Raw genomic sequence first — 49,385 nt, 5'->3', positions numbered from 1 at the left:
CAAATGGTTTAGTACACACTTCACCTTTTGTTTCGGATGGTCTGGTCTATATTGGGAGCAATGATAATTATCTCTATGCCCTGAAGGTTAGAACAGGGGAAGAGAAGTGGCGATTTAAGACGAGTTCTGATGTGGGTTCATCTCCATGTGTGGAGGGTGGTGTGGTTTTCTTTGGGAGCGATGATGATCATCTCTACGCCGTTGACGCGAAAACGGGAGATGAGCAGTGGCGGTTCGAAACAGGTGCAAATGTACGCTCCTCTCCCTGTGTGGTGGACGGAGTGGTTTATGTCGGAAGCCGTGATGATTATCTCTACGCTCTAAAAGCAAAGAATGGAGACGAGAGGTGGCGGTTCAAGACGGGTGATGATATATACTCCTCACCCTGCATGGTTGATGGTGTGGTGTATTTTGGTAGCAATGATGATTATCTTTACGCCGTCGACGCTAAAACTGGGAGTGAGAAATGGAGATTCAAGACAGGCGATGATGTGCGCTCCTCCCCCTGTATTTCGGACGGCATTGTGTATTTTGGAAGCAATGATACCTACCTCTACGCTGTAAATGTAAAAACGGGAGACGAAATCTGGCGTTTCAAAACGGGTGATTGGGTAGAATCCTCTCCTTGTGTTGCAGACGGGGTCCTCTATGTGGGGAGTAATGATGGTTATCTCTATGCGATTTGGTAGGGGAAATAGTGTTAAATAAAAAGAAAAGTTGTTCTCCTATATCAATAGCACATATGTGTGTGCTAGTAAGTAGAGAAAATGAATAGCAATAGAATAGTTATAGTTGTGATTGGTCTGTTGGGTTCACTCCTCCTTTTTCTCCCACTCCTTTCATGTACCGAGACAAAAACCATAAACGGGGAAGAAAAAAACATCAAGGGGGAAGAGCTTTTTAAATTCGAGACACGTGATTACATATGCTCCTCACCCTGTGTGGCAGACGGGATTGTCTATGTCGGAAGCAATGATAGCTTTCTCTACGCCATAGAAGCGAAAACGGGAGACGAGATGTGGCGATTCAAAGCAGCCTGGGTAAATTCCTCCCCCAGTGTTGTGGATGGCGTGGTTTATTTCGGAAGCATGCTTTACAATCTTTTCGCCGTGGACACGGAGACAGGACGGATGAAATGGCGGTTCATGACTGATGGTGGCGTACATTCATCTCCATGCGTTGCGGAAGGCATGGTCTATTTTGGGAGTGGTGATGATCATCTTTACGCACTGGATGCTGAGACGGGAGACGAGAAGTGGCATTTCGAGACGAATTCTAAAGTTGATTCCTCTCCCTGCGTGGCTGATGGGATTGTCTATGTCGGGAGCCTGGATAAACATCTTTACGCCTTGGATGCGCAAACGGGGAATGAGAGGTGGAAATTTGAGACGGATTCTACTGTGGATTCCTCTCCCTGTGTTGCGGACGGCGTAGTTTATTTCGGGAGTGGTGATGACCAACTCTACGCCGTGGATGCAAAAACTGGAGATGAGAGGTGGCGGTTTAAAACAGGTGATGATATCATATCTTCTCCTTTTGTTATTGATGGAGTCGTCTATATTGGGAGTAATGATAATTACCTTTATGCCGTTGATACATTGATGGGAAAAGAAAAGTGGCGATTCAAGACGGGTGATGATGTACTCTCCTCTCCGTGTGTGGTGGATGGCGTGGTCTATTTTGGAAGCAATGACACCTACCTCTACGCCGTTGACGCTATAACGGGAGAAGAAAGATGGCGGTTCAAAACGGGTGATTGGGTAGAATCATCCCCCTGTGTGGTGGACGGTGTGGTTTATTTTGGGAGCTGGGATGGGTTTCTCTATGCGATTAGGTAAGGGGAAACAGTATTAAATAGAAAAAAAGAAATGTAGTTCTCCTGCCATTTTTTATCCTGAACGAGATCTCGTTCATAGTGATCGTATTTATCGGCATGTATACAGCAAAGAACAACCTAACTGCTTGATATTCATGATAATATGAGATAATTCGTAAACTCTATCACACCTCCCTCGGGGGACACATACTCCTCCGAAATCCCTTTTTTTCATTCAAGCCCCGGTCCCGTTTTGAGGACGATGTGTCTGCCGTCATCGTCACGGCAATTCCCCCGCCCGTTTTTCAGACATCAGCCGCCGGGAAAGCATACCCGAACGTTTCGTTTCTGTCGATACCGGATATCCCCGACAGGCGATTATTACAAGCGCCGCTTCAAGACGGGTGGCCTTTCCGACCGGTTTATGGTATAGTTCGATTTCACTATAGTTGCATGTGTCCATCGACCGACAACCATCGCCACATGAGGGAGAAAAACCATGAAAGTCGTCGCCTTCAACGGGAGCGCTCGTAAAAACGGGAACACCGCACTCATGATCGAGCAAGTATTCGACGTGCTGAAAGCCGAGGGGATCGAGACCGAGCTGATCAGCCTTGCGGGTCAGGATATCAAGGGCTGTCTCGCCTGCAACAAGTGCGTTGAATCACAAAACCGCCGGTGCGCCGCCATCACGGACGACCCGGTTAATGAGTACATCGCGAAGATCGACGAGGCCCAGGGCGTTATCCTCGGCTCCCCGGTCTATTTTGCCACCCTTTCCTCAAGCCTCAAGGTCCTCATCGACCGGGCGGGCAAGGTGGCCAAGGTGAACGGGGATATGTACAGACGAAAGGTGGGGGCCGCGGTGGTGGCCGTGCGCCGGGCGGGGTCCGTCCTGACGTTCGACACCATCAATAATTTCTTCCTGATCTCCCAGATGATCATCCCCGGCTCCAGCTACTGGAACACCGGCATCGGGCACGCCCCCGGCGATGTATCCGACGACGCGGAGGGGATGCGGACCATGAAAACCCTGGGGGAAAACATGGCCTGGCTCATCAAGAAAACGGCCTCATAGGAGAACCCTTCCGGGCACATGATCCGACGGTTCGGAAACATATCATGATAAGCATCGAAAAACTGGATGTGGTGGGGCGCACCTACCGCCACATAGACAGATACCGGCAGATCCTCACCGTCATCTTCAAGTACGGTTTTGGGGAGCTGCTGGATCAGATACACCTGGAACATTACATCCAGTTCGGCATCAAAAAGCTCTCCCGGGAGCTGTGGCACCGTGTCGATGAACTCAGCAGCGCCCAGCGGCTTCGCATGGGGCTGGAGGAGCTGGGCCCCACCTTCGTCAAGCTGGGCCAGCTTCTCTCCTCCCGGCCCGACCTCATCCCCTTCGAGTACATCGAGGAGCTCTCCCGGCTCCAGGACCGCGTGCCGTCGTTTCCGTATGACGCCGTGCGGGAAATCATCAAGGAAGAGCTGGGAGATTACCCGGAAGACATCTTCACCTCCTTCGAAGAGGAGCCGATAGCCGCCGCGTCCATCGGCCAGGTACACAGGGCGACCCTCGACGACACAACCCCCGTCGCCATCAAAATCCAGCGCCCGGATATCCATGAAACCATCGAGACGGACCTGGAAATCGTCATGCATCTGGCGTCTCTCATGGAGCGAAACATCGAGGAGTTCGATATCCTCAAGCCGACGAAAAACATCGAGGAGTTCGCCAGGGGCATCGAGCGGGAGATCAATTACCTCTCGGAGGCCTCCAATATCGATCGGTTCGCCTCCCACTTCACAGACGACCCCGCCATCGTGGTGCCCCGGGTCTATCGGGACCTCTCGAGCGATCGAATCTTGACCATGGATTACATCGACGGCGTCAAGGTGTCACAATCGGATCGGCTCAAGGCCCTGGGGTACGACCTGACGGAGATCGCCCGCCGGGGGGCGACCCTCATCATGAAGCAGATTTTCATTCACGGCTTCTTTCATGCCGATCCCCATCCGGGCAATATCTTTGTACTCCCGGACCACGTGATCTGTTTTCTCGATTTCGGGCTGATGGGACGCATGACCCGTCAGGACCGAGAGGATTTCACGGAGCTCATATTTCACGTAATTCGCCGGGATGAGGCGAAAGTGGTCGAGTCGGTATTGAAGCTCTGTTACTTTGACGATCCCCCCGACGTGCGGGAGCTGGAACAGGATATCTTCGGCCTGATCGACGAATACATGTACCTCCCCCTGCCGGACTGGGATGTGGCCCGCCTGCTCAGACAGTTTCTTGGAATCCTGACCACGCACCGCCTGCGGCTCTTGCCCCATCAGTTCCTGATGATGAAGGCGCTGGCCGCCCTGGACGCCGTGGGGAGCGCGCTGGACCCGGACTTTGACATCATCAGTCACGGCACCCCCTTCATCCGGGATGTCTATTTTCAGAGGTTCAGCCCCGCCCGCACCATGACCGACATAATGCAGACCGGGACCGATTACTACCGGCTTATCCAGAAAATCCCCGGAGATATATCGGACCTGTTCAAAAAGGCGCGGGAGGGAAACCTGAAGATCGTGTTCGAGCACCGGGGGCTCGAGCCGATGCTCAAAACCCATGACCGCATCAGCAACCGACTCTCCTTCGCCATCGTCCTGGCGGCTCTCATTATCGGCTCGTCCCTCATCGCCCTGTCGGATCTCCCCCCCAAGTGGCACGATATCCCCATCATCGGTATCGGGGGATTCATCGCGGCGGGGATCATGGGATTCGGGCTTTTAGTCTCCATTCTCAGAGGTAAAAGGCTGTAACGCCGTCCCGATTCGCCCGCACGGTTTCGGAGAGCACCGCCGTCCGCGCCGCCCCCTCCTCCCTTGAAAAAAAATATCCCCAATATTGACATTGTCTATATCCAATGATAGGGTATTTCACTGTTCTATCCGTTGTTCGGCTTTTCTCTGTCACTATTATTTCGAGGTTTGCCGTGAAAGACAATATATCAAAGTTGGTTGCATTGGCGACCGTCCTGGTGCTTATCTGTTTTTCGGCCGTGCCGCTTTTTGCCGCAGAGACGACCTTCACCGGTTCTTACCGCGTCCGTTCGGTCATTGACCACAACTGGGGAAAGGAAAACCGAGACCTCACAACAAACACCATCTCCGGTCCCGTCAGATATCCCAGCCACTCCAATGGTCTCTCCACCCGGTATTTCGACCAGCGCTTTCGCCTGAGCATCACCCACACGCAAAGCGAGTACCTGAAGGCGCATGTCACGATCGATATCGTCGAGGATACCTGGGGCGGAAACAGACCCTTCCGGATGAACAACAGCATAAACGGCGCCGTCATCCATGAGGCCTATCTGGAGTTCCTGGTGCCGAAGGTGGGGCTCTTCACCGTCGGAACCCTGGATCGGGGCTGGGGCATGGGAACGTATCTCGGCTCCGGCGGTACGGTCACCAACTTCGACATCAAGTGGGCGATCAAGATTGAAGAGCTGGTCGTCTCGGCGGCTTACACGAAATACGTCGAGCGGGCGGTTGACATGATAGGCCTCCTCACGTGGCCCGGCAGAACCGGGCTCGATGCCACCGGCGGTCCTTCAAGCATCAATTACAACTCGGATATGGACGCGTACACTTTCATGGTGATGTACCTGTCGGATCGGTACTCGGCCGGGGCGCTGTTCCAGTATCTGGTAGATCCCGGCGGCATCTCGTCGGCCGTGTCGATGCGGGGCATCACCGGCAACGACTTCAATGGAGAAATGGTCGATCCGACCGTCGCGGCGGTCAGCTGGCCGGTGCCCAATCCGGTATTCCCCCAGACCCAGACCGGCATCGGTCTGGCGGGCCTGTATGACTGGCAGGTCTACGCCCTGGGCTTTTTCTGGGACTTCCAATTTGCCGAAGGAATGCTCCGCTTCAAGGGAGAGGTTGACCGCATCTGGGGCACCGGCGTGATAAACACCTACGGCAGGGGATACAACAACACCCTGGCGACCATAGCCTTTCCCTTCACCCCCATGCCGGGGAAACGCATTCCAAACAGCCTCGATCTGGAGGGACTGAACATATACGCCGATCTCTCGGTCAATTTCGACATCTTCACCGTCGGCGTGGCCTTTCTATACGGCTCCGGTGAAAAATGGTGGTCCGGCATCACCCAGGAAAACTTCAACTTCAACACCGAATCCATGAGCGATTTTTCCTGGTCGAACATCATTGTCTGCGGCAATCCGGAATATCTCAACAGCGCCGTCGGGGATACGTCTCCCCTGGGGCTGGGCAACAACCAGGAAAACGTCACCTCCCTGAAGCTCTACTGGAGCCTCGCTCCCTTTGAATCGCTGGACATCCACGGCGCGGTGGTATGGGCGAAGTACACCGAGCCGGTGGGTCGGGACGCCCGGGACGCGAATCTCAACAGACTGCCCGACTGGAACGCATTCTACGGACACCCCATGAACTACGTCAGGGGCGCCTACACATACCTCCCGGCCGACGTCAGCGACGACCTGGGGTGGGAAATCGACGCGGGCCTCACCTGGAAGATCATGGAGGGTTTGACCCTGTCATCGGAATTCGGTGTGCTCTTCTGCGGAGACGCTTTCGATTATCGCAACATTCAGACCGGAGAGCGGGAGGAGTGGGGAGAGATCTATCGCTGGATAAACACCCTGACCTACGAGTTTTAACCGCCTCAAGAAGAGATCTCTGATCAAGCGATACCTGCGGGCCGGGACGATATTGTCGTTCCGGCCCGTCTTTGTTCGAAAAGGTTTGTTTCCTATCCTTTTTCCACCACCTGTGCTATACTTGCCTGTCAATTGAACTCTCTGGCATGAATCAGTCCCCCTACCGAAAATCGATCGGATATCTCCTATGGGCAAACGACCGAAATGGTGGCTGAAGGTCGTGGCCTTCTTCTGGCCCCTGACCTGGATCGGCGGCCGCCTCTATCGGGTGCCGGTGCTTGGAAAGCTCCTGGCTTTTTTCACCTCCTTCCTTTTTTCGCCGAAAAAACAGCACCTCACCTACGTGCCCATACACCATGAGATCCAGGGGATCGGCTCAACGCACCTGCCGCGAAAAATCATAGAAGAGCTGATCCGCAGGTCCTCACACCGGGCGATCATTCACCACTGTACCTGCCGTCTGGAGCGGGGATGTTTGAGGCATCCGATCGAGCTGGGCTGCCTCCTGATGGGGGATGGCGCCGCAGAGATCGATGAAAACATCGCCCGGCAGGTGGGAGTGGAGGAGGCGCTGGAGCATGTAGATAAATGCCTGGAGAGCGGACTTATCCCCCTGGTGGGCCGCGCCCCAATCGACAACCTCCTCTACGGGGTGAAAAACCGGGGACGGCTTCTAACCACCTGCTACTGCTGCACCTGCTGCTGCACGATCCTCGCCAGCGGCAAATACCTGCCGGACGCGATCCACGCCTCCCTGGTGCCGCTCCCGGGGCTCAGGATCGAAACCTCCCAGGAGGACTGCATCGCCTGCGGCGAATGTATCGAGAGCTGCTTCATGGGCGCCCTCTCTCTGGAAGGCGGTGTCTTGATACGGGATCTGGTCCGGTGCAAGGCGTGCGGCATGTGCGTCACGGCATGTCCCACCGGCGCGATCAGGGAGACCGTGGACGACATTGAGGAGACCATCAACGACATACTCGCACGTATCGGACGATTCGTCGATTACGAATAGAAAGGATTTTATAAGCAAAACACCCCGGCACCGTGGGGTACGTTCCTTCACCAGTTTTTCACAAACAGGAGTCCGGACATGTCTCGAAGACCCCACTGGTGGCTGACGGTTCTTGCGGCCGTCTGGCCGATCACCTGGCTCTCCGCCCGGGCCACCAGGCTTCCACTCATCGGAGGAGTGGTGGCGGCCCTCAGCCTTCCCTTGTTTTCAAAAAAGAATCTGAATGTCTCATACATTCCCCTCAATGAAACCCTGGGAGGAACACAGAGCAGCTTTCTGCCCCGGGAGGTTGCGTCCGAGCTCATTCGCCGCTCCGGTCACCGGGTCATCATCGAGCGATGCACCTGCCGGGACGATCGATCGTGCACCGAGCACCCCATCGACTACGGCTGCACACTCCTGGGTGAGGGAACAAAGGAGATCGACCCCCGCATCGCCCGGCATGCAACGGTGGATGAAGCCCTCGCCCACCTGGATCGCACTCTGGCCGACGGCCTGATCCCGATGATCGGCCGGGTCAAGATCGATAATTTCATCTGGGGGGTACGGGATCGGGGGAAGCTCCTGACGATCTGTCACTGCTGCCGGTGCTGTTGTACTATTCTCAATTCCGGCAAGTACCTCCCTGTTGATGCGGCCCGATCCCTGGTGCGCCTCGACGGGCTCCAGATCGATATCGATGATGACGCCTGCTCCCGCTGCGGCGAGTGCATCGACGAGTGTTTCATGGAGGCGCTCAGCTTTGAAGGAAATCGGGTGATACGGAACGAAGAGACGTGCAAGGGATGCGGCCGCTGCGTGACCGTCTGCCCCCACAGTGCCGTGAGCATCCATATCGACGATATGGAGCGGACGGTGCATGAGCTGATGGGGCGCATTGAGGAGCTCATCGATTACCGCTGATACTATAAGAAGATTTCCGAAGCCCCGGTGGGAATGCGAAAGGATATAAACCATGGATAAACTTCTTCGATACGGGCCTCCCAAGTGGTTTGTCAGGTGGTCGGTCAAGCTCTCGTGGCCGCTGATGATCGCCGCCAAACGCCTGAGTGATATCCCCCCGTTTTCCTGGATCATCAATCCCTTCTTCAGGTATCCCCAGAATGAACTGACGGCGGTGCCCATCGACGTTCGCCTCAATCCTCCGGACAGCGTGGCCCTCCCCTTTCAGGTGGTCAAGGCCCTTCTTGAACGAACTCCGGATATCTTCATCCTGGACGAGTGCATCTGCCGGCAAAAACAAGGCTGCACGAATCACCCCGTGGACATCGGCTGCATCGCCCTGGGAAAAGCCACCCGGCGCATGCATCCCTCCCACGGGCGCTTCGTTACGACGGATGAGGCCGTCCGGCATGTCGCCCGGGCCGGAGAGGCGGGCCTTGTGGCCAGCGTCGCCCACGTCTGGATAGACCCCGTGGCGTTTCATACCGTTCCCTTCAATCGACTCATGTTCATCTGCCTGTGCGACGACTGCTGCTGCCTCTACCGTACCCACATGACCCGGCGGGGACCGAACCTGAACAAGGCCTACAAAAAGCTGCCGGGGGTATCGATCACGGTCGATACGGAGCTCTGTACCGGCTGCGGGATATGCGCGGAAATCTGCTTTGCCGCCGAGATGCGGATCGAGGACGGGGTGGCCGTGGTGGGAAATGACTGCAAGGGATGCGCCCGATGCGTGACGGCATGTCCCGAGGGGGCGATCAGCCTTGTTACCGAGGATTTGGACTCGATGGTCACACGTCTGTTGAGTCGGGTCGATCGGGTGGCGGACCTGAGTTGACACCGGGGGGATCGTTGTCGGGATTCATGGATCCGATGTGCGAACCGGACACCGTCGGATGTTGTTTCACCGGATACTCGGACGAGGTCGTCGGGCCGAACAGAAATACACTACCGATACCCGCCTTCGAGTTTTATCACGAGATGTAAAAGTGTAATCTTCATCACACTTTTCTATTCCTCGAAAAGGTATAATATGAAAGCTTGAGTATTCCCGACCGATCGGGAAGACGATACTTTTTTATCTTTTTATCCCCGGTCACATGAAGGACGCCCCTCTTTTCCAGGCTGTAGCGCCCGGAATATCAGACGACACCCTGCTTCAGCGTATATCAGATCCCGTATTCATCCTCTTATACCCGGACGCAGTTATCATACAGGTCAACCAGGCCGCCGCACGGCTGTTGGGATATACCGACGACGAGCTGCTCCTCGTTCCCTTGTCGGACCTGATAATGGGCGGGGCGACCTCCCTCTCCCCCCTCCTGGACAATCTCTCTCACGCATCCGTCTCCGAGGGAACCCTCACACTCCTCGACAGGAATACGGTCGCCCACACCATGTCGGTCAGTGCGGACCTCTTCTCCGGAAAATCAAACACCGAGTATGTCCGCCTTATCGCCCGCGCCACAGCCATCGATTACGAAACTCCGGAGCTGCCGGAGAATTGGGACAGGTTGATACGGGAGGCCCTGGACGCCATGCCGATCTTCCTTTGGATTTACGCCCCCGCCGAGGAGAAATTCATCTACGTAAGCCCCGCCTTCGAGCGAATCTACGGCTACGACCACCTGAGCCTCTATCGGGAGCCGGGGCTCTGGTTCAGCGTCATCCACCCGGACGACCGGGATGATATCGTCAGGACCTTCAAGGAAAACGTGGGGGCCTCCCTGGCGCTCCAGTACCGTATCATACAAAAAAAGGGCGCCGTTCGCTGGGTGTCTCATCGCGTGTTTCCGATCCGGGATGAAAAAGGCGGCTCCCCGAAGCTGACCGGCTTCATCGAGGACATCACCATGCGCCGCCAGTGGGAGGACGTACTCAAGCAGGCGTCCGACGAGTGGCGTATCACCTTCGATTCCATTACCGATCTCGTATCCATCCACGATCGCGAGTTTCGCATCGTCAAGGTCAATCGGGCGTTCGCCGACGCATTTCATAAAGAACCTCGTGAACTCATCGGCATCCGCTGTTTTGAAGTGATTCACCACAGGTCCGATCCCTGTCCCGACTGCCCTCACATCAAGACCATCAGGACAAAAAAACCTGCATGTATTGAGATGACAGAGCCGGCCAGAGGCGGCGCTCACCTGCTGATAAGCACCGCCCCCATCCTGGACGCCTGGGGTGAAATCCGCGGATCGGTCCATACCATCCGCGACATTACCGAGCGAAAAAAGATGGAGGACGAACTCATTCGGCTTTCCACCACCGACAGCCTTACCGGACTCTACAATCAACGCAGTTTTTTCAGCATCATCAATACCCATACCGTCCGGGCGACACGGCTGGAACAGAACCTCTCCCTGATCGTCTTCGACCTTGATCGATTCAAGCAGTATAACGACATCCACGGCCACCTCGCCGGTGACGTCGTCCTCAAAACGGTGGGGGAAATTACCGCCGCCTGTATCCGGGAGGAGGTGGATGCGGCGTTTCGGTACGGCGGAGATGAATTCGCCGTGATCCTTACCGACGCGAACGAGTCTCAGGCCCACACCGTGGCCCGGCGTATCCAGAGCCAGGTGGTCCAGACGATTCCCGATATCGGCGTCAGCTTCGGCGTCTCCCAGTGGAAACCGGGCGACACCACCGACGTGTTCATCGAACGGGCCGATACGGCCATGTACGCCTACAAGACCGCCCAAAGGCAAAAATCCCTCCTATAACACCACCCGTCCCATATCGCGAGCATTCTCGATTGTGTCCGCTTCATCAGAAGGCGATCACTCACCGAACTATTCCACAAATGTACGGCCTGAAATTGTACGAAGTGGACATACTTAAGCGATCCAACCGGGGAAGTCGACCGGAGAATGGACCAGGCTACATAATAGTGTACAGCTGTTTTATTTAGACTATAATATTAAATTTAAATATTTTAGTCTTCAATTATTCACAGAAAGTATTTGACAAAAATTTATATCATGGGTATTATATAAAAGGCTCAAGATAATTTATTACCTAACCCGGCTTTTCAACTTTTTTAAGAATATTCCTTGCTCTGCATCAAACACCTTGGATTCACGCTTCACGCCGCCCACGCCGGTTATTCACTCAGAGTGTCATACATCCCGAGTGTGACACATATCACAAAACAAAAAAAGAAAAGGGTTCTTTTATCCGCTTATTGTTATGACACACTGTTTTTGTGTCACCCCGAATAATTTATATATATGGATAATATAAATATTTTAAGCGGATAAATAAAAAAAGTACTACTATTTTTATCGTTATCGATGAAAAACGAACCGTTATCCATGCTGCTGATCGAAGACGATCCCGGCTTTCGTGACCTCGTCGTCCAGATGCTGTCCGAGCCAAACAACTCCGTCTTCGATATAGCTCAGGCCCAGACCCTGGGAGAAGGATGCGAGTATCTCGATCGGGAAAAGGTCGATGTCGTTCTCCTGGACCTGATTCTCCCCGATAACGAGGGCATCGATACGTTTACCCGTCTCAAGGAAAAATATCCGGAACTCCCCATAGTCATTCTCACCTCTATAGAAGACGAGAAAACCGCCGTGGAAGCGGTCAAGGACGGCGCCCAGGATTACCTGTTTAAAATGGAGGTGAAAGGGGATATTTTAATTCGATCCCTGCGTTACGCGGTGGAGAGAAAGCGGGTTCAGGAGGAACTCGAGCAGGCCCGGGATCAACTGGAGCTCCGGGTCAAGGAACGCACGAAGGAACTGGAAGACGTCAACAACAGACTACAAAACGAGGTGGAGGAGCGCATACGGGCCCTGGAGTCACTGGCCGAGAGCGAAGAGCGGTTTCGCGGCATCGCGGAAAGAAGCTTCGACATGATCTTCGAGATCGGCAGCGAGCGTCAATTCCTCTATACATCCCCCGCCGTGAAGCGCATCTTCGACTATACGCCGGATGAGATCATCAACATCCCACTCGAGACCTTCATCTCCGAAGAGGACAAGAGTCGTGTTTCCCAGGCAATTGATACGCTTCTCGGAGGGTCCTACATCGAAGGAGTCCAGTGCGGAATCAAAAAAAAGGACGGCGCCCCGGGATTCATAGAGATAAACGCATCTCCCATACTCCGGGAAGGAAAGGTCCTCGGCGGGCAGGGGATCGCAAGAGATATAACCGAGCGAAAGAAGATGGAAGAGGAGCTGTGGAGACTCTCCATTACCGACAGCCTCACCAATTTGTACAACCAGCGTTATTTCTATACAAAAATCAACGAGGAGGCCAGCCGGGCGAAAAGAATGTCGTATCCACTGTGTTTGATGGTCTTCGATCTGGACAATTTCAAAAAATTCAATGACAAAAACGGCCACCTTGCCGGCGACGAGATATTGAAACATGTGGGAGAAATCACCGCCAACTCAATCCGAAAGGATGTAGACACCGCGTTCAGATACGGAGGGGATGAATTCGCCATTATCCTTCCATCGGCGAAAAAGACCGACGCCGCCGCAGTGGCAAAACGTATACGGGGCTCCATCCGTTCGCTCCCGAACGACATAGATATCAGCCTGGGTATCGCCTCCTTTGAAGATCACGCAAATATAACCTCCATGATAAACGCGGCGGATCGGGCGATGTATTCGCAAAAAGAGGCGAAAAAATAAAACCAACAGGTATCGGTACGTTTACTCATCATTGAAAACATCTCTCATGCGTGCCGCCTTTAACATCCTCAGAGGTTGTCTGTGAAGAAAAACCGACGTTTTGGCCGCTTACGATATATTCCGAGAGAAAGCCCATGACCACAAACACCATCTCAACTCTAATAGTCGAGGATGACCCCGGCTACGCCCGGTTAATCAAGGATATGCTCCATGATACCGCCGGGACGAAATTTTCTGTACTGCACGCCGACCATTTGATGAAGGGCATCGATCTGCTTGCCAAGCACGATATCGACCTGATTATCCTGGATTTGACCCTCCCCGACAGCGAGGGGATCGATACATTCCTTCGCATCAAGGGAGTTACGCCGGAACTCCCCGTTATCGTTCTGAGTTCGGTAGAAGACGAGAATATTGCGGTTCGCGCCGTTACCGAGGGAGCTCAGGACTACCTGTTCAAGGTGGAGATGCGCCCGGCCATTCTGGTTCGCGCCATCCGGTACGCCATGGAGCGAAAAAAAGTCCGCAATGAATTGAAAAACGCCTATGATGAGATGGAAGAGCGGGTAAAGGAGCGGACGCATGAACTGACAAAGCTCAACGAACAGCTCAAGACCGAGATCAATGAGCGGAAGCGGTATGAGGCGGCCCTGAAGGAAAACGAGCAACTGTTCAAGGCCACCATCGAATCCATCGGAGACGGCATCTTCGTCGTCGGTGAAAACGGCGAAGTGACCCACTCCAACGAGCGGTTCATCAGCCTGTGGCAGATTCCCAAGGACCTGTCTCTGAAAAAAAACGACGAACTGCTCCTGGAGCATTTTCTGGGGATGCTGGAGGAACCGAAGGTATTTCTTTCCACCATCAAGGAGCTGTATCACACCAACGATGAATCCCAGGACCTGCTCAAGCTTAAAGACGGCCGCACCCTGGAAAGATATACCCACCCGTTGACCAGAAACGGAAAATTCTCCGGCCGTGTCTGGCGGTTCAGGGACATCACGGATCGGTTCGAGGCGGAGCGGCGTATCTTGGAAAACGAGGAGCGGTTTCGCGGTATCGCAGAACGAAGTTTTGATGTGATATATGAATTCGACGATGCGGGGATCTTCACCTATATTTCCCCGGCCGTTTTTCGCATCACCGGTTTCACTCCAAACGAGCTTATCGGCAAGCCACTCCACTCTCTTTTTACCCCGTCGACAAAGGGCCAGATTTCGGCGATGCTGGAAAGAATCGAGTCGGGAAATGATGTGGAGGGAATGGAGATTGAGGCCGTTAAAAAGGACGGAAGAGAGGTCTCGCTGGAGATCAACTCATCACCGATATTCCGAAGCGGCGTTTTCACCGGAGGACAGGGAATCGCCCGGGATATCAGCGACAGGAAGGCGATCGATGAACAGATGCGGATACTCTCGATAACCGACATCGTCACGGGGCTTTTTAACCAAGTGCATTTCGCGGAGAAAATGCAGGACGAGGTCAAGCGGGCCCTTCGTTCATCGACTCCGTTGTCCCTTGTCATCTATCATATCGACAACCTGGCCGAATACAACGAAACCAACGGTAATCTCAAGGGGGACCGAATGCTGGCGGAGCTCGGAAAGCTCATCAAGAAGTCCATTCGCGAGGATATGGACACCGCCTTTCGATACGGCTCCGACGATTTCGCCCTCATCCTTCCCCATACACAGATCGAAGACGCCGAATCCATTGCCGGTCGAATCGTGAGTCGGATAGACAAGAATCTGAAAGAAGTATCGCTCAGCGTCGGGGTCGCCCCCCTTGAAGGAAGAAAAACCGCCGACGAAATGATCCAGACCGCCCTCAAGGACCTGAACGCCCGAAAGAGGGCCGCCGCCAGTTAGACGAAAACATCACCAGACGGCCCCTATACTTCGGTCCGGTGATGCGTCATTCTTTGTATCAAATAAAAAAGAGGCCCGCCCGGGGCCTCTTTTTCTCTTCCGCCGACCGTCTCGGTGTCCGACTACTCATCGCCGCCGCCGTTCCCGGATTTCTCCGTCCCCTTTTCGTTATCCTTTCCCTTGTTGAGTTCCCTGAGCCGCTCATGGTTTTCCATGAGTCGGTCCACAACCATTCGATTGACACTTCCCTCGGGGAATGTGCCGTCATCACCCTCCTCCCCCGCCGGAACACCGGTAAGGATTTCGATGCCCTCGTCGATGGTCGAGACGCTGTAAATGGTGAACGCGCCTTCACTCACCGCGTCCACGACCTCTTGGGTGAGCATCAGGTCCTCCACATTTGTTTGAGGAATCATCACACCCTGGGTCCCGGTCAACCCCCGGTCTTTGCACACGGCGAAGAATCCCTCGATCTTCTGGTTGACGCCGCCGATGGGCTGCACCTCTCCCTTCTGGTTGACCGATCCGGTCACGGCGATATCCTGACGAAGGGGAAGGCCCGTGACGCCGGATATAATAGCGTAGAGCTCCGTGGAGGATGCGCTGTCGCCGTCGACGCCGTAGTAGGATTGCTCGAAACAGAGCGACGCCGAGAGGGTCAGGGGAATGCGACGGGCGTATTTCCCCCGTAGGTACCCGGAGAGAATCAGCACCCCTTTATTGTATATGCTGCCCGAGAGCTTCGCCTCCCGCTCAATGTCGACAATCCCCGCCCGTCCCAGAGACGTAACCGCGGTGATCTTGCTGGGAGCCCCGAACATATGGGTCCCCAGGCTGTATACCGCCAGGCCGTTGACCTGGCCCACCCGGGAGCCCTCGGTTTCGATCATGAGCACTCCTTCGCTGATGCGCTCACGGATCTTGTCGTGGGTCATGTTGACGCGATTGTCCCGCTCGGTCAGGGCCTTCCTGACGTGAACCGCATCCACGGCATCGTTCCCGTCCAATCCTGCCCAGTAGGCGCTTTCCCGCACGATATCCGCCACCTCGGAAAGCCTCGTCGTCATCTTCTTCTGGGAGCGGGCCTCACGGACCCCGAACTCCACCACTTCGGATACGGCCGCCGGCAAAAAGGGAGCCAGCGATTCATCGTCCGATATTTTCTTTACGAAGGACGCATACTGGTGGATATGATCACCGTTTTTTTCCATCACCGAGTCGAAATCCGATTTCACCTTGAATATCATCGGGAAATCGTCATCCTGGGCCAACAGGAGGTGATAAATATAGGGATCGCCCACCATGATGACCTTGATGTTCGCATCGATCGGCCCAGGCTTGAGGCTGGTGGAGGCGAACAGAAACATCGGCTCGACGCACTGAAACTCGATCTTCTTGTGAATTAAAACCCGTTTGAGGCATCGCCAGCTCCCCGCTTCCGTCAGGAGGTCAAACGTGTTTACAATCAGGTATCCTCCATTGGCGCGATGGACGCTTCCCGCCTTCAGTTTGGTGAAGTCGGTATAGACACCTCCCATGCGATCGACATTGCGATCGAAGGTGCCGAAGAGCTTCGTATAACTGGGGGTGGTTTCAGGGATGACCGGCCTCCCTTTCGTCCGGGAGTTGTCCACTAACAGATTCACCTCGTACCGCCACAGAGGATCCCGCTCCGCCCCCAAGCCCATGAGGGGAAAGGGAAGCTGTTGCGATTGGGGCGTCTCCTGTTCCTTGAAAATGTCGATGTTCTCCAGGATATCTGTCCGTGCACTGTCAAGGTATTCCGACACGCCCAGCGAGGTGAAGGTTTCCTTCATGGCATCCACATGACTGGTGACGATCGGTGCGATTTCCTCCGCCTCCAGTTCCTTGACGCGATCAACCAACTCCCTTTCGATTTTAATCGATTCCCGCTGGATGTTTTCCAGCTCACTGTTCAGCTCGAAGGATTTACTCTTGAGCTCCTCAAAGCGCTCCGCCGGGAACTCCCCCGACTCCACCATTTCTTCAAGGTTCTCAAGGGATGTGGGCTGGCTCTGGAAGTTGGGCACCAATACCGGACGGGTGATCGGCCCCTGCCCCACCTGAAGCTGCACCAGGGAGAATCCCTCTTCCTGGGAGCGCAGTTTAATACGATTGATGAGCTCTTTCTGCCGGTTGCGGAACTCCTCCATGACGTTCTTGAGCTTGTTCTTGTAATCCTGACCGGACAGGCGCTGTACGATCGCCGCCTTGATATCGACGATCAAATCCCCCATGGCCTTTTTGAACTTTTTCCCGTTGCCGGCGGGAAGAAGGAGGGAAATCGGATTGTCCGGATTCGAGAAATTATTGACGTAGCAGATATCGTCCGGAGCGGGCCCCGGTTCGAGGAATTTCTCCAGGGCGGTTTTGATGGTCGTGGTTCGCCCGGTCCCGGTCATGCCGGATACGAAGATATTGTATCCCGGACTATCGATTTCCAGGCCGGTTTTGAGGGCCAGGAGTGCCCGCTCCTGTCCGATAATCTCTTTGAGCGGCTCAATGTCGGCCGTGGTCTTGAAGGGGAACATCTTCGGATCGCACTTCCACCGCAACTTTTCTACCGGTACCTTTCTCTCTTCTATATCCGTCATTACGGGCACTCCCTCGCGTGAATGCTGTCGCTCAAATAGTAAAAAGTCTAATAAAGATCATATATTGCATGATAGTGTATGGGAATTGCCTTGTCAAGAGCGATAATGTGATTGACACGGCGGTTGTTGGCGGTTAGGATGTCCACCATGATCTTACACACCCTTCATTCGGACACTAGGACCTCCTGGTTGATCGTCGTGCTCTATACAGGATTGATTTTCGCCACACTGGCGGATGTCGTGCTGATTATGGACGTCATAGAACGGATCGTGGGAGACGCCCTCAACACAATACTGGCAATCCTCCCCCTCTTCCTTTTGGCGCTTTTTCTTGTGTATCTTATCGTCGTCAAGCGGGAACGGCAACCCTGGCGATACCTCCTGATGATTTTCATCATCCTGTCGGTGGCGCTCATACAGCGTTTCATTTACTATCCCGACGAGAAGGTACACCTCGTCGAATACGGCATGTTGGGCTGGATGATATACCAGGCGGTACGGACGAGCGGGGGCGGCGTTGCGGCCGGATATGTCTGGACGATGGTGCTGGTCCTGATAATCGGAACGGCGGATGAGCTCGTCCAGGCATACCTCCCAATGCGGGTGTTCGACATCAGAGACATCGTCATCAACATTCACTCAGGTATTCTCGGCGCCGTCGCGTGCTCCGGGCTCTCCTATCAACTCGGAGACGAATCCCCCGCCGACACGGATGCCCAGGCAAACGATATCACACAGGATAAGAATCCATAAGAATACGTCTGTCATTGACGGTCGTTCCCGGACTGTCTCACCGGAGAAAAGCGGCCCGTCGCCTTCCCCTGCCATACAGCCCATCATTCTCATGTTTCCCGACATGCTTTCCCAATATCCTCGACCCGTGAAAATTCCTCAATCGTATCGGATTCATACATTCTGAAAAACCCCTCTCACACACATACTCTTTTATTATTCCCATATTGCATTATTGGTCGTGATGTGATACCTTCTCTCAAAAAATGTACAGTACAAAATAGATGCACCGGCGTTCTAACTCCGTTAATCTCGATATTCAGCCCGTTCAGTTGTTCCGAAAGTTCAAGAGATTTTGAATGAGCAAGCGGACCCCACATACACCCGTGCCCTCCAAAAAGACCGGGAAGATATCCCCGGAATCCCCCGTCATGTCCCTCAATACAAATCTCTCAACCGAGCACGCCGTCACCCAAGCGGTGCAACATGCCCTTGCGGGAATCATCATAGCCGATATGGACCGGCGGATTCATTACGTCAATCCCAGAGTTGTACAGATGTGGAGATATGCAACCCGGGATGAGATTGTCGGCAGGAACATCCGGGAGTTACTCGATGATTCCTCGACGCCCACCATGGAAGACTCGATTCGAATCCTTGGGGAAAACGGCCGGTGGGAGGGTGAACTCGTTGCCCGTCGGATCGACGGCTCCACATTCACCGTACTGCTTTCCCAATCGCCCATCCGGGACGAAGAGAATCTTCCTGTCGGTATCGTTGTCTCGTTCATCGAATTGACCGGATACAACACGGCTGTCAAGAAACCGTATCATTCGGAAGACCACTATCGCACCGTTCTTGACCACGTGGGCGATCAAATCCACGTGGTTGATCGGGAGCTGAAGATCATCCTGATTAACCGGGAGCTCGAAACCTGGGTGAAGCGAATGGGATTTGATTCCGAAGAGATCGTGGGAAAAAGTATCTTCGAGGTGTTCCCGTTCCTCTCAGACACGGCCCGGCGGGAATACCGGGAGGTATTCGAAACCGGACGGACCATGATCACCGAGGGCAAATACACCATCGTCGACGACCGTTTTATTACCGAAATAAGGAAAATTCCGATCTTCGATGACGATCGAGTGATCCAGGTGATGACGATTATTCGCGATATCACCCCCCGCAGACGTTTCGAGGAAGAGCTGGTCTTCTCCGAGGAGAAGTATCGGCTGATCGCGGACAACTCTCCGATGGGTATCATCATCCACGTGGACGGCGTTGTCCGTTATTGCGGCGGCAAGGTGGCCGGATTGCTCGGCTTCGACGGCCCCGAGGATATCGTGGGCACACACGTCAAGGAATACATCCATCCGGATGACAGAGACTTCACCATCGAACGGGCGAAGCTCCGGGCCCGGGGTGATGATGTGGTGGCGGGATACGAGTGCCGCCTGGTGAAACGGGACGGGACCGCCTTCCCCTCTTTGCTGTACGGCAACCGTATCAATTATTTCGGCGAAGACGCCGTCCAGGCGGCCTTCATCGACATCAGTGAACGAAAAAGGGCGGAAGAGGAAAAGGAACGGTTGCTCTCTCAACTTTCCATCTCGGAGGCGCAGTACCGCACGCTCGTTGAATCGTCGAATGACGCCGTCATTGTCATTCAAAATGCATCATTGGTATTCTTCAATAAAAAGCTGCAAGAGCTTCTCGGATACGACAGAAGCGATATCATCAACAAGCCGTTTACGGCTTTCCTCCACCCGGATGATGCGCAACTGGTGACCGACAACTACAATCTCCGCATGAGCGGCGAACCCGCGCCCTCGACCTATGAGTTGCGCGGTTTTACAAAAAAGGGCGATACTATCCACGCGGAGATAAACGTCGTGTATACCGAGTGGAAGGGAAAACCCGCATCTCTCGTCTTTCTCAGGGACATCACCGACCGAAAAAGAATGGAAGAAACCCTGAGGGAGAGCGAACGCCTGCACCGTCAGCTTGTGGAGAACGCCAACGACATCATCTTCATCAGTGATCACAAAGGCCGCTTCGAGCTCATCAATCCCATCGCTAAACGCATCTCCGGATACACCGATCAAGACCTCATCGGCAAGCCTTTTCTGAATCTGATCCCCGACAGTCACAAAAGAAGGGTCAAACGATTCTATCAGCTCCAGTTTATCAAAAAAATCCATGATACATACCTGGAGTTCCCGGTCATCACAAAGAACGACGCCACCATCTGGATCGGGCAGAATGTTCAGAGCATTACGAAGAACGATCAGATCATCGGATACCAGGCCATCGCTCGAGATATCACCGCCCGCATCCTGGCGGAGGAGGCCCTTAGGGAATCCGAGGAGAAGTACCGACGGATATTCGAGACCAGCAGCGACGCCATCTATCTGTCCACCATCGACGGCTCCTTCATCGACGTCAATCCGGCGGGGGAAAAAATGCTCGGGTATACCCGGGAGGAGCTGCCGAATATCAACATTATCGAAACATACTACAATCCGGATGATTTCTCTCTCTTCATCGAAAAGATGAAGGAAGAGGGATTTGCGGCGAACTACCCGGTGGGGTTGAAAAAACGGGATGGAACGCCGCTGGAATGTCTGATTACCGCGAACCTCATTACGGATAAAACCGGCCTCGTCATCGGATTCCAGGGCATTATTCGAGACATTACGGAAAAGAAATTTCTGGAATCCCAACTTTTTCACGCTCAGAAGATGGAGGCGATCGGCGCGCTCGCCGGTGGGATGGCCCACAACTTCAACAACATCCTGGTGGGTATCATGGGATACTCCGAGTATCTGCTGGCGAAAAAACAATCGGAAGACCCGGACTACAAGGCGCTGAAGACCATCAACGACGCGACCATCAAGGCATCGGATTTGACCAGGCGGCTGCTGGGCATCGCCCGGGGTGGAGATCATAAACCCATCAGCCTGAATATCAACGACGTCATCAAGCGGGTCCTCCCGCTGGCCACCGGCACCTTTCATAAATCCATCGCCATCGAAACGATCCTGCCCCCAAAACTGCCGACCATCGAGGGGGATCCGGGGCAGCTTGAACAGTGTCTGCTCAATATCTTCATCAACGCCCGGGATGCCATGCCGAACGGCGGCGTGCTGAGCATTACAACATACAACACCGTACTCGATGAGGATTTCGTGAAATCCCACCTGGAATCCCGTGTGGGGGATTACGTGGTCGTGCACATCTCGGACACCGGTATCGGCATGCCGTCGGAAGTCCGGGAACACGTTTTCGAGCCGTTCTTTACCACAAAGGGCCATTCCGACGGATTCGGTCTGGGGCTTTCCTCGGTGTACGGCATTATAAAAAACCATCGCGGATTTGTCACCGTACACAGCGAGGAGGGGAAGGGAACGACCTTCCGGCTCTATTTTCCCTCCAAGACGGGCTCCGTCCCGAAGAAAACCACGGACGACATCCGAAACAGGCTCTCGGGAGACGAGACGATCCTGATCATCGATGACGAGGAGATTGTCAGGGACACCTGGTGCGAGGTGCTGGAGGAGCTGGGATACTCCGTGTTGTGTGCGGAAAGCGGGGAGAAGGGGCTGAATATCTTTTCCACCCGACGGGAAACGATCGATGTGGTGATCCTTGATTACATCCTTCCCAAGATGGGAGGGAGCGAGGTGTTCCTGAAACTGCGGGAGCTGCAGCCGGACATTCGGATTCTTATGTCCTCGGGATACGGGGGAGACGAGCGGTTCAGCGAGTTTTTGGGCATGGAGCGGGTGGGGTTTGTTAAAAAACCGGCCAGGATTACCGAGCTGACGGAGCAGATACGATTCCTGATGGACTCGTAACCCCCGCCCGCCGCGGACCCCGATGATGTCCGCTCTGTGCTTGGAAAGGGAGGTGTGCGTGGGCCTCGGTGAACACTCGGGAGGCCGGCCTCACGATTTCCGAAGGATATGCCCCGCCATGACTCCTTTTTGATACACGCCCCCGTCGACGACGACCTTTCCGTTGACGATCACATATTCTATGCCCGTCGGATGCCGTTTCGGCTCGTAAAAGGTGGCCGTTGTCTCCAGCCGTTCCCAGTTCATCACCACCACATCGGCGCCGAATCCCTCCCGTATCTCCCCCCTCCCGGTGATACCCATCTGCTGTGCGGGTAAAGACGTGCACTTCCTGACGGCCTCGGGAATCGATATCCGTCCCTGGTTTTTGGCGTAGAAGCTGAGATATCGGGGAAAGCAATCGTAAAAGAGATGGGACGGCCTCCCCATGCCCAGAAGAATCGTATCCGTGGCAATGGACACATGCGGGTGAAAGAGGGCGTAGTACATCGAGCGGGCCACAAAGGGATCGTCGGGAACGGTGGGCGTGTGAAAGACCATCACCCTTCCTTCTTCGTCCACCAACAGGTCACACATCACCTCAAAGGGGTGCTTCTTGACGAGTTTCCCCAGCTCGGGGAACGACATCCCCTCCATGTGTCTGTTCTTTTCGGACCCCACGCTCATGACGCGCACGCCGCCCCAGCCGGTCATCTTGAAGTAGTTCATCGACCACCCGGCGGCGTCCCGGTGGGGCCAGTCCGGCTCCCCGTGCTCGATATCGCGGCGTATCTTCCGGCGGATCGTCGGGTCCACCAGGCGCTCCAGGGCCTTGTCCCGCCCCCCCTCCACCACCCAGGGCGGAAAGAAGGCGAGCAGTTCCGTGAAGCCCTGGGACGATGGGACGATATCCAAACCCACGGACATCCCGTCCGAGATCGCCCGGTCGATCGGGGCGAACTGGCCCTTCAGCCCCAGCTCGATAGGAATCGGTACCCTGAGCTTGTTGTAAATGAACGATCCGAAGGTCACAAACCCCTTGACCACCGGCGTCAACGCCTTCGAATAGGGCTGCCAATAGATATGGGAGATCTGTATGTGAATGTCGTTTTTTCTCCCCACGGTCAGCACCTCGTCTATGGCCTGGGGGAGGGTATGGCAGTAGCTCCTGAGGTGCGAGGTGAATACACCTTCATGTCTTTTTATTACATCCCCGAGGGAAACCAGCTCATCCGTATCACTCTGGGAGCCGGGAAAATACTGGAGGCCGGTGGACATCCCGAAGGCCCCCTCTTCCATGCATCGGTCCAGGAGCCGGCCCATCCCCTTTACCTCGTCCGCACCGGCGAGGCGACGATCGGACCCCATGACCGAAAGCCGCAACACGCCGTGAGGCGCCAGCATCCCCAGGTTGAGGGTGACCCCCCGCTGTTTCATCTTGTCCAGGAAATCACCCGTAGAACTCCAGGTTATTCGCTCCTCCATGGAACGCATGACGAAGGCCTCGTTGTAGGCGACGATATCCCGCCGGTGTTCCTTCGTGACCGGGGCCGCGCCCAGGCCGCAGTTGCCGCCGATGGTGGTGGTGATCCCCTGCATGAGCATCGGGGTCAGTATGTCCTCGTGCTCGTCCATGTGGACGCTCAGGTCCGCGTGAGAATGAATGTCCACGAATCCGGGGCACACAAGCATGCCTTCGGCGCCAATGACCCTGGCAGAGGAGGCGTCCGAAAGATCCCCCACCGCCCGTATGGTTCCCGCGACCACACCCACATCGGCCCTCCTGGGCGGGGCGCCGGTCCCGTCCACCACCGTCCCTCCCCGGATGATACAATCAAACGCCGTACCGCCGCTTTTCTGATGCTCGTTCTTCATCTGTCGCTTCCTTTTCTTGATGCGTGCCGCAAAAGGGAGTCCTTTACCTTTGGCCTTGCGCTGTGCGGCCAATACACTATAATAGGGAATACCGATTCGCATTGTACGGCATTCCTCCAGATTTTGAAAGGAGATTTCGTCGATATACGGACTCATCGACAACGTCTGAGGATACGATATGTTCGCCAAATATATAAAAAAGATACAAACACGCGTTCATGACATACTCACCATGAAGGTCAATTCGTCCTTCGACGGGGAGATCACCGTCCAGCGGCTCATCGAGCGGGAGTGGCGCACGGTAAAGCTCATCGGTCAGACCCTCACCGGGCGCAAGCTGACCGTCCGGGCGGCGGCCCTGACATACACCACGCTCATCTCCCTCATTCCCTTTCTGGCGTTTGTCTTCTCGCTCTTGACCGCCTTCAACGTGGATGAGCATGTCAAGGAGATTATACTTGAGCATATCCCCGGTCTGGGCACCATCGCCGAGACGGTCCTCGGCTATATAGACAACACCAACTTCGCAACTCTCGGTTCCATCGGCCTGGTTATCACCTTCTGGGCGGTGTTCAAGGCCATGGATTCCCTGGAAATCACCATCAACGATATCTGGGGCATCAGGAACCGCCGACCGTTCTTGAACCGCATGTCATATTACACCAGTATCGTCGTCATGGCGCCGCTGATTATGATCCTTTCCTTCGGTATCAACACCGTTCTCGCCAGCAACACCATCGTCCAGAGGCTCCAGGACATCTTCCTCATTTCCTGGGTGATCCGATTTTTTATCCGGCTCTTACCCTATCTCGTGCTGTGGCTCCTGTTCATCTTCATATACAAGGTCATCCCCAATACGAAAGTCCAGTTTTCCTCGGCGCTGTTCGGCGCGGTGGTGGGGGGCACCCTCTTTCAATTGATGCTCTACGGATACACCGAATTCCAGTTCGGGCTGTCCCGCTATAACGTCATCTATTCCAGCTTCGCCTCCATACCCTTTTTCATGGTCTGGCTGTATACAAGCTGGCTGATGCTCATCGTCGGCGCCGTCACCGCCTACATCCACCAGAACTACAGCCACCTGAGGGAAAACGCCATGACCGCCTACGTCAGCTACTCCTACAAGGAGCGGCTGTCCCTGAGAGCCTTCATGGCCATCGCATCGGCCTTCTATGAGGGGAAAAAGCCGCTCTCTATCGAGCGGCTCTCGCAGCTCCTCGATGTACCGGAGCATCTCGTACACGAAATGATATTCATCTTAAGAGACGAGAATCTCATCTCGGTTATCTCGGACGAAGACCCCATAGAGATGCGCTTTCAGCCGTCGAGGGATCTCTCCCGCATCCGATTCACCGAGGTGCTCATCGCCCTCAGGGAACATGGAGACAACCCGTCGGAGCAGATGACCGAGGGCGAGCGAGGCTTTCTCGACATAACCCTGGAGCAGATCCTTCGGGACGTTCAGGCAAAATACAAGGACACCACCTTCGACGACCTGTGCAGGGAGTTCGCGGGCAGGTATCTTCTGGAGATGAAAACCAGGACACAAGAGAAACACGACTTCTTTTCACGGTTCTTCTGATGACATCAAAAAAGAAACATACTCCGAAGGAATACGGGAACGTCTCCGGGACGGACACCGACGACGTCTACCTTCCGGTCTGCTGCGGGGAGTTCGGGCTCCGGCAGGCGGCAAGCTTCCGTGAGCTGTGGGAAGCGACCTGGTCCCAGGACCGCCGGGGGCGGGTTGAAAACGTGAAAGAAAGCTCCTCACCCCGTTCGGGGGATCACGACCGGGACACGGAGGAGGAATCATCCAAAGAGTGACATCCCTTTTTTTGAGATTTCCCGATGGAATACGGAGGACTCCATGAGCGGATCATCCGGGAACACTCCCGCCGCCTGCCACGTCCATCATGTGCACCTTTTTGCATCGAATGTTGACGAATCCATCGCCTTCTACCGGGAGGTGTTCTGTGGAGAGGTGGCGCTGGACATGGAACTTGCCGGGGCGAGAAACGTCTTTATCGCCGTTGGAGCGGGGAGGATACACCTGTACGATCAGCCGCCGAAGGATTCGGGCCGGGGCGGCATCCACCACTTCGGCATACAAACCAATGACATCGAGGCTGTGATACAGAGACTCACGGACCGAGGCGTGACGTTACGGAAGGGCGTCACCGATTTCGGCGTCTGGAAATACGTCATGGTACCGGCGCCGAATGATGTGCTCATTGAGCTGTTCGAGGTGGACAGGAACGCCCTTCCGGAACAGTTGAAGCATTACTTCCTGTAATGTGGGATCACAGATTCCCCCCTTGTTTCCCGTCGTCTCCTATTTTCAACGCGCTCTACCTCCGCCGGACCGTTCCGATGACGATCGGTGTCTTAACTCCCGCACGCCCCCCCCTCTCTCCCTTCAACGATACGTCCCGTTTATGCATCTCGTCTCCTCCATCATTGTTCCCGAAGACAAAGGGAAAAGAGACGATTCCACTCGGAATACCCCTTCCCTCTCGAAACGACCTGTCAATCAACAACCGGAAACGTGTCACTTGAAGGAACAAGTCTCTTCCATATCCTGTAATGGCGACCACACACATTAAAATTTTTAAAATACTCTTGACAAATCTTTTGTCAAAATATATAAAACAGATCAAGTATTTCCGGTGCAGCTTGGACATTTTGTGACGGCAATTTCTTCCCGAGCGATTCACTTCCCCGTTGGTTTCGACCGGAATCGATCAACCTCAATCTGAAAAGCGCAACAATACCGTCTTGTGAGTGACGGCCGTGGTTGTACCTCCCCGTGGGGGGCACAACGGTTATTTTGTGGCGGGACGCATACTGTACTGAATGTGTGCGTTATATAGAGACTATACATGTTTCTTTAGTTTTTACAATGTTATGGGAGGTACTGTGACATGAAGAAACTGGCTCTTATGTTACTTTTTCTCATGATCATCCCGGCCATCGCCCTGGGCGGTGATTATGTGCGATTCGATGATCAGACTATCACCGGTTCGCCGAAGATGATCTTCCGTGCGGATCGGGCCGACCTGACCGCAAACCCCGCGCTTTTGGGAGAGGGGTCCACGTCTGGATTTATCTTCGATACCTATTACCTGGGCAGCACCACAAAGGTCTCGTCTGATTACCTGAACCTGCTTGATGATGGTTTGTTTATCGGTCACACGACCGGGTATTCCGACGGCAGATACATCTCCAACGGGTTCGGAACGGACCTGGGATACGTGATGAAGCTGGGCGACGCCTCGACTCTGGGTTTTATCTTCAACTACGATTTCTCCTACATGGAGGGGAACGAGAATTTCTTCGATTACTGGGATGACGGAAGAGGTGGCTTCGGTCGCTTTTACGGAGCTACTGAGCGGAAAGTGAAAGAGAACGCCTTTTCCCTGGCGATGCTCTACAATCTGGCCATTAGCGATGCGTTTTCTTTCGGCACCGGAGTGGAGTATCGGTACACCCACGAAAAGATCTCAGACGACATGGCTGGAAATAGCGCCAATTCAAGCACGCCTGAAAACGCTACCTACATCGACAAAAACACCGTGTTTGACATTCACCTGATGCGCCCGGTGGTGGGCATTTCCGCACAACCCGCGGACGCCTTCGCCCTTAACGCCTCCACCTCGGTTGGCTTCTACTGGGGAAGGATAGACCGGCGGGCCATCTATTCCGTCGACAGAGTTCCCGTTCCCGGTGGAGGCCCGAACTCCGAAGCCCTGGAATCTCGGGACTATTTCGGATGGGACATCGAAGCGGCTCTTAATCCGACCATTATAGTATCTGACACGCTTTCGTTTCCGATCTCCCTTGAGTTTTACTACGGCAGCTTCGACTACGGCATCGATGGCGTGACCGAGGGATACTTCAGAAACCAAGCCTACCGCGGGGTAGCCCGGGGACCGGGGAGCATCGACTACGACGTGGAAGAAGATCTCTGGCACATCATGGCGGGCCTTGGTGTTGTGTATAAAATGGATTCCTACACCTTCGACGCCACGCTGTCCTATACCTACGCCGACTGGGATTATTCCTACGAACAGGTTAATGTCGTATCAGGAGCCGTCGTATTTTTTAATGGTGTGACATCCTTTTCCCAGGATGATTCTCTCATGGTAAATATGCTTTCCCTCGATCTCGGCATGACGGCGGAGTTCACCGAGAACCTCAGCACCTCCTTCGGCGTCAGGTACGACATGGGCTGGGCGAACAAGGAATACGCCAATGCCTATGATTCTCCGTTCATCTCCGGCGCTGCTCCGGACCCCCAGTTCATTGACGCGGAAGACACGGACCTGTTTCAGAACCTGACCCTGGACCTGGCGGTGCTGTACAAGCCGGTCAACGGACTGACCCTCTCCCTTTCCGGCATGGTCACCATGCCCCTGGACGACGTGGAGTATGATATGGACGGCTCTGCATACGGTAACACGGTAGGGCCTCGTTTAGGGTATGCCCTGATCGATCCGACCACGAGAAACCTCTCCCTGGAAACATGGGATTACGGCTGCATGTTCAACCTCATGTACGAATTCTAAAAACAGCCTGAAACCGATATAAAAATCGGGGCGCCCGTTTCGAGCGCCCCGTTTTTTTTCATGTCGGTCGATTGACTTTCATAAAGGATCGGGAGTTTAGCCGCGATCTTCTGTCGAGAACATATCCCCGAAAACCGGCTCCCTTCTACCTGTCTATCACCTCGTAGCAGATTTCACACACCGTATCGGACCCGCCGTTGGCAGTCAGCCCGTAGGTTCCCTCGGGAAGCACCAGGGACGAGAAATCCGCCCGGTTCATCTCGATGGTCTCGGGATCGTCGGCGATGCGCTCCGTGTAGGTATAGACGGTATGGGGCATTTCGCCGATATCGGAAATCGTCACGGAGAAGACGGAGGTGATCCCCTCACCCATGCAGGATTCCCAGCTGGAAGAGAGAAACTGTATCTCGAAATTCACCCCCTTTTTCCCCGCCGGGATGGTGAACTCCACAGGCGTCGTCCGGCAGCTCAGGTCGATCTCCGCCCTCACGCAGAACTCGCCCACACCATGTGAGTAGTTTGACGGCGGCAGGGGCGGGACGAATCCCTCGGGATCCTCTTTAATCGGCACCTCCGCCCCGGCATCGACGGCCAGGTTCGATCCGAACGTATACCCGAATACATACTCTCCCGACGGACCCCAGTACTCCACCACGTACCAGTAGTCCACCGGCAGGGCAGCCAGGGTATCGGTCCAGGACGTGCGGGAGATCACCGCGACCCGGTCGCCCTTCATGAGCGTGCCCGTTATGTCGGAAAAGAAGTTCGGCTCCGCCATCACCGGCGTATCGTCATAGGTTATCGTGCCGTTCTCCCAGGCAACTGCGGACACCGCCGCAATACACATACAGAACATCACCGCCAACAGCACACTCAGTTTTTTCATACCGATATCCTAAATGATTATGACAAAAAACATGTATCATATCATGACAGACGTCCACGGGGGGAACACCGCACCGATCCCGCACACAAATATTACCCCTCCCCCCGCATTTTTCGATCCCTCCGTATGGAGGTACAGTCGATCGGGCCGTGTCCGGGATAAAACGAGAAAGATTCACACGGGGGATTTCCCCCTACTCCATCTAGAAACGGTCGATAATATTCTTGATTTCCCGTTTCGTCAGGGCCTCGGTCACCTCGGGATGCTCCAACCAGTCGGACAAGCCCCAGTTACGCGTGTCGGCGAAGGTGGCATCAGGTCCCCATGACTCCTTCTGGACCACCACGAAACCGTCGTCCGTCATCAGAAAGTGATAGTTGAACAGGACTCCGAAAAAGACCACCGCCGCGACTACGGCCCCGACGAGGATTACGATGTTCTTCTGGTCTGTTTTTTTCTTTCGGGAACTCTTTTTCTTCTTCGTGCTTCGTTTTTTTGCCATGACTCACTCATAATAAATATAATCAGTCTGAATCGAACCTGATGACCTCTCCCGGCTCGTTCGCCTCCATTGTACGCATCAGGGCCGGGTGTTCCTCCCATTCGATAAACGACCACCCCCGGGTATCGACATAGGTATCAGACAATCCAATGGACTCCTTCTTGACGACGACAAGGTCGTCGTCGGTGCGAACCAGGTGAAAATTCGTGGCGAGACCGAAGAGTATGAGCATGATAACGGCGAGAATAACGAGAAGGGTCCCCGTTGAGTTCCCATCCTGGGAGCTGATATATGTACGCATTGACCGTTCCTCCCGTGAAAAACAGTGTACAGATGAGGTGTATTGTATCACATCACCCGCGTCGAACAAGGGAAGAGTCTTCTCACTCACCATACTGTTTTTTATGAATACCGGGAGCCGAAAATCGCCGTTCCGACCCGCACCATGGTCGCCCCCTCCTCCACCGCCACGGCATAGTCGTTGGACATGCCCATGGAAAGCTCTTCCATGACAACGCCGGGGATACGCTCTTTTTCGATACGCTCCGAGAGCCCCCGCAGCGTCACGAAATAGGGCCGGCTGACCTCCGGGTCCAGGCCGAAGGGCGGCATCCCCATCAGCCCCAGAACAGACAGGTTTTCACACGCCGCCACCGAACGGGCAAGCGCGATGATCCCCTCGGGGGAGACGCCGGACTTCTGCTCCTCTTCGGAAATATTCACCTGTATGAGCACGTCCTGTTTCTTCCCCTCAAGGCCCGCCCTTCTATTCAGCTCGGCCGCCAGCTCTACGCCGTCCACCGAATGGATCAGATCAAAGAGGCGCACGGCGTATTTCGCCTTATTCTTCTGGAGCCCCCCGATGAAATGCCACCGGGGTTGGGGGGCGTCGGTTTCCGCGAGGGTAGTGATCTTTTCCCTCGCCTCCTGGACGTAGTTCTCCCCCAGATCCCGGGCGCCTGCGGCTACGGCGGCCTGAACAATGTCGACGCCGAACGTCTTCGTGACCGTGACGAGGGTTATCTCATCACTGCTTCTCCCGGCCTTTTCGGCGGCCCGGGCGATCGCATCATTGACGGTATCGAGGTTTTTTCGAATAGTGTCTTCATTCATGTGTCGTATCCTGTCTGTTCACAACAACCGCCCCAAGCTCCATCAGCGCCGTTATCACCTCCGGCACCGGCAGACCCACGACGTTGGTATAGGACCCCTCTATTTTCGTTACCATCGCCATGGCCATACCCTGGATGGCGTACGCCCCGGCCTTGTCCAGCGGCTCCAAAGTCGCCGCGTAGGCTTCGATCTCTTCGGGAAGAATGTTTCGCATCGTCACGTCGGTTTCCACGCATTGTTTATATATGGATTCGGTGGCCTCCCGGATAATGGAAAATCCGGAGATGACCCGATGTGTGTTCCCAGAAAGGATCCGAAGCATCCGGGCGGCGTCTTCAGGATCTTCCGGCTTTCCCAGAAGCCGGTTATCGACGGCGACCAGTGTGTCGGCCCCCAGGATGTATGCATCAGGGTGGTGTACCGAGACCGCCCTCGCCTTTTCCACCGAAAGTCTCAGAACGTGCTCTTCAAAGGTCTCCCCCGCCCTGAAGGTTTCATCCACGTCGGCGGGGATCACCCGGAATTGAAGCCCCAGGGTTGAGAGAAAATCGATCCTCCGGGGGGACCGGGACGCCAGTATCAGGGGGGCGGTGGTGCGATAGATTGTTGTCATAGACATCCTGATTGTTTCAATATCAAACGGCGGCCAGTATAACAAAAAAGGGTTGAAAAATAAAGGCCTTGGTGATAATGTAACGTACTGATTTTTACTCATTTTTACTAAAAAATACCAACTATGAAGCAGTTGAACGTCAACACCTCATCCCGTGAAGAGATGATCGACATCACCCGGGACGTGCAGCGGGTGGTCAAGGAGAGCGGCGTTCTGAGGGGCGTCTGCTACGTGTTTACGCCTCACACCACCGCCGCAATTACCATCAATGAAAACGCCGATCCGGACGTCCCCCGGGACGTGATCGGCAAGCTCCGGCACCTGGTACCCAAGGACGACGGTTATAAACATGTCGAGGGCAACTCCGACGCCCATATCAAGTCGAGTCTCGTGGGCGCATCGGAAATGGTGATGGTTGAAAACTCCACCCTGGTGCTCGGCACGTGGCAGTCTCTGTTCTTTTGTGAATTCGACGGACCGCGCAGAAGAAACGTTCTGGTCAAGGTCATATCCGAAAGGTAACGGCATGTTCAAACGATCTTTTCACCTTCTCATCAATGCACTAATCGCACTGTTCGCAACCCAGACATTGGCCATGGATTCGGGATCGGGAACGCTCTTCCCCCTTGAGGATAACGGAGTCTGGTACTACACCGGCACCTATGAAAAGGGGGAAAGCGACGGCGAAGATACGGAGATCATCGAGTTCAACCTGAAATCCGAGGTGGTTCGATTCGTGACCGGCGGCGGATACGTGGGCGCCCATATGATGGGGCATCCCTTTGACGCCTTGTCCATCCTGGACGGAGCCGTCTGCCGCTCATCGTATGTCTATTACCTTCTCGGAAACGACGTGTACCTGATCGAGAACCAGCAGGATATGAACACCGCCATGGGCGGCCGGTACGATCCGAGCGCGGAGGAAAAATTCATCTCGTTCCCCCTCATCTCCGGCCTCTACCAGGGCACGATCGTGGGAGAATCCGGGTGGGTCGTCAAGACGACACGGATATCGGTGCCGGCCCTTCGCGGCCCGGTGGACGGATACGCCTTCATCATGAAAAAACCGGATGAGGGGAAAATGATGACGTTCGCCCCGGGAGTGGGCATCACCGCCTATTACTATATTGACTACACGACTGGAGAAAAAATCAAATTGAAGCTCACCGAATATATCCTTACTGAGTAACCCATCACCTTCATCACCATGACGCTTTCAAAAAGGAATGATATCTATGCGAGTACTTTCCGGAATTCAACCGTCCGGTTCCCTTCATATCGGCAACTACTTCGGCATGATGCGCCAAATGATCAAATACCAGCAGGAGGCGACACTGTTTGTGTTTATCGTCAACCTGCACGCCCTGACCAGTGTGTCGGATCCCGTACCCCTTGCCAAGGATACCCTGGCGGCGGCGGCGGACTTCCTGGCCCTGGGTCTCGATCCCGAGAAGTGTTTCTTCTGGGTCCAGTCCGATGTGCCGGAGGTAACGGAGCTGACCTGGATACTCAGCAATGTCACGCCGATGGGACTGTTGGAGCGGGCCCACAGCTATAAGGATAAAATCGCCAAGGGACTGGCCCCCAATCACGGGCTGTTCGCCTATCCGGTGCTGATGGCCGCGGACATCCTGCTCTATCAGGCCGACAGGGTCCCGGTGGGCAAGGACCAGAAACAGCACCTGGAAATCACCCGGGACATCGCCCAGCGCTTCAACTATATCTTCGGGGAGACCTTCACCGTCCCGGAGGCGGAAATCAGCGATGATGTGGCGATTATACCCGGCATCGACGGACAGAAAATGAGCAAGTCCTACGACAACACCATCGAGATATTCTTGAGCGAAAAGGAGCTGAAGCAAAAAGTGATGGGCATCGTCACCGATTCCCGGGCGGTGGACGAGCCCAAGGATCCGGATAACGACACCCTGTTTTCCCTGATGAGCCTGTTTCTGGACACAGGCGACCTGGAGAAGCTCAGGGAGCGCTACCTGGCCCCCGGGCTGAAGTACTCCGAGGTGAAAAAGGAGCTTATGGGCGTCATCTGGGAATACTTCGCCCCGTATCGAAAAAAGCGGGACGACCTGATGGCGAACAAGGACCACATCCGAAAGGTACTGGCGGCCGGTGCGGAAAAGACCAGGGCCGAGGCGGAAAAGACCCTGAGTATCGTCCGGAAAAACGTCGGGCTGGTGTATTAGACGTCCCCACACAATCGACAATGCCCGGATACTCCGACGCGGGGATGGAACATCCATCCCCGTTTTTTGTCGGGTATTATCAGAAAGCCGTTTGTACCGTCCGACTCACATCGAGGAGCCGCTCCATGAAACGATATATCTCTATCGGCGTATGTATGCTGTCTGTTTTGATCTGTTCTGTGACACTCGCACAAGACCACACGCTTCCCCTCGACTATGCGTGGAGCTTCTCCGAGGGACTGGCCCGGGTGGAGGTGAACGGTCGCATCGGGTATGTGGACACAACCGGAGAATACGCCGTGAAACCCGAATTCGTCCGAGAATCGGTATTTTACCCCCCCGTTTTCGATTTTCATGACGGGAGAGCCCACCGCCTCCTGGGAGACCGACACGGTTTCATCGACCGAAACGGCGCCCTGATCATCGATCCGAGATTCGATGACGCCCGGGATTTTTCCGAAAACCTCGCCCGGGTGAAAATCTCGGGCCTGTGGGGATATATTAATTCCGACGGCGCCGTGATCATTTCCCCGACCTTCGAGGACGCCGGGGAATTCTCCCGGGGTCTGGCACCGGTAAAACGGGACGGAAGCTGGGGGTATATCGATACTCAGGGGGAGACGGAGATCGCGTTTGCTTTTGACGAGGCCCGGGAGTTCTCCAAAGGATTGGCGGCGGTGCGGACCGGGGACCAGTGGGGATTCATCAACGAGACGGGGGCGTATGCGGTGACGCCCTCCTTTGAAGACGCGGCGGACTTTTCCGGGGGATTGTGCGCCGTCTTTTGGGACGGGGGCTGGGGATACATCGACGAGACGGGGACATTCGTCATCGAGCCCGTATACGACGAGGCAGGGGAATTTTCCGAGGGACTGGCGATGGTCCGGGTATCAGGAAAATACGGCTACATCGACGCCACGGGGGAAATCGTCATCGAGTCGGTCTTTGATGCCGCCGGGGATTTTTCCGAGGGACTGGGCCCGGTGAAGACCGGGGGCCTGTGGGGATTCATCGACGCCGAGGGACACATCGTCATCGAGCCGATGTTCGATCGCGTCGGCGGCTTTTCCGAGGGCTACAGCGCCGTCGGGAGGGACGGCGGGTGGGGGTTCGTGGATCGGGAGGGGGAGTTTTTGGAAATCGGTAGATAGGTTATCTCTCGACTTTTTCTATGGAAGATCGAACGGACTCGGGGGATTTTCCTTCATCATCTTGTCCCTGGCGTCCTTCAACAGATCGACGGCCCTCGGATCTCCGAACTCCGCCAGCGCCGTCATGGCGGTGTATCGTATAAGTTCTTTCTCGTCGTTCAACGCCTCGACAAGTGAATCATACGCCCGGGGATCACCGAGCTTGCCCAGCACAAGAATGGCCTCCACCCGGACATACTCATACTCATAATCCAGTGCACGAAGCGTATTTTCTCTCAGCGATCTCTCAGGGAGGATTGACCTCCTATCAATATCGTAACCATTTATTTTACGCACCAGCTCATACAGATGTCTTTTTATGCTCGCATCTTTCTCATCAACAAGTTCTATCAGGGGCACCGCCACCCGGGGATCGCCGATTTCACCCAGAGCTTTAACGGCGCTCTCTCGAACCGTAGAATTTCTATCCTCCAATGCTTCAAAAAGCGGCTCCACCGCCCGGGGATCGCCCATCTTCCCCAGAGCTTCCGCGGTACTTTCTCGAACCTGGAAGCTTTCGTCCTCCAACGCCTCAAGGAGCGGCTCAACGGCCCGGGGATCACCGGTCTTTCCGAGGGATTTTGCGGCATATTCTCTTATATATGACTCATCATGCTTCAATAAATCAATTAAAGCGGGGAGAGCTGGATCACCCATTTGTATCAATATGCCGAAAAGCTCCCGTACCGTCAACCAGTTAGCATCGTTTAGCATCACAACCAGCGGTTTCACCGCCCGGGGATCGCCGATTTTCCCCAGGGCGATTATCGCGTTTTCACGAACCTCCGCATCCATATCGTACATCGCATCGGCAAGAGAATCTGCGGCTCGGGGATCACCGATCAACCCGAGAGCTTTCGCGGCTTCCGCCCTCCTGTGATCATCGACATCATTCAACGCATCGATAAGCGGCTCCACCGCCGGCTCTCCGATCTGCGTCAGTCTCTCTACCATGGTTTCTCTCAGAGACCGATTCTGGTGATTCAGCACCTCGATGAGTAATTCCGCGTCAATCCCGCCGAGCTTTTCGAGATCCTCTTTGGCTTCCATCCTTTCCTCATACGGCGTGGCTCTCGATAGTGTTTTCACAAGCAGGTATTTTCTCTCGTCATCGAGTTCTCTGTGTTCATCTTTCGTTTCTTCTTCACCGGATTCATCCAACTCCGTCTTTTCCTCAAGGATCTTCTTTTCCGACACATCATCGATTTCCTCCAGCACATCAACCGCAAGATCCCTCACTTGTGTATCTTCATCGTACAATGCGGTTTTCAGCATCTCTAAAACACCGGGATCATCTAACTCAATAAACGCAAGCAGCGCATAATACCTGACTTCTCCATTCGGATCGTCCATCCTTTTCACAAGCAATCCCCGGGTCCGGGCCTCATCGATTTCCATCAACGCCTCCACGGCGCTTTCACGAACAAACTGGTCTTCATCGTGAAGCAGGTCGATAATCGGCTCCACGGCCCTCAGATCGCCGATCTCCCTCAATGCTTCCATCGCATTGATCCTTACCCGTATGTTATCGGAATCCAGCACGTCGATGAGCGCGGGAACCGCCGGTTCGCCGATCTTAATCAGCTTTTCTCTGGCCCCCTTCTGAACATCAATATCTTCATCATCCAATTCCTCGATGAGCGACGATATCATCCCGGCATCGATATCCTCCATCTCAAACATAAGTTGATCGTCCGTTCCCGTTGATTCATCAGGACTTTCTCTCTCAATCGCTGTTTCATGGGGACTTTCGCCCTCTGCCGTATCATCCTGGCTTCTATAATAGTGGATGCAGAACAACGAAAATGTGAGCGATACGACGAGTATCAACGCCAGCGATAGTATGTATCTTCTTCTGTCCTCCATGATCTACTCCCGTATGTAAAAACCTCGATGCTACGTCAGGATGCGCACATTACGTCCCTGCAAGCGCTTCCAGCGCTTCGTCTATTCCTTTGAGAACATATGGATTTTTTTTGTTCTCTCTTCGCTTACGCGCCTTCTTCAGGGACCGTATCACCCTCGCATCCCCGATCTCCCCCAGGGCCACCGCGGAGAAATACCGCACGAAGAGATTCTCGTCCTCCAACAACTCGATCAACGGCTCTACGGCTCGGGGATCGCCGAGCTTCCCCAGGGCTTCCGCCGCCCTTTCCCGCACCTCGTGTCTTTCATCCTTCAGTGCGCGAATGAGCGGCTCCACCGCCTAGGGGTTCTTTTTTTCTATCATCTCAACGTATGTATGGGTGACCACCCTTCTCGGCATATACTGTATGAAAACGCACCAGGCACAAACCAACCAGGGACACCGCTGCGCACATTTTCCCTGTTATTTCACGCCCCAACCCCTCACCACCAAGAAAATCACACCACGTCGCCAGGTGTATGTTACTTGTCTTCAAATCTTTTCAGGGCTTCGTCTATGGTGAACACCATCACCGGATCACCCTCGTTCTCTTTCCATTTTTTCGCCCGTTTGAGGCATGTTATTGCGCTTGGATCTCCAATCTCCCATAGAGCGATGACGGCGCTTTTGCGGACCTGGAGAACTCCATCCCGTAATACCATACAGAGGGGCTTTACCGCCCGGGGGTCTCCGATCTTCCTCAATGCCTCGGCCGCATTCTCTCGAAGCCTTGAATCTGTCTCCTCACATGCACTCACCCATCGCGTTACGAACGAATCGTAGGAGAAGATTCTCAAACCGCTGACGCGTTTCAGTGTCCTGTACAGAAAGGTATTAAGTCGGTAATTCTCGGGTATAAGCACCGCAATGAGCGGCTCCACCGCCCGGGGGTCACCGATTTCTCCCAGCACCTTCACCACGTCTTCCTGGACTTCGGAATCCCCGTTATCCAAAAGTTCGATGAGCGGCATTACCGCCGGCTCGCCCATACCCACCAGCACTCCCAACGCTTCTTTTCGAACGTCTTCGTCTTCATCCTTCATCGCATAGGCCAGTGGTTTTACGGCCCGGGTATCCCCGATTTCACCGAGAGCAGTAACCGTGGACTTTCTCACCGTCGAGTTTTCGTCTCTCAACATCTCGATGAGCGGATCAACGGCCCGGGCATCCCCGATTTTACCGAGGGCGGTGACCGCGTACCTTCTCACCGTCGAGTCTTCGTCTTCCAACACCTCGACGAGCGGATCAACGGCTCGGGTATCACCGATGTCTCCCAATATCACGATAACCTTTTTACGAGGCATGTACTCTTCATCCATCATCACCTCTATGAGCGACGGGACAGCCGCCTCTCCCATATATGTTAACGCCTTGGCTGCTCCTCCTCGAACAGAAGAGTCTTTATCCTCCAGCGCTCCGATAAGCGGATCGATCGCTGGCTCGCCGATGTCTACCAGGGCGTCCCTGGCTGCATGACTAATACCAATATCCTCATCCCTCAACGCTTCAAGAAGCGGCTCCACCGCCCGAGGGTCACCGATGCCTCCCAATACATCCACGACAATTCTTCTTAAAGAATTATCTTCATCCTCTAGTACAGCAAGAAGCACCTCAAATCCCCTGGTATCGTCAATCTTTACCAGGGCGAACGCGATATATTCACAAAGAAAGTAATTTTTTTTCTTCAGTGCCTCAATGAGCGGATCCATCGCCCTGGGATCTCCGATATCTCCCAATGCCTTTGCCGCATATTCCTGATTGAGGGAAGCATCATCCTCCAATATTTTAATGAGCGGTGGAACCGCCCGAGTATCTCCTATTTTCCCCAGGGCGATTATTGCATGATAGATAACTTTAATATCTGTATCATTCAACGCCTCGATGAGCGGATCCACCGCCCGGGAATCTCCGATCTTTCCAAGAACCTCTGCCGCATACCCTCGAACCAGTAAATTTTCATCATGTAACGCTTCGATAAGTGGGGTGACCGCTGGCTCTCCGATCTCAGACAACGCTTTTTTCGCTTTTTCACGTGCATGTATATCCTTGTTGTCCCCCAAATCTTCTATGAGAGACTCGATTTTTTTGAGATCAATATTCTCTTTTGGAGTCATTGATGATTCATCCAAGGAAGCGTCTTCTTTTTCCTTTAACGTTTCTATGAGTATTTCCACCGTCGGTTCGCCTATTTTTTTCAGAGATTCTTCTGCGAATTTTCGAACAACGGGATCTTCATCCTCAATCAACCCCAGGAGCGGCTTGATCGCCCGGGGATCACCAATTTCTCCCAGCACTTTCGTTGCTTCTCTCCGAACAGAGGCGTCTTCATCATGTAACGTCTCGATGAGCGGTTTCACGGCCCGATAATCTTTGATGGTACCCAATGCCGTTGCGGCACTTCCCCGAACACGATAATCATCATCCCCCAACATATCTATCAGCGGCCCAACCGCACTGGGATTGCCTACTTCCCCCAACACTGTCGCGGCAATCGCTCGATTGGCGGCATCTTCATCTTGTAACATTTCAATAAGCGGATCTATCGCCGGTTCACCTATCTCTTTGAGCACTGTGATTGCGCATTGTATCTCAATAAAATTACCATTTCGTATTGTATTGATGAGCGGAATGACGGCCGGCTCTCCAATTTCCATCAATGCCTGTGTTATCGAAAAATAATTACATATACCCTCATCCTTCAACGTCTCAATGAGCGGCTCCACAGCCCGTGGATCGCCGACCTCTCCCAGCGCTTTTACGGCGCTTTTTCGAACCAGAGCATCTTCATCATTCAAGGCATCTATCAGCAGATCGAGCGCCCGCACATTTCCTTTTTCCGCGGGAACTTTCAGAAGATCGATCGCCTCTATTCTCTCATCTGCTTTTTCGCTTTGCAGCATCTGCTCGAGATCTTCGCTCACGAACACATGGTCACACGAAGACAGGAGCAAAAGTATCACCATCAAAGCCGGTACGGAAACAACGATTATTCTTTTTCTCATCACGACACACCTCTGCACAGAAGACTCACTTATGACACGACAATACTTACGTGAAAAACATACGACGCATCACGACTGGACGCCGACGGATTTCTCCGCCTCAATCGACACAGCCTTTCAGCCTCACAATACCGTCTGTAAGAGCTATACACGCGTTGAGATTCGTCGCTATGTCGGCAACTTCTGTTATTATCGCTTTCTTTATTTGCGTATCATATACATACGCATATATGCAATAACAAAATCACCGAAAATGAAATTTCTTTATACTATGACGGGTGAAAATGGCGGCCGGTTGAGGGCGGGACCGGAAGGTGGCGTGTTCGGGGACGAAGACGCCCGGTCTTTCAGACGGGGGTGTCGCCCGCTTTCTATGGGGCGTTCACGATTTCGAAAAAAAAAGCGGCGATGTTTCCATGAGAAAACACGCCGCCTTTTTTTGTCTGGATTGTTCTTAGTAGCTTCTTCTGGGACCCCGGTTCCTGGGGGGACGGGCTTCGTCCACGTTCAGGGTGCGTCCCACGTACTCAGTGCCGTGGAGGGCGTCCTTGGCCGCAACGGCCTCTTCCTGGCTGGACATCTCCACAAATCCGAATCCCTTCCCCTCGATCACTTTGGCCTCGACCACCTCTCCGTAGTTGGCGAACAGCTCTCCCAGCTCGTCGCTGGTTACCGAGTAGGTCAGATTTCCGACAAAAAGCTTCTTGCCTTGCATCTTCAGCTCCTTCTTTCTCTCCTATTTAACAATGGTCGTTTCGGGGGCGAAAGAAGGAACCAGACATCCCTTATACGAAACACATTATTAAACACGAGAACACAATAAAAAAGCCGAAAAGAAACGCCGAATTCCTCCGAGGAAGGTCATCGTATCGCTTCTTCTCAGCACTCTCTTTCAGGTACTTTAGACCTGATCCGCAACATATTTGATTCACTTCTCTTTACGCATCGGGACCGGATGTCCCAATATGTGACTATTATTGTCAATAGCAAAGTATTTGTCAAGCACAATAGCATACATTCTGATATTATTTTTCGTGCAAATTTAACATAAATCACATCCGCATTCGTTACGGACACGAGCGGCCCCGCCGCTAATTCGTCGCCAGAAAGAACAAAATCCCGAAAAAATGGGAAATGCTGCCTGCAAGCACCAGCACATGCCATATGGTGTGGTGAAAGGGAAGCCTTCTGAGAGCGTAAAAGACCAGCCCGATCATGTAGCATGCCCCGCCGATGACCAGCCAGAGAATCAGGCCTGGAGGGAGCATCTGTATAATGGGTTTTATGGCGATGAGAATGAGCCACCCCATCACCAGATATATCCCGAAGGAGACCAGTTCGTGGCGCTCGGGGAAGATGGAGCGAAACACCACGCCCCCCGCCGCCAATCCCCAGGTGAGACCGAAGAGCGTCCACCCCCATCCCCCCCGCATCGAAACGAGGGTCAGCGGCGTATAGGTCCCGGCAATCAGCAGATACACCGCGGAAAGATCCAGGATGCGAAAAAGCCGCTTGAGCCGTGGCCTTTTAAATCCGTGAAAGAGGGTCGAGACGACATACAGGATAATCAGCGTTGCGCCGTAGATGGAAAAACTTACCACCCGCCACGGATCACCACGAAGCCCCGCAAACACCACCAAAAGCACCAACCCCGCCACGCTCAGGGCCGCCCCGATGCCGTGGACGATGCTGCTGGCGGTCTCCTCGGCGGGGGTCTGCTCCTGCCAGTCCGGGGTCGCCCACTCGGGCATCGCTTTTTTTCCGTCTTTCCCTGAATCCGTCATGCGAGAACCTTTCGCTGTGTAATGAAAACGTCCTTTCAATCGGGCGATTGTATACCCGATTGTACATTTTTGCAATCCTTTATGTGTCGTCTTTTTCTCCTCATATAATACCATATCCACAGCCGACATCCACCGGTTTCGGGGGTACACGGATTGTTTTGTCTTGTCACTGTTCCGACTGGTGTGCTACAGTATTTTCCGACTACTCCGACATTCCACCGCCCACCCGAAACAAGGAGCACGCCATGAACGCTCGGGAACGCTTCCACGCAACATGCCGATTCGAGAAGACGGACCGCCTTGTCCGACGAGAAACCGGCGGATTCTGGGAGGAAACAATCGCCCGCTGGCGCTCGGAGGGCCTCCCCGACACCGTGATCGACGGCATCATGACGGCCCCGCCCTTCTTCGGGTTCGACAGCATGTGCTGGCTTCCCATCGCGCCGGGGGCCATCGCCGAGCCCGGATTCATGCCCACATTCACAGAAGAGATCATCGAACAGACCGAGAAGTTCGTCATCTCCCGGGACCCCGGCGGCAAGATCATCAAAACCCTCTCCGACGGCAGCTCCACCATCCCCCAGTACCTGGATCACCCGGTCAAGACCATCGCCGACTTCGAGGAGCTCAAGTGGCGGCTGGACCCGGAAACCCCGGAGCGGTTCACGAACGTCTTGGACATCATGATCCAGCTTGCCGAGAACACACCGGACAACTACACCTGTATCGTCGTCTGCGGCGTGTTCGGCACGCTGAGAAACCTCATGGGGCTCAAGGGACTCTCCATCGCCATCCGTCGGGACCCAAAGCTGCTCCACGCCATCGGGGCGCAGTGGCTTCATATGCACAAGGTCCTCATCAAGAAGATTGCCGATCGCTCGCCGGTGGACTGGATATTCTTCTGGGAGGACATGGCCTACCGCAATGGCCCCCTCATCTCGCCTGCGGCCTTCCGTGAATTCATGACCCCGTACTACACGGAGCTGATCGCGTACGTGAAGGCGGAGACGGACATCACGTGCTTCAACGTGGACACCGACGGCGACGTGTGGCTGTTGATCCCGCTGTTTCTGGAGGCGGGGGTGAACATGATGCTGCCCTTCGAGGTACAGGCGGGAATGGACATCCGGGAGGTCCGGCGGAAATACCCGGAGCTTATCATCAACGGCGGCATCGATAAGCGGGTCTTCTACGACGGCAGGACGAAGGACGAGATGAGGCGCGAGGTCCACGACAAGGTCGGCTTCATGCTCAAGAACGGCGGGGGCTACATCCCTGCCTTCGATCACGATGTCCCGCCGGAGGTCTCCATGGAGAACTTCCAGTTCTTCCTGGAGCTGGTCCGGGAGATGAAGTAAAACCACGAAATCAAAGAAGGCGTTCGCTGCGTCACTTAGCGTCGTAAAAAAAGGGGGCTGATCGACCCCCCTCCTTATTTGGTATCAAGTTATTTTAGAACGTCTACACTCTTGCTACCACTACGGCGTCAGCGTGTCCCCCGCGCCGAAGTTGGTATACACCGGCTGGTCTTCGTCGACGCCCGCCTGGGGCAGCGCCTCGCCGGCGTCGTAGTTGCCGTCCCAGGTGCCGTCGCCGCCGGAAGCCATTCATTGCCCCATTTTTTCCATCCCTTTACACACATACCGTATTCATGTGGACACCGTCTCTCCGATTCTGATATAGTAACACCTTGTTGCCGTAAACAGGGTAACAGCCGGCAGGAAAACATGCACCGGATATATTCAACCAGGAGATTCTATGAGAACCCTCATGATATCGGCAAGCCGTGAGGTGACGCCGGACCCGGTCTATCCCCTTGGAGCGGCCTACGTGGCCGCTGCGCTGAGAAACGCCGGCCACGATGTGGACATCACGGATGTGCTCTTTGCCGACGATCCCCGTGCCGCGATTACGGAAAAAATCGCCGATTTTCGCCCGGACGTGGTGGGGGTCTCCATCCGCAACATCGACAACGTCTCCTACCCCCTGTCGGTGTCGTTCATGGACGAAAATAGAAACGCGATCAGCGCCGTTCGGTCGGTGTTTTCCGGCCCGGTTGTCCTGGGCGGGTCCGGTTTCACCATGATGCCCCGGGAGATACTCGCCGCCACGGGGGAGCGGATGGGCATCGTCGGCGAGGGGGAGGAGGCGATAGTGCTCCTGCTCCGTGCTATTTCGGGAGGAGGCGACCTGTCGAGGGTGCCGGGACTTGTGGTGATGGAGAACGGGCGCGTCCGGATACAGAATCCACCCCGGCCCATCGAAAACATCGACGCCGTGGGCCGCCCTGCGGGGGACCTGTGCGACAACGCCGCCTACCTGAAGTGGGGCGGTATGGGCAGCGTCCAGACAAAGCGCGGGTGCACGGCAGGCTGCATCTACTGCACCTACCCCATCGTCGAGGGGAGAACCATCAGGGTGAGAGACCCGAAACTCGTGGTGGACGAGATCGAGCACTCCCTTGGTGAGTGGGGGGTGGATACCTTTTTCATCGTCGACAGCGTCTTCAACGCCCCCCCGGAACACGCCCGGGAGATCGCCCGGGAAATCATCCGGCGAAAGCTCACCGTTCGCCTTGCGGCATACGTCTCCCCGACGCACATCAGCGAAAGATTGCTGGAGGACCTGAGGAACGCGGGGCTCACCGGCCTAGACCTGGGGACGGACAGCCTGTCGGACACCGTGCTGAAAAAACTCAACAAGGGTTTTACCAGAAAGGACATCGTCGAGACCGTCAAAGCCGCCCATTCAATGGGTATGATGACGTGTCTGAACATCATATTCGGATCGCCGGGGGAAACAAACGACTCGATGCGGGAGACGGCGGACCTCATCGACGAGCTGTCTCCCACTGCCCACCACGCCATGGTGGGCATCAGGATCTTTCCGGGAACCGGCCTTCAGAAGCTGGCGGTGGCCGAGGGAATGGATGAGGCGAGAACCATCGGCCTTGAGCCGATATTTTATATTGCCCGGGATGTGGCTGAAAGTGTTGTGGAGTTCGTCCGTGAGCGCGCCGTCGGCCGTCCCAACTGGATCGTACCGGGCCAAATGATCATGGCGGGGCAGGATTTTAAAGGCGTCCTCCGTCCCGAACGGTACGACAGCGGCCTCGGCTCCCATTTCAGGATGCAGGGCGTCAGGGGGCCCCTGTGGGAGATGATGGGCCGGAACGACGAAGATTAACGTCGGAAAACTGGACTAAATCAATCATTCAACTGAGAGGAGAGAGAGGATGGGCGGTAAGGACACTTTCGCCTACTCGGATATCGTTGAAATCGAACAGGTGCTCTATCGGTGCAGTCACGCGGTGGACAAGGGCGAGATAGAAACAACCGTATCGCTCTTTCAGCCTGACGCCGCGCTGGTCATTACCTGGGAGGAAAACGGACGTCACGAGGGGCATGATGTAATACGGAAATGGTTCGAGAACTACGAGCAGGGTGTCCGGAGTTCAACGAATTATTTGCGACACCGGATCACCTGCCCCGTCATCGATGTCGACGGCGACTGTGCGTCGGCCTCTTCATACCTGGAAGTTGAGGCGGCCAGCAAGAGCGCCGGAACGGTCATTAAAACCGTGGGGCGATATGAAGATACTCTCGTTCGGACCGACAAGGGCTGGCGTTTCGCGGAAAAAGTGATTTACATGGACAACACCTATGCCGTCTGATCCTGAATCATATACTTATATATATCTCACTTCCGAGAGTTCTCGGGGAGGCGCCTTCCTGAATTTATATTTCGGATACCCCAGGATGACGCCGGCGGAAACCTCCCGGTCATCGGAAAGAGAGAGAAGCTTTCGTATTTCGGGAACCCGATTGCACGCCGGCGGGATGATGTCGTTAAAACAGGAGCCGATCCCCATCGCCTCGGCCATCAACACGGCATGAAGCGCCGCAATGAGGCAGTTCGCCTCTCCCACCGGTTCATAGGTGGGGCTGTGAAACAGCATCAGCACGCGCGCGCCTCTCAGGATTTCGTTGCCTTTCCCCTCCCGGTACCAGCGGATATACCAGTGCATGCCGGGCATGACAAAATCCTTGAGCGTCCTGAACCCCTTTTTCCCCGCCCGTCGCTTGACGATCATCCGGGCGATCGGGTTTCTCAGGAGCCGTTCCAGCTTCTCGTACATCATATATGCATGCTCGGAAAGCTCCGCCAGAACGTCCGGATCGTCTATCACGATGAGCCCGGTGCTGCTTTTTCCCGTGCCTGTGGGCGCAACGCGGGCGGCATTGATGATCGCATCGATTTTTTCCCGGGGAATCGGCGTGTCCGTGAACACGCGCACGGAACGACGCTGCTTCAGCAACAAAAAAAGGGCCTCCCCGTCGATGTCCACATCCCTGACCGGGGCGAAATCATCATCGTTCAGGGTCTGTACCTCAATGGCGTCTCTTGGGCAGACGGCGACGCAATGGCCGCATTCCATGCACAGAAGACGACGCTCCTCGGAGACAACGGTAACCTTCTCTCCATGTAAAAAGGCGGCCTCGGGGATATGTCGGGGACACACGGCCCCGCATATACCGCAGGCGGTACACGCCTTTTCATCAATACGAATCATGGCACGCTCCCAATTCGGAAACAGCAGTCCCGATAAAAACAGACGGGCAGTACTGAAATACCATACCATCCACACACAAGTCCAATCCTTTTTTTACATCCGTCACACGCGTAACGCCCGGATCTGCAATCGTCGCATTACAACCGCGACACCGTTCTTTTCTTTTACCCGAATCTTTCGTATACTGTTTGTTTGATGGAATACGGTGGTTTCAAGCGTGAGCTGTCACTCCATTGCATTTCATTTCATAAAAGTATTGAATATTCACCCCCTTATCAATTACAATCAAAGGTGTCGAACGAATACTCACGCAGCCTATCGGTTTCTTTCTTTACGATGCACACGACCGCGGAAGGGATGAAATGAAAAAGAAACAGATCGACCATGCAAAAGAAATCGAATCACTCACGAAAAAAATCAGTGAACTTGAGGCCGTCATCCAGGAACTGACCCGTCCGTACGATACTCTGGAAAACGGACAATCAAAGCTGAAGGATATCCTGAAAAACATCCAGGAGGGATACTACGAAACCGATCTCTCCGGCAATATGACATATGTCAACATCCCCCTCACAGACATGATCGGGTATCGCTCCGATGAGATCCTGAATGAAAACTTCCGACGCTTTTCTCCCAAGAAGCATCATAAAGGTGTTGTCACCGCATTCAATTCGGTGTATCGAACGGGAAAACCGATCAAGACCCTCACCGGCACATTCTTGAAAAAAAACGGGGACATCCGTAACTTTGAACTCTCGATCTCGCCGCGAAAAAACAGGACCGGTGAAACCATCGGATTCTCGGGTATCGTCAGAGACGTCTCCGAACGACTCAAAGCGCAAAAGGAAATCAGTTATCTCAGGGAGCTCAACGACAGCATTATTAATTCCATACTCGATCCGTTGGATATCATAGATAAAAATTTCAAGATAGTCTTCCAAAACGACGCCAGTGTTGAACAATTCGGCACCGGCGTTGGGAAACGATGCTACCGCTTCTTTTCCAAACGCTCCTCTCCCTGTCCGAACTGCGAGACCATACACACCATAACAAAAAAAATTCCGATCAAGCGGGAGACGGAGTATCGTGGATTAGTCTGGGAGATCCTCTCATTCCCCATACTCATGCCGGACGGCGAAACATACGGCGCTCTTGAGATCTTTAGAGATGTAACCGAGCGAAAACGGGCGACGGAGGCCATAAAACGATCGGAAGAGCGGTGGAAAAATCTTTTCGACAACTCCATCGATCCATTCTTCACGGTTGACCTGAAGGGAAACATCACCGCGGCCAATACCGCCATGGATCAGCTCACAGGGTACACAAAAACCGAACTTGTCAGGATGCGTTATACGGACCTGATGGACCCTGATACGGCACAGCGGGTGAAGCTACATTTCAACCGATTGCATAGAACGGGATTACCGATACAAAGCAAGATCTATTCCATCAAAAACAAGTTCGGAGACGAGTTGATAATCGAGGGGAACGTCAATGTTATCAGAGAGGGGGACGAAATCGTCGGATTCCAGGGATCATTCAAGGATATTACGGTCAGGAAACTGATGGAGAACGCCCTGAGAGAATCCGAGGAGCGAATCAGGAATATCTTCGAAACGTCCGCGGACGTCATCTTCGTGACAAACATCAGCGGTGAAATTGTCGATATAAATCCCGCCATCGAAGCAATATCCGGATATTCCGTCAAAGAAATGATCGGGGCATACTCCCACACGTTCTACAAGAACCCGAACCAGAGAGAGGAACTCATTGAGGAGTTGAAACAAAAAGGGTATATAAAAAACAAGGAGATGCTTTTTTTAAAGAAGGACGGTTCCGAACTCGAAGGCCTCATTACGATAGCCCCCCGTCTCGATAGTGAGGGTGAAATACTCGGCATACAGGGCACCATCAAGGACATCACCGAGAAGAAGCGCCTTGAGCAGCAGCTCGTCCAGGCCCAGAAGATGGAGGCCCTGGGAAACCTCGCCGGGGGAATCGCCCACAACTTCAACAACATCCTCGTGGGCATCATGGGGTACTCGGAATTCCTCATGAAAAAAAAGGACGAAAACGATTCGGACTACAAGGCCGTCAAGACGATTTTCGAGAGCACCATCCGGGCCGCCGAAATGACCCGTCAGCTTTTGAATATCGCCAGGGCCGGCGAACACACCGCCCGAAAAATACAGCCCGAAGCCATCGTGAAAAACACCCTGCCGCTGATAAAAAACATCTTCGATAAAAGCATCTCCATCACCACCCACATTCAAAAGAACATCATGCCCGTCATCGGGGACCAGGGACAGCTTGAGCAGTGCCTGTTGAATCTCTGCATCAACGCCCGGGACGCCATGCCCGACGGGGGCGAGCTTATCATCGAGATCGAAAACCGGCACATCGAGGAGGACTACGCCCGATCCCACCTCGAGGCCCGGACCGGCGAATATGTGGTGCTGACGGTCTCGGACACAGGGTGCGGCATGACTCCCGAGGTAAAACAGCGGATTTTCGAGCCTTTTTTCACCACGAAGGGTGATCAGGGCGGCACCGGAATGGGGCTGGCGACGCTTTACGGCATTATCAAGAACCACGAGGGATTCATCAATGTCTACAGCGAAGAACACGTCGGCACGACCTTCAGACTCTACCTGCCCATATCGACGGAACAGGTGGTGGAGGCCCCGGAGGAGATCGTCCCCGTGACCGTGCGGGGAACAGAGACGATCCTGCTGATAGACGACGAGCCCTACGTGCTGGAAATGTGGGGGGATCTCCTAGAGGAGAACGGATATGTGGTATTGACCGCCGAGGACGGCTTCCGGGGGGTGGAAATATACCGGGAGCGGGCAGGAGACATCGACCTGGTGGTGCTCGATTACATCATGCCGGGTATGGGAGGGGATATCGTGATCGAACAGCTCAAGGGGATAGACGCCGATGTGAAGATTCTCGTCGCGTCGGGATACAGCGAAAACGGCCAGGCCAAGGGGATT

Annotated in this window: 38 protein-coding genes; 25 read left to right on the top strand and 13 right to left on the bottom strand. The window is 54.4% G+C overall.

The window, feature by feature from the left end:
• The 11 genes from JW885_14705 to JW885_14655 all read left to right on the top strand — a co-directional run.
• The coding region (locus JW885_14705; GenBank protein MBN1883415.1) for a PQQ-like beta-propeller repeat protein at positions 1 to 689 on the top strand (689 nt) is incomplete at its 5' end.
• Between the two features lie 78 nt (positions 690 to 767).
• Positions 768 to 1,838, top strand: coding sequence for a PQQ-like beta-propeller repeat protein (locus JW885_14700; GenBank protein MBN1883414.1), 1,071 nt, complete (start codon positions 768 to 770; stop codon positions 1,836 to 1,838).
• A 477-nt stretch (positions 1,839 to 2,315) separates the two neighbouring features.
• Positions 2,316 to 2,894 (top strand): flavodoxin family protein, encoded by a 579-nt coding sequence (locus JW885_14695; GenBank protein MBN1883413.1) that lies wholly within the window; start codon positions 2,316 to 2,318, stop codon positions 2,892 to 2,894.
• Between the two features lie 44 nt (positions 2,895 to 2,938).
• Complete coding sequence (locus JW885_14690) at positions 2,939 to 4,636, top strand: AarF/ABC1/UbiB kinase family protein (GenBank protein ID MBN1883412.1); 1,698 nt, start codon at positions 2,939 to 2,941, stop codon at positions 4,634 to 4,636.
• A gap of 173 nt (positions 4,637 to 4,809) precedes the next feature.
• The gene (locus tag JW885_14685; GenBank protein ID MBN1883411.1) at positions 4,810 to 6,522 is read left to right on the top strand and encodes a hypothetical protein; all 1,713 of its coding nucleotides are present in this window, start codon (positions 4,810 to 4,812) and stop codon (positions 6,520 to 6,522) included.
• A gap of 187 nt (positions 6,523 to 6,709) precedes the next feature.
• Positions 6,710 to 7,534, top strand: a complete 825-nt coding sequence (locus JW885_14680) for a 4Fe-4S binding protein (protein ID MBN1883410.1) — start codon at positions 6,710 to 6,712, stop codon at positions 7,532 to 7,534.
• A 78-nt stretch (positions 7,535 to 7,612) separates the two neighbouring features.
• On the top strand, positions 7,613 to 8,437 hold the full coding sequence (locus JW885_14675) for a 4Fe-4S binding protein (protein ID MBN1883409.1): 825 nt from the start codon (positions 7,613 to 7,615) through the stop codon (positions 8,435 to 8,437).
• Positions 8,438 to 8,489: 52 nt separating this feature from the next.
• On the top strand, positions 8,490 to 9,317 hold the full coding sequence (locus JW885_14670) for a 4Fe-4S binding protein (protein ID MBN1883408.1): 828 nt from the start codon (positions 8,490 to 8,492) through the stop codon (positions 9,315 to 9,317).
• A 262-nt stretch (positions 9,318 to 9,579) separates the two neighbouring features.
• Positions 9,580 to 11,205 (top strand): diguanylate cyclase, encoded by a 1,626-nt coding sequence (locus JW885_14665; protein ID MBN1883407.1) that lies wholly within the window; start codon positions 9,580 to 9,582, stop codon positions 11,203 to 11,205.
• A 591-nt stretch (positions 11,206 to 11,796) separates the two neighbouring features.
• Positions 11,797 to 13,128: a diguanylate cyclase gene (locus JW885_14660; protein MBN1883406.1), complete on the top strand. Its 1,332-nt coding sequence runs from the start codon at positions 11,797 to 11,799 to the stop codon at positions 13,126 to 13,128.
• A gap of 134 nt (positions 13,129 to 13,262) precedes the next feature.
• Entirely contained in the window at positions 13,263 to 14,996 is a 1,734-nt protein-coding gene (locus JW885_14655) for a PAS domain S-box protein (GenBank protein ID MBN1883405.1), read from the top strand.
• A gap of 122 nt (positions 14,997 to 15,118) precedes the next feature.
• On the opposite strand, the gene JW885_14650 is transcribed toward JW885_14655, so the two are convergent.
• Positions 15,119 to 17,611, bottom strand: coding sequence for an AAA family ATPase (locus JW885_14650; GenBank protein MBN1883404.1), 2,493 nt, complete (start codon positions 17,609 to 17,611; stop codon positions 15,119 to 15,121).
• A gap of 147 nt (positions 17,612 to 17,758) precedes the next feature.
• Here JW885_14650 and JW885_14645 point away from each other — a divergent pair, with 147 nt between their 5' ends.
• The gene (locus tag JW885_14645) at positions 17,759 to 18,364 is read left to right on the top strand and encodes a VanZ family protein (GenBank protein MBN1883403.1); all 606 of its coding nucleotides are present in this window, start codon (positions 17,759 to 17,761) and stop codon (positions 18,362 to 18,364) included.
• A 338-nt stretch (positions 18,365 to 18,702) separates the two neighbouring features.
• The gene (locus tag JW885_14640; protein ID MBN1883402.1) at positions 18,703 to 22,197 is read left to right on the top strand and encodes a PAS domain S-box protein; all 3,495 of its coding nucleotides are present in this window, start codon (positions 18,703 to 18,705) and stop codon (positions 22,195 to 22,197) included.
• Positions 22,198 to 22,287: 90 nt separating this feature from the next.
• Here JW885_14640 and JW885_14635 read toward each other — a convergent pair whose 3' ends face one another.
• Positions 22,288 to 24,051: an amidohydrolase family protein gene (locus tag JW885_14635; GenBank protein MBN1883401.1), complete on the bottom strand. Its 1,764-nt coding sequence runs from the start codon at positions 24,049 to 24,051 to the stop codon at positions 22,288 to 22,290.
• Positions 24,052 to 24,283: 232 nt separating this feature from the next.
• Between JW885_14635 and JW885_14630 the strand changes: the two genes are divergently transcribed.
• The 4 genes from JW885_14630 to JW885_14615 all read left to right on the top strand — a co-directional run bounded on the left by JW885_14630 (position 24,284) and on the right by JW885_14615 (position 28,619).
• A complete protein-coding gene (locus JW885_14630; GenBank protein MBN1883400.1) occupies positions 24,284 to 25,633 on the top strand; it encodes a YihY/virulence factor BrkB family protein in 1,350 nt (449 codons plus the stop codon).
• A complete protein-coding gene (locus JW885_14625) occupies positions 25,633 to 25,878 on the top strand; it encodes a hypothetical protein (GenBank protein ID MBN1883399.1) in 246 nt (81 codons plus the stop codon). Before JW885_14630 ends, JW885_14625 begins: the two co-directional genes overlap by 1 nt.
• A 43-nt stretch (positions 25,879 to 25,921) precedes the next feature.
• Positions 25,922 to 26,347 carry a VOC family protein gene (locus JW885_14620; protein MBN1883398.1) on the top strand — a complete coding sequence of 142 codons (426 nt, stop codon included), beginning with the start codon at positions 25,922 to 25,924 and terminating at the stop codon, positions 26,345 to 26,347.
• A gap of 628 nt (positions 26,348 to 26,975) precedes the next feature.
• A complete protein-coding gene (locus JW885_14615; GenBank protein ID MBN1883397.1) occupies positions 26,976 to 28,619 on the top strand; it encodes a hypothetical protein in 1,644 nt (547 codons plus the stop codon).
• Positions 28,620 to 28,764: 145 nt separating this feature from the next.
• On the opposite strand, the gene JW885_14610 is transcribed toward JW885_14615, so the two are convergent.
• From JW885_14610 to maf, 5 genes are all read right to left on the bottom strand, one after another.
• Complete coding sequence (locus tag JW885_14610) at positions 28,765 to 29,505, bottom strand: hypothetical protein (GenBank protein MBN1883396.1); 741 nt, start codon at positions 29,503 to 29,505, stop codon at positions 28,765 to 28,767.
• Between the two features lie 202 nt (positions 29,506 to 29,707).
• Positions 29,708 to 30,007 carry a hypothetical protein gene (locus JW885_14605; protein ID MBN1883395.1) on the bottom strand — a complete coding sequence of 100 codons (300 nt, stop codon included), beginning with the start codon at positions 30,005 to 30,007 and terminating at the stop codon, positions 29,708 to 29,710.
• A gap of 22 nt (positions 30,008 to 30,029) precedes the next feature.
• The gene (locus JW885_14600; GenBank protein ID MBN1883394.1) at positions 30,030 to 30,308 is read right to left on the bottom strand and encodes a hypothetical protein; all 279 of its coding nucleotides are present in this window, start codon (positions 30,306 to 30,308) and stop codon (positions 30,030 to 30,032) included.
• A gap of 101 nt (positions 30,309 to 30,409) precedes the next feature.
• The gene (locus tag JW885_14595) at positions 30,410 to 31,120 is read right to left on the bottom strand and encodes a YggS family pyridoxal phosphate-dependent enzyme (GenBank protein MBN1883393.1); all 711 of its coding nucleotides are present in this window, start codon (positions 31,118 to 31,120) and stop codon (positions 30,410 to 30,412) included.
• Positions 31,113 to 31,733, bottom strand: a complete 621-nt coding sequence (gene maf, locus JW885_14590) for a septum formation protein Maf (GenBank protein MBN1883392.1) — start codon at positions 31,731 to 31,733, stop codon at positions 31,113 to 31,115. Before maf ends, JW885_14595 begins: the two co-directional genes overlap by 8 nt.
• Positions 31,734 to 31,856: 123 nt before the next feature.
• On the opposite strand from maf, the gene JW885_14585 reads away from it, so the two are divergent.
• The 4 genes from JW885_14585 (at position 31,857) to JW885_14570 (ending at position 35,085) form a co-directional block, all read left to right on the top strand.
• Positions 31,857 to 32,255, top strand: coding sequence for a YjbQ family protein (locus JW885_14585; GenBank protein ID MBN1883391.1), 399 nt, complete (start codon positions 31,857 to 31,859; stop codon positions 32,253 to 32,255).
• A gap of 4 nt (positions 32,256 to 32,259) precedes the next feature.
• The gene (locus JW885_14580; protein MBN1883390.1) at positions 32,260 to 32,922 is read left to right on the top strand and encodes a hypothetical protein; all 663 of its coding nucleotides are present in this window, start codon (positions 32,260 to 32,262) and stop codon (positions 32,920 to 32,922) included.
• Positions 32,923 to 32,968: 46 nt separating this feature from the next.
• Positions 32,969 to 33,934, top strand: coding sequence for a tryptophan--tRNA ligase (gene trpS / locus JW885_14575; GenBank protein ID MBN1883389.1), 966 nt, complete (start codon positions 32,969 to 32,971; stop codon positions 33,932 to 33,934).
• 125 nt (positions 33,935 to 34,059) lie between these two features.
• Positions 34,060 to 35,085 carry a WG repeat-containing protein gene (locus JW885_14570; protein ID MBN1883388.1) on the top strand — a complete coding sequence of 342 codons (1,026 nt, stop codon included), beginning with the start codon at positions 34,060 to 34,062 and terminating at the stop codon, positions 35,083 to 35,085.
• An 18-nt stretch (positions 35,086 to 35,103) separates the two neighbouring features.
• Here the strand turns inward: JW885_14570 and JW885_14565 are convergent, their stop codons facing one another.
• From JW885_14565 to JW885_14545, 5 genes are all read right to left on the bottom strand, one after another.
• Positions 35,104 to 36,990 carry a HEAT repeat domain-containing protein gene (locus tag JW885_14565; GenBank protein MBN1883387.1) on the bottom strand — a complete coding sequence of 629 codons (1,887 nt, stop codon included), beginning with the start codon at positions 36,988 to 36,990 and terminating at the stop codon, positions 35,104 to 35,106.
• Positions 36,991 to 37,039: 49 nt separating this feature from the next.
• On the bottom strand, positions 37,040 to 37,327 hold the full coding sequence (locus tag JW885_14560; GenBank protein MBN1883386.1) for a HEAT repeat domain-containing protein: 288 nt from the start codon (positions 37,325 to 37,327) through the stop codon (positions 37,040 to 37,042).
• Positions 37,328 to 37,512: 185 nt separating this feature from the next.
• Positions 37,513 to 40,032: a HEAT repeat domain-containing protein gene (locus JW885_14555; GenBank protein ID MBN1883385.1), complete on the bottom strand. Its 2,520-nt coding sequence runs from the start codon at positions 40,030 to 40,032 to the stop codon at positions 37,513 to 37,515.
• Between the two features lie 454 nt (positions 40,033 to 40,486).
• Positions 40,487 to 40,747 (bottom strand): RNA-binding protein, encoded by a 261-nt coding sequence (locus tag JW885_14550; protein ID MBN1883384.1) that lies wholly within the window; start codon positions 40,745 to 40,747, stop codon positions 40,487 to 40,489.
• Between the two features lie 376 nt (positions 40,748 to 41,123).
• Positions 41,124 to 41,783: a hemolysin III family protein gene (locus JW885_14545; GenBank protein MBN1883383.1), complete on the bottom strand. Its 660-nt coding sequence runs from the start codon at positions 41,781 to 41,783 to the stop codon at positions 41,124 to 41,126.
• 278 nt (positions 41,784 to 42,061) lie between these two features.
• Between JW885_14545 and JW885_14540 the strand changes: the two genes are divergently transcribed.
• The 3 genes from JW885_14540 to JW885_14530 all read left to right on the top strand — a co-directional run bounded on the left by JW885_14540 (position 42,062) and on the right by JW885_14530 (position 45,489).
• Positions 42,062 to 43,174 (top strand): hypothetical protein, encoded by a 1,113-nt coding sequence (locus tag JW885_14540; protein MBN1883382.1) that lies wholly within the window; start codon positions 42,062 to 42,064, stop codon positions 43,172 to 43,174.
• Positions 43,175 to 43,574: 400 nt separating this feature from the next.
• The gene (locus tag JW885_14535; protein ID MBN1883381.1) at positions 43,575 to 45,002 is read left to right on the top strand and encodes a radical SAM protein; all 1,428 of its coding nucleotides are present in this window, start codon (positions 43,575 to 43,577) and stop codon (positions 45,000 to 45,002) included.
• Between the two features lie 49 nt (positions 45,003 to 45,051).
• Entirely contained in the window at positions 45,052 to 45,489 is a 438-nt protein-coding gene (locus JW885_14530; protein MBN1883380.1) for a nuclear transport factor 2 family protein, read from the top strand.
• 15 nt (positions 45,490 to 45,504) lie between these two features.
• Here the strand turns inward: JW885_14530 and JW885_14525 are convergent, their stop codons facing one another.
• Entirely contained in the window at positions 45,505 to 46,389 is an 885-nt protein-coding gene (locus JW885_14525) for a nitroreductase family protein (protein MBN1883379.1), read from the bottom strand.
• Between the two features lie 362 nt (positions 46,390 to 46,751).
• Here JW885_14525 and JW885_14520 point away from each other — a divergent pair.
• On the top strand, positions 46,752 to 49,385 hold a 2,634-nt coding region (locus JW885_14520; protein MBN1883378.1), incomplete at its 3' end, for a PAS domain S-box protein.

Source organism: Candidatus Zymogenaceae bacterium, from assembly GCA_016931225.1.
Lineage (GTDB): Bacteria > Desulfobacterota > Zymogenia > Zymogenales > Zymogenaceae > JAFGFE01.
The sequence above is the reverse complement of the archived record's forward strand: the minus strand, read 5'-3'. Positions and strand labels throughout refer to the sequence as shown.

Coding starts and splice junctions, on each gene's coding strand:
- JW885_14700 (MBN1883414.1), top strand. CDS start 768: ATGAATAGCAATAGAATAGTTATAGTTGTGATTGGTCTGTTGGGTTCA.
- JW885_14695 (MBN1883413.1), top strand. CDS start 2,316: ATGAAAGTCGTCGCCTTCAACGGGAGCGCTCGTAAAAACGGGAACACC.
- JW885_14690 (MBN1883412.1), top strand. CDS start 2,939: ATGATAAGCATCGAAAAACTGGATGTGGTGGGGCGCACCTACCGCCAC.
- JW885_14680 (MBN1883410.1), top strand. CDS start 6,710: ATGGGCAAACGACCGAAATGGTGGCTGAAGGTCGTGGCCTTCTTCTGG.
- JW885_14675 (MBN1883409.1), top strand. CDS start 7,613: ATGTCTCGAAGACCCCACTGGTGGCTGACGGTTCTTGCGGCCGTCTGG.
- JW885_14670 (MBN1883408.1), top strand. CDS start 8,490: ATGGATAAACTTCTTCGATACGGGCCTCCCAAGTGGTTTGTCAGGTGG.
- JW885_14665 (MBN1883407.1), top strand. CDS start 9,580: ATGAAGGACGCCCCTCTTTTCCAGGCTGTAGCGCCCGGAATATCAGAC.
- JW885_14660 (MBN1883406.1), top strand. CDS start 11,797: ATGCTGCTGATCGAAGACGATCCCGGCTTTCGTGACCTCGTCGTCCAG.
- JW885_14655 (MBN1883405.1), top strand. CDS start 13,263: ATGACCACAAACACCATCTCAACTCTAATAGTCGAGGATGACCCCGGC.
- JW885_14650 (MBN1883404.1), bottom strand. CDS start 17,611: ATGACGGATATAGAAGAGAGAAAGGTACCGGTAGAAAAGTTGCGGTGG.
- JW885_14645 (MBN1883403.1), top strand. CDS start 17,759: ATGATCTTACACACCCTTCATTCGGACACTAGGACCTCCTGGTTGATC.
- JW885_14640 (MBN1883402.1), top strand. CDS start 18,703: ATGAGCAAGCGGACCCCACATACACCCGTGCCCTCCAAAAAGACCGGG.
- JW885_14635 (MBN1883401.1), bottom strand. CDS start 24,051: ATGAAGAACGAGCATCAGAAAAGCGGCGGTACGGCGTTTGATTGTATC.
- JW885_14630 (MBN1883400.1), top strand. CDS start 24,284: ATGAAGGTCAATTCGTCCTTCGACGGGGAGATCACCGTCCAGCGGCTC.
- JW885_14625 (MBN1883399.1), top strand. CDS start 25,633: ATGACATCAAAAAAGAAACATACTCCGAAGGAATACGGGAACGTCTCC.
- JW885_14620 (MBN1883398.1), top strand. CDS start 25,922: ATGAGCGGATCATCCGGGAACACTCCCGCCGCCTGCCACGTCCATCAT.
- JW885_14615 (MBN1883397.1), top strand. CDS start 26,976: ATGAAGAAACTGGCTCTTATGTTACTTTTTCTCATGATCATCCCGGCC.
- JW885_14610 (MBN1883396.1), bottom strand. CDS start 29,505: ATGAAAAAACTGAGTGTGCTGTTGGCGGTGATGTTCTGTATGTGTATT.
- JW885_14605 (MBN1883395.1), bottom strand. CDS start 30,007: ATGGCAAAAAAACGAAGCACGAAGAAGAAAAAGAGTTCCCGAAAGAAA.
- JW885_14600 (MBN1883394.1), bottom strand. CDS start 30,308: ATGCGTACATATATCAGCTCCCAGGATGGGAACTCAACGGGGACCCTT.
- JW885_14595 (MBN1883393.1), bottom strand. CDS start 31,120: ATGAATGAAGACACTATTCGAAAAAACCTCGATACCGTCAATGATGCG.
- maf (MBN1883392.1), bottom strand. CDS start 31,733: ATGACAACAATCTATCGCACCACCGCCCCCCTGATACTGGCGTCCCGG.
- JW885_14585 (MBN1883391.1), top strand. CDS start 31,857: ATGAAGCAGTTGAACGTCAACACCTCATCCCGTGAAGAGATGATCGAC.
- JW885_14580 (MBN1883390.1), top strand. CDS start 32,260: ATGTTCAAACGATCTTTTCACCTTCTCATCAATGCACTAATCGCACTG.
- trpS (MBN1883389.1), top strand. CDS start 32,969: ATGCGAGTACTTTCCGGAATTCAACCGTCCGGTTCCCTTCATATCGGC.
- JW885_14570 (MBN1883388.1), top strand. CDS start 34,060: ATGAAACGATATATCTCTATCGGCGTATGTATGCTGTCTGTTTTGATC.
- JW885_14565 (MBN1883387.1), bottom strand. CDS start 36,990: ATGGAGGACAGAAGAAGATACATACTATCGCTGGCGTTGATACTCGTC.
- JW885_14555 (MBN1883385.1), bottom strand. CDS start 40,032: ATGAGAAAAAGAATAATCGTTGTTTCCGTACCGGCTTTGATGGTGATA.
- JW885_14550 (MBN1883384.1), bottom strand. CDS start 40,747: ATGCAAGGCAAGAAGCTTTTTGTCGGAAATCTGACCTACTCGGTAACC.
- JW885_14545 (MBN1883383.1), bottom strand. CDS start 41,783: ATGCCCGAGTGGGCGACCCCGGACTGGCAGGAGCAGACCCCCGCCGAG.
- JW885_14540 (MBN1883382.1), top strand. CDS start 42,062: ATGAACGCTCGGGAACGCTTCCACGCAACATGCCGATTCGAGAAGACG.
- JW885_14535 (MBN1883381.1), top strand. CDS start 43,575: ATGAGAACCCTCATGATATCGGCAAGCCGTGAGGTGACGCCGGACCCG.
- JW885_14530 (MBN1883380.1), top strand. CDS start 45,052: ATGGGCGGTAAGGACACTTTCGCCTACTCGGATATCGTTGAAATCGAA.
- JW885_14525 (MBN1883379.1), bottom strand. CDS start 46,389: ATGATTCGTATTGATGAAAAGGCGTGTACCGCCTGCGGTATATGCGGG.